Origin of the sequence: Solitalea canadensis DSM 3403 (assembly GCF_000242635.2) — a bacterium.
GTDB classification, from domain to species: Bacteria; Bacteroidota; Bacteroidia; order Sphingobacteriales; family Sphingobacteriaceae; genus Solitalea; species Solitalea canadensis.
In genome coordinates, this window is sequence record NC_017770.1 from 2,768,229 (window position 1) to 2,825,899 (window position 57,671).

Consider the following 57,671-nt stretch of genomic DNA (forward strand, 5'->3'; position numbering starts at 1 on the left):
CGATATGAAACGAAAATAAGGTACTCAGGTCCTTACTAAGTTTAAATGTTTTGTCAACATTTAATTCGGCACGGGCATAACCATCCAAATACCCATTAACAAACAGTTTATCTGCACGCATCGGATCCTTTAACTCCACATTGATCATTCCACTAATCGACTCCGGACCAAATACAACTGAACCCGGCCCTTTAACAATATGGATTTGATCAATTTGAGTACCCGGAATGCCATATATGCCATATGTAGTACCCAAACCGGTAATAACAGGGGCGTTTTCAGTCAATATTTGGGTATAAGCACCAGCCAAGCCAAGAACCTGTAATTCTTTGCTTCCGGTAACGCCATCCCTATAGGTAACATCCACTGTTGTATTAGTTTGAAAGCTTTCTCCCAAATTACAACAAGCTGCTTTTTTAAGTTCCTTCGATGTGAGTATTTCTGTTTTACGAGGCTGTACAGAAACCATGGTAGATTCCCGTTGCTGTGCAAACACTACTTCGTCAAGTTGTTTTCCGTTAGATTTTAATACAATCTTAAGGTGTTTATGATGATTCACAAGGATTGTGTCCGTTTTCAAACCAACAAATGAAACAATTAACCGACGATCAGTTACACCCTGTGAATTAATTGCAAATTCACCTTTGGCATTTGAGATTACCCCTATGGAGGTATTTATCCATGATATGCTTGCTCCCTCGAGCAATACTTCTTTATTACTGGTATTGAGTTCAAAAACGGTACCCGTTATCTGCTGGGCACGCGCCTTAAACCCAACTAAAAATGATAGTGTTAAGACTATTACTAATTGGCGTTTCATTAAAATAAAATCTGTTAGACAATACGATCCTGGGTGAATACGAATAACGTTTCACCAAAAAAGTCAACAGGGATTAATCAAATAAGAAATGTTTGGGTAAGGAGAATAATGGGGCAATTTCGAGGCGGTGAGCCCTTAAAGTTAACGGTAATCGGGTTATGAAGATCTGTTAACTTATTCTGAAAAGTAATATGATAGGCAAACAAAAATAATTCAACAGGAAACAATTTTGCCTGTTGAATCTTTGCTATTGAAAGAAAATCATCTTTAATTTTGATCGTTTCAACCTTGTTATGGCAACAATCGCTTTGAGTTTCATTGATTGAATCGTCATCGTCACAACAGCTATCTGCCGCAACCATTACACTCGCACTCTGTAATTCATTGCCACAATAATGAGCGTACACACTCAATCCTACTACATTTAGTAGAAAGAAAATGCTCATTACTATAGCGGTGATTTTTTTCATTTGTGACAAAACTAAAAAAATAAAATCAGGAAGGAGAAAAGTAAGCATTTAGTTACCTGATTGTTTAAAATTAAGCAGAGTAATAAACTCTGCTTAATTTCAGGAAAGTACTGCTTCCCTGTATTTCTCAATATCAAGGATTAATTCATCAATCTGACTTTCAGTTACATTTGGCATACAAATGATATGTGAAAGTCCTCTTTCTGATGCTAACTGCCATTTTTTACGAACTATTTCGTGGGGCTGCGGAAACACAACTGTTATAGCGTTTTGATTTCTCCATGCATCTAAACCGATTGATTTTAAGCGGTTTTCTGCATAAGCTGCTACCGACAGACTGTGATCAACACGTTTCTTAAAGCCTTCTAACCCTAGTGTTTTAATAGCATACCATAAAAACAGCGGGCTATGGCCATTTCTTGAACCGGTAATGGTTGTGTCTAAACTGCCAATATAGGCCACTGAACGGCCAATACGGTCACGGTGCGACTTCTTTACTAACAATACTCCTGAAGGGATTGGAGAACCTATAAACTTATGTCCGCTTATGGCAATACTATCTGCACCATCAGCAAAATCAAAAGCAGGTCGCGGATTCAGGAAAGGACTCATGGTTCCAGACAAGGCACCATCGCAATGAATGTAATAGTTTTGAATAGCTGCGTCATTCAGTATCGCTTTTATCTTCGTGATATCGTCTTTTGCTTCTGTCATTGTTGTACCGATGTTAGCCATAATAATTACAGGCATATGTCGGTTCATTCGAATGGTATTGCTTAAATCTTCATAATCAATTTCACCGTTTTTCTGTGCCCTGATAACAATGTTAGGCATATCAAGCAAATGAAGATTTTTATGAACACTATAATGGGTAGCTGCCGAGTAATAAACCATTCCTTTGGGATGAAGCTCACGTGCCATGTATAAACCATACATATTACCTTCAGAACCTCCATTGGTTACATACCCCCACCAGTCGTTCTTCTGCGCACGAAATACTTCTGCAAAGAACTCCAATACTTCACGCTCCATCTCTCTCGAATCCACCGAATAGGTGCAATCAGCAAATGGGTCTCCTATATTGTTTACCGGATATTTCAACAACTCAAACAATTCTGAGTAATCGAAATCCTTTGAAACAGGATACCCTAGAGAGTTTTGAGAGTTTTCTTTGATCTTTTGACGCAATGCTTCCAGCTTATGCTGGTCTTCAGCATTTAATTTATTCATACTACGGATTGATTGGTCTGCAAAGATGGGAAATCAATGGGAATTATGGAGAAGATTTCGTGTTGTTTTTCGGAAAATGAACACCCTTAACCCCTAAAGGGGAACTCTCATTGTATGAGAATTTCTACTTGAGAGGCTTAGCTATTGACAGTATTAATAATAGTGGAGGATAATTATCGAACACCCCAACCCCAATGTGTTAGATGGGTTCCCTTTAGGGGCAGGGGTCTATACAAGTAATAATTCCCCTTTAGGGGTTAGGGGTAAAAAATCAACGCATAATGAAAAACGCCTTTGCATTAAATCGTTTTATTCCTACCAGTTCATCATAACGCTTACCCACCGGACGGAAGTAGACATATATAGTGTAAGCATTATCCGTTTCGAAATGACAACCTTCAACCGGACAAACATCTGCTACAGATTGGCCTTTAGGTACAAATGCATAACAAAAGTCATAATAGCCTTGCTTGAATAATTGTTGTGTTTCCAATCGTTGAGTTACTTCATTAAAGGCAAGCTTATAGTCGTCTTTTATCTGGTAATCGGTAAGTTTACCAAACAAATAATAATCACCCACAGTAGTTGGTGGGGTATCTTTTAATGCGAAATGAGTTCTGGTATAGTCGGCGTCAACTTCAGCATCACCACCTCCATCCTGATTTCGGATGGCGTATCCACCGTTTAAATCAACTATTGTAGAATATGCAGTAGCACTGTAATTATCATCAGGGAATAAATATACATCCGTTTGTTTTTTCTCCTTTACAATGTCTTGGATACGCTGCGAGAAGAAACGTAAACTGCGTGTATCAAAATTCCTGAACTCACTTCCTCCTAAAAATGTACCCGAATCCATGTCATTATAAACCAACTCGTTATTGCGTATAAATGTGGGTTTCATATTATTCATGGCATTATCAGGACGATCGTTTTGTGTAAGAACCGTTTTTATCTCAGACATTGGATTAGAAACATTCAATGCAGGATGCTGAATGGTAAAGTTAACTTTCTGCGTTTGTGAGCGGTCTTTTATTACGGTTCCCCGTTTAACTTCCGTAAGAATATTTACGGACTGCCTGAGCACATAAAAACGACGAGTTAACACCAGGTCCATCGGGTCGTTATTCAAGTACACTTTTAGCAAATAATTACCAGAAATGGTAGGTTTCATGGTGCTTGTCGGAAAAGCAAGCGTGTAATGAGTATACTGCTGAATCGTATTAAATGAATATTTATATTGAATTATACGATCTTCTGTATAACCATCTAAATAATCTATAGTCGACAGGTTACTTGGTTTCCAATCGGCTGTACAATGTTCAATCGTATAAAAATAATCCTGAGTACTTCCGTTAAGATCGTCAAACTGCAACACTAATTCCTCTGCACTCGCCAAAGAGAACACGGGAATGGTGGCATAATCCTGATTGGTAATATTTTCAAACTGAACGGTTTTAATGTTAGGTCTGTATACCCAATCCTGATATTTTAGCTTTGAATCTTGTGCTCTTGCAGTTGAATTCAGAAAAAGAAAACAGATGGCAAACAGGTATAGAAGTTTAATTTTCATTAAGTGCGAAATTTTGCTCTAACCTAACAAAAAAAACCGTTATCTGCAGATAACGGTTTAAACGGTTTTGGTAATTGTAGTTATTTTTCCAGGATAGACACTCCGTTTTTCACGGTCATTTCGGTTTGCGATTTTAGTTTGGTTATATCGTTAAGCTTATTCTCTTTCATGTAATACCAATTGATCTTTGTTTCCTTCTTGGTAAAGTTCATGATCACAAATCCATGATCATTAAAATTGGCTGTTTTGATATGCGGATTTACAGCTTTATTTAAACATTTGGCTTCAGCACTACTCCCTGCATTACTATCTTGATCGATTAAATTAGATGCCGAAATTGAAGGAATTGCAACTTCCACAATAGCTGCAAGTCTTCCATTCTGAGGATCATAACTGCTTGCTGCATCAGCAACCTCCGCTCCTAATGAATTATGAAAACCACCGGTTACCATGACAATATTTTTAAGGCTGAATGACCGGATAAAGCCAAGCAGACTTTCTTTATCTTTTAGGTGATTATCCCACACATCGTAAGTCTTATTTGTAATTGGTTCGAAATCAGCATTTATTGTAGACATGAGATTTCGGTTAACAAGAATTTTCCAGTTAGCTGTTGAATAATTTAATTGATTGGTTAACCATTCACGATGAGGCTGTTCAAGAAATACAGCATCCTGTTCCAGTAGTGCATTAGTGCTAGCAATAAGTCCTGTATTTTGCGTGGTTTGAGTTTCTATCATCAGCATCTCGAGCATCTTACCATAAGATAATTTCCGTTGAAATTCACCTTTTGCCACTCTTACTGGCAACCACTCTACAAAAGCCTGCTCTGCTGCTTTGTTATTATCATTCCATTTTTCAGAAATAACTTCCTGTTTTTGCTTTTCCCAAACCACGATGAACGGATGAGATGCGTGTGCTTTCATCAAGTCCTTATCAAGGTGGTACTGAGCATAGCGATTTCGGTAATCCTGAAGCGTTTCCGTTTTTATTTTGGGTATGTGAGCTCGTATTTCGGTTGTGCCCGCATCTTCATCAATATAACCCGACACCACCACCACTGCATTCAAATCTTTCATTTCTGCAATTCGACCATAAGCATTAAAATACCCCGTAGTGTAGTTGTTTCCATCAGCAAATGCCAGTTTTACAGGCAATTCATCAATGGCGCCATAAGCCGTTCGAGTGGCACCAGTTAAAGATTTCTTTCCAAATGCTTCAAACTGATAGTAGTAGGTAGTATTAGGTTTTAAGCCCATTACATCAACTTTAACGGTAAAATCTTTAGTTTCATCGGTTGCAATATCACCATTACGTACAATGTCCGTAAAAGTGGTATCCGTAGCAACTTTCCAACTAACTGAAAAAGCTAATTTCCATTCACTGTTTGAAGCTTCTCTTTTGGGGGGCGTTACACGAGTCCAGATAACTACCCGATCGCTTAAAGGATCTCCTGAAGCCACTCCATGATAAAAAGGGGCAAGCTTATCATCAAGTGAAAATCCCAAAGATTTTAGATCTTCAACATAAGTTAAATAACCACCTGATTGACAAAAAGATGTATTTATTGAAAAAGTAAGGAGCGTAATTAGTATAAATAGCGTAAATCTTTGTTTCATACGAGAGTAAGTTGCTTTAGTTGATGTTACAAACTTCTAACTCGCATATTAAATCCAGTTACTTAATAGTTTATTATTTTATTAGCTTTTCGTTAAATCAGCGTCAATTGCTAAGTATTTTGTATATTCAATAACATACAGAATAAACATTTATGGCTCTATTTCATCTCAATAACTACCTTTCAAATTATTATCCTGTAAGTGTAGAAGCACGAAACGCCATTTTGAAGATTGCTGAGTTTAAGGAATGTCCACCCAAGACTATGCTCTTACAAGAAGGCCAGGTTCAAAAGTATCTTTATTATTTGAACAAAGGATTGGCCAGGGGTTATTACCACATGGCCGACAAAGAAATTACCTTATGGATTTGTTATGAGCCGGATACACTCGGCAATTCTGATAGTTTTTTTAACCAAGTTCCTTCGGATGTGGGCATAGAAACGATAGAAGCTTGCCAATTATTGATAGTACCTCGTGAGCCATGGCATGAGCTGTATGACAAATACCCCGAAATTGAGCGGGTAAGCCGTCTGGTTAGTCAATCAAACGTTCAGAAACTTTATCGTCGGATCAAAATATTGCATTATTCGTCGCCTGAAGAAAAATATCGCTACCTTATTGAAAATGAACCTCAGATAATACAGCGGACGCCTTTAAAATTTATTGCTTCTTATCTTAATATTACCCCCGAAACGCTGAGTCGCATTAGAGCTAAAATCTTCTAATCAAACAATAACTTGATTATAATCAATTTTTGTTTGCAGATTTGTTGCGATTTTTGCAGCTGAAAGGAGACCTGAGGATGAAGCACTTAAGAAGATTTCTCAACAATTATTCAGCATTGTTGCTTTGTATAATAATCATGTTATTTATTGGTTATAAAATGGCCACCAACGTTCGGTCGCTAAAACAATTAGGAAGTACCGTTACTGCTGTTATCAAGTAATTTGTATAGTAAAACACGAACTGTATTCTATAGCTGAGGTTTAATTAATCCTAAGAAATCAGGATTTTTTTATACTAAAACAGGGAACATCAAAATAATGTTCCCTGTTTTTTATAGTGGATAAGGACTTATTAAGCCTCTAATTCCATGATTTTTTCAGCAAGACTCTCCCATTCTTGTTGGGTTTTCTCAAGCTTTGATTTTATGGCTAAATAAGCATCATTTACCTCTTTAAGCTTTGATGCATTCGAAAACACTTCTTCTTTAGCCATTTCACCTTCATAGTTTTTCTGCTGATTTTCCAGATCGACTACTGCAGACTCAAGCCTATCCAACTCTTGATTGAGTTTTTTCAGCTCTTTTGATTTCTCTTTATTTTCTGAACGATTATCCTGCTTCATAATTTTAGGCTGCTCAACTACCTTCTTCGGTTCTTGAGCAACTTTACTTAATTCTTTCTGACGTTTCTCGTACCATTCATCGTATTCATGGTAGGAACCAGGATAATCCTTGATCTCTTTATTCTCAATGAACCAAATTTTATTGGCCACATTTTCAATTAAATAACGATCGTGAGAAACCAAAATAAATGTTCCTTCATACTGCTGTAAAGCCTGAATAAGAATATTAACCGATTGAATATCCAAGTGGTTGGTAGGCTCATCCAGAATCAGGAAGTTGGCGTCAGATGTTAACACCTTAGCTAATGCAACACGCGATTTTTCACCTCCGGATAATACTTTGATTTTCTTAAATACATCATCTCCGGTAAATAAGAAACATCCCAACAATGAGCGTAATTCAGTATCTGTACGTGTGGGAGCAAATGACTGAAGCTCTTCTAAAATGGTATTATCCAGATGTAGTGATTCTAACTGGTGCTGTGCAAAGAACGATTGTAATACATTATGTCCTTTATTCACCTCACCACTGGTAACATCCGAATTAGCAACAATGCGTAACAACGTCGACTTACCCTTACCGTTGGCACCAATTAGGGCAATTTTATCACCCTTTTCAATATCACCATCGGTATTTTTCAATAACTGTAAACCAGGATATTCTTTGGAGATATCACGTAATTGTACAACGCTACGACCAGATGGACGAGAAAATGAGAAACGGAATGATACGGAAGGATTATCATCATCCACATCCGAAACCCGTTCCATTTTCTCCAAAGCCTTAATACGCGATTGCGCCATTTTAGCTTTAGAAGCTTTTGCACGGAAACGTTCAATCAAACGTTCTTCTTCTTTGATCTTCTGTTGTTGGTTTTTAAACTGACCACGTTGAATTTCTTCACGCAAAGCCTTTTCTTCTATATAGAAGCTATAATTACCAGCATATTGAATTAATTGTCCACCTTTAGACTCCACAATTTTCTGAACAGTACGATCAAGGAAATAGCGATCGTGGGAAACAATAATATAGGCACCTTCAAAACTATTTAAGTAACCTTCCAGCCACTTAATTGATGGTAAGTCCAAGTGGTTGGTAGGCTCATCCAGCAATAAAAGGTCAGGTTTTTGAAGAAGAATCTTTGCCAACATCACACGCATGCGCCATCCACCAGAAAACTCTTTTAACGGACGCTTCGAATCTTCGGCACTAAATCCAAGACCTGCTAAAATTTGCTCAGCCTTATACTGGATATTATAACCATCTAAAGCCTCAAACTCATGCTGCTTATCACTTAATTTATGGAGTAAATCATCCGAATAATCTATTTCAAGTTTCTTTAGCAATGCTTCAATTTCATCATGCAGCTGATTTTGGCGTTCAAATGCCTCCATTGCCACGTGCAAAATGCTGAAATCAGATTGAACAGATAAAAGATCCTGGTTTAAATAACCGATCTTTAAATCTTTTGATTTTGAAATAATACCTTTTGTCGGTGTATAATCACCTACCAGCAACTTCAATAAAGTTGTTTTACCCGTTCCGTTGGCCCCAATCAGTCCGATTTTCTCTCCAGGTTTAATATGCCAATTAGCTTCGTCATATAAAGCTCTGGATCCAAATTCAAACGTAATGTCATTTAATGCAATCATCGGCGCAAAGATAACTCAATCCAATTTGAAAATCAGGATTTTTGCAAGTATCAAGCTGAAAAACTTTCATTTACAGTAAATCACCTGAGTCAAATTCAGTAAAAATTAAGCCTTCTCACCATTTTTAATCATTTTATCTATCCGTCAATCCTTTTATCTTTGTCGCATGTATAATCTCATCAAGCCACTTTTTTTCAAATACGATCCCGAAGTAATTCATCACAAAGTATTTAATTGGATTAAAAACGTTCAGGCAATTCCAGGTGCCAAGCAAATGATCAAGGCCACCTATTGTTTAGAAGATAACAGGTTAGCGCGTGAAGTTTTTGGTATTAAATTCAAAAATCCGGTAGGATTGGCCGCTGGCTTTGACAAGGATGCCAAACTTTTTGACGAGTTGGGCAATTTAGGATTTGGATTCATTGAAGTTGGAACAATAACACCGGTTGGACAGCCTGGTAATGACAAACCCAGAATGTTTCGACTGGTTGACGATGAAGCGTTAATTAACCGTATGGGTTTTAACAATGAAGGTGTTGATGAGATGGTAAAGCGACTGAAAAATCGTAAGGATCACTCATTAATTATCGGTGGCAATATTGGTAAAAACAAAGTAACACCCAATGATGTTGCAGACGAAGATTTTGTGATTTGTTTTGAAAAGTTGTTTGATGTGGTTGATTATTTTGTGGTAAATGTTAGCTCTCCCAATACTCCAGGGCTGCGCGATTTACAAGACAAAGAACCTCTAAAAAAGCTTTTATTCCGCTTACAGACATTAAACGAAACCAAACCAAAATCGAAACCTATTTTGTTAAAAATAGCTCCTGACTTAACTAACGAGCAGCTGGATGACATTATAGAAATTGTTCTTGAAACTAAGATTGCAGGAGTAATTGCAACGAATACCACTATTTCCAGAGAGGGGTTAAAGTCAAATCCTGACTTGGTTAATCAAATGGGAGGTTTAAGTGGTAAACCTGTAAAAGACCGTTCAACGGAAGTTATCCGTTATTTATCACAAAAATCAAATAAAGCTTTTCCGATTATTGGCGTGGGCGGGATTCACTCAGGTGATGATGCAATTGAAAAATTGAATGCAGGAGCTTCTCTTGTTCAGATATACACCGGATTTATTTATAAAGGCCCGGGATTAGTAAAAGAAATCAATAAAAAGATTCTTGAAAAAGGATTATAACGCTTAAGATAACTTATCAAAAAGCTTTAGTTCAAGCAAGACTAAAGCTTTTTTTATGGATATTAGAACTGATGTATATCTACTAAGGCTATTCTCCTCCAGAGATTTAAATAATTTAAGCGTAATAATTTTTGAGTATACAATTCAATCTCTCAACTTTTCCGACAATGAGTTATCCACCCACCCAAAACAAAAAATCCTGACCAATAATGATCAGGATTTAAAATATCTTTTATAAGAAAAGAATTACTTTGCTGCTTTTTCTAATTCAGCAATGATGTTTCTGTTTTTAACAACTTGGCTAGTAGCCTTTTCTTTTGAACGGCTACCTAACTCTAGGTTAGTAGCTAATTTCAAATGTTGAACTTCTAAACGTGAAACAGTTTTATTTTTTCTGTCTTTTCTTTTTAATCTTGTAACTGCCATGATTTCCCTGAACTTTATTGTTAATAGTTTATATACCTCTGTTAATCGTATTATAGCATGGTTTACTTCTATTAACATTAACCATTTTCGATTAACAAGTTGAGGTCGAGAGCGGATTCGAACCGCTGTACGAGGTTTTGCAGACCTCTGCCTAAGCCTCTCGGCCACTCGACCTTATTTCAACGAGGTTGCAAATTTAAGAATTAAAATTTGTTACACAACACATCTTTTTAAAATATTTTTTGCTACACTGATAATCAAGTCATTTAGTTTTTAAAACCTAAAGTTAACTATCAATTATTCCCTTCTACGCATTTCTGAACAGAATATAGCCGTTGCAATCCCAACGTTCAATGATTCCGCTTTGCCATATCCGGGTATCGACAATGGATACGATATAAATTTCCGCAATTTTTCTGAAATTCCTTTTGATTCATTTCCCATCAAAATAATTCCGGGCTGATTAAACGCTGCTTTGTAAAGGTTCTCCCCTTCTAACAATGCTCCGTATACCGGCGCTTTGATGGTATTCAACACTTTCTCAAGGTCTGTGCTTATCATATTGATCCGAAAGATAGAACCCATGGTCGATTGAACTACTTTCGGGTTATACACCTCCACAGAATTTAAGGAGGTTATTAGCGTTTTAATACCAAACCAGTCGGCAATACGAATAATGGTTCCCATATTGCCCGGATCCTGTACATCATCAAGCATAATAGACCAATGAGTAGTTAGACTCTCATTAAATTGCTGATTATCAATATTATTAATAGGCGTTTGCACTAAAGCAAATACTTCATTTGGCGTATGAAGGCAACTTATTTTTTGCAATTCACTTTCAGATACCTCATGAATAGCAGCTTTTTCAATATTCGGATTTATATTTGTGATGTTTTTTAGATAATTTTCAGTCGAAAATATTGAGTGGACTTTAAAAGAAGATTCCAGTAATTCATTCACCATTTTAACACCTTCTACAATGAACAAACCGTGCTCTTCACGGTATTTCTTATTGTGGAGAGATTTAACAAAACTTATTTGTGATTTTGAAATCATTTACATCGAGAATTTTAAACAAAACTATACTTATATTTTTAATCCCAATAATATTGTTGGGATCCTGCAAACCGAGTCGATACCTAAAACCTACTGAATCTCTAATAGATAAAGTTGAGGTTAAAGGAGTTGACAAAAAACTGGAAGAAGATGCCAAATCATTTATTCCTAAAGCTAACGCTAAATTTTTAGGCCAAAAATTTGGGTTAGGAATGTATAACACCTTCAACACTAAAAAAGGTGCTTACAAAGCAAAACCAAAAAAAATTGGGGAAGCACCTGCCATTTTTGATAGTACAAAAGCCTATTCGGCAATGCAGAAAATGAGTCGTTTTTTGCTGAATAAAGGTTATTTTAATAACAAAGTGCACTTACGGATAGATTCGATAGGCAAGAAAAAAATCAAATTAACCTACGAAGCATTTCAAGGACCGGTATATACCATTCGTAATTACAGCTTCAATATACTCGACACTGCTCTACTTCATTTATACACTAAGAATTACAAAAAGCCAATTGATTCAGGTAAAAACTATGATTATTATTTGCTTGAACGCGAGGTATCAGTAGCCAACAACCTTTTTAAGATGAATGGATACAAAGATTTCGAAAAATCTTATATCCGATATAAAGCTGATACGCTTATTAATGACTCTGTAAGAAAGAGCGGTGGAAAAGCTAGTCACCAAGTCGATATCATCACCATTATTAATAATCCAAAAGGCAAAGATCATCATCAGGCATTTACGATGAATGATACTTATGTAACAATTACCCCGGGTGTAAAAAGAAGGGAAATTGAACCGGACACTATTAGAAAAAATGACATTTATTTTTTAGATAAAGAAGGCCGTTTTAAACCTCATCGTTTTTCTGACTTGATCTTCTTCAAAAAAGGTGCACTTTTTAACAATGATGATTATCTGAAAACCTATACCAGGTTGGGTGATCTCAATCTTTTTAAATTTATCAATTTTGATTTTAGGAACGTTGAGGGCGATAGCTCCAAATTAAACACCTACATTGAACTAATCCCTTCCAAACGCAGAAGTGCAGCCGTTAATGGAGAGTTTACACTAAGCGGAAGTTATTTAGGAACTAACGCCGGAGTAACTTATATGAACAAAAACTTTTTTGGAGGAGGTGAGATTTTTGAATTTAAGCTTAAAGGAGGTCTTGAATTTCAACCGACGAACTTTAATGGTTTGGAACAACCCCGAATTAGAGAAAAGACAGTTGAAACAAGTGTAAGTATTTTATTTCCACGATTACTTTCTCCATTCAACTTTAATTTAAGCAGATACTCCTTACCTAAAACACGGATCACATTAGGTTATAACTATGAAGGCCGTCAACAATTCTCAACCGGAAACATTTTTACAAGCTTAAGTTATGAATGGAAAGAAAATATTAAAAAATCGCATTATTTAACACCAGTAACCATATCACTTGTAAACTCACATATAGATTCTGCACTTGCTGAACAATATATTTTATCAGGCAACCTATCTGCATTAAGCCGTTATGAACCCTATTTTGCATTAGGATCTCAATACACTTATTTATTAAATGATTATAAAATAAGATTTGGGGGAAGTTTCGTTTATTTTAAAGGAAATATTGATGTTGCAGGCAATCTTCTTTACTTAACTTATAAACTGGCTGGAGCCAAAATAAATACGGACGGTTATTATACAACTTTCAACAGACCATTTTATCAATATGCTAAACCTGATTTAGAAATCAGGTATTATAAATTGCTTAATAGAAATCAGTTCATTGCCCGATTTAATATTGGGGCTGGGTTTGCCTACGGAAACTCATCAGCAATGCCCTATTCTAAACTTTATGGTACAGGAGGGGCGAACTCATTACGCGCTTGGAGAGCCAGACAAGTTGGTCCTGGAGCATTTCCAAGAAATGACCTCAAACCTACGGGAGCTGATAGTGTTCGTTTGAACCTGGAACAATTGGGAGAAATGAAAATTGAAGCGAATCTTGAGTATCGTTTTAATATTACCAACAATTTTTTCGGATTTAAATTAAATGGTGCCACATTTTTAGATGCTGGTAATGTGTGGAATATTTCTGATTTTGAAGGAATTTACCCGAAAGGTCAATTTGAGTTTAATAACTTTTACAAGGAACTCGCAATTGGCACCGGACTTGGCGTCCGTTTAGATCTCAGTTTCCTCATTCTACGTCTGGATGCCGGCTTAAAACTCCACGATCCCCAATTTGAGAGTGATCGATGGGTTATTAAACACTTATGGGATAAAGATTTTAAAAACCAATACCCGAGTTTCAGGTTTATGAATTACTCAATTGGTATTGGGTACCCGTTTTAGGGGTTGGGAGTCTTGAGTTCTGAGTCGGGAGTCTTGAGTTCTGAGTCCATAGTTGATAGACTATAGTCCATAGCCAATAACTAATCGTTTATGATCCTATAATAAAGCTTTTTTTGAAAATTATTAAAAGTGATTTAATCAAATGCTTGAATTCAATACTCAGGACTTAGTACTCTCGACTATGATCTATGAACTATGATCTATGAACTAATCAAAACAACCCCTGCGCCCAATTTCCTATTATCTCAAAATAACTTCCTACGCTTAAGCCGGTGTTAAATAGGAAAAATGCCAGAACAATTCCTATGAATAGGAAAATCAACTTTTTAACGAAGTAGCCGATAATGAAAAACGCAACAGGGATTATTAACAATAATGCGATTGGAATTTTGATAGGCCAGTAAGATTCGCCTGTTTTTAGCAAATAGTATAACCTAACAGAAATAAGCGAGTTGGCTTCTGGATGAAAATATACAAATGTTGAGCCTGAAAAATTTTGTTTTACAATGGCCTCGCCCTTGTTAAATTTTAATGGAACATCTAATCCGTTCATTGAAAATGGATAGGCTCCGACAATTTTTTCGTCTGTTACATCACTACTTGCATCTGTTGCAACAATCTTTAAATTATTTTCATGTGACACCAGTTTAAAATCAGTTATGCTTTTTTTCTGATTTGACTGACCAAAAGCTTTCTGATTGAATGCAAGCAGCACTGCGAAAACTATAAATAGGAATGCTATTCTCATTCAAGCGATTTTTTATTGTACAATATATAACCCAAATGTAAAAGAACTCCCCATCTTTTCTGTGGATCGTCATAATAATTTACGCTCAAGCCAATGGGGCCAACAATGCTCCTGTATACTGCTCCAGCGGTGGCTGCAAGTCTGAAATATTGATTAGGTTCGGTAACAGCTGCCTGTTGATTGAAACCCTCTTGTAATTGATCGAAAGGAATAAAGCCATACCCCTCAACTCTGAAATCAAGATTTCTCTTAAAGGTGTAAACACTCCTCAATCCCACATTAATGAAATTATAAGCTCTGAAATTCGCCAAGAATAAAGAGCGTGAATCTTGTAATGGATACGCTGCCGGTTGCTCAACCAACGATGCTTTATAAGTGGCTAATGTGGGCTGATTAGAAATTAACGCCTCTGCTGCATATCCAAATGAGTAGTTTTTACTTATTGAAAAATACCGATCTGAAGTCACTCGAAAAGCAAGCCATTCACGACGTTCACCGTTTAAAGCCGGAACTATTGAAACCGATCCCGGATCATAATCTTCATTCCCATTGATGTAACTTAGTGACAATAATGTTAAGGAACCACTGCTAGCGTATTGCTTTCGGTTTAGGGTGTTTCTTTCAAGAATAAATGAAATTTTTTGTCCATTAAAAACAGTTTGATCCAATACATCAGACGCATTAAAATCATTGTATGGACTATATTTATCAAAGTTTCGAAAAAAACCGCCTTCAAACACTAATCGGGTATTCCCTTTGTAAGGAAATCCGAAACGCAGAGCAAGTAACTTATCCGATTGATTTAGCGGAACTGCATTCTTATTCTCGACAAAAATTTCTGAGTTTCTAAAATAGTCCCAATGGTTATAGGTATAATTTATCTCAATAAATGTTGGTGTTTTTGCACCAATATCAATTCGTGAACCTAAATTCATGGATTCATAAAAACGACCTGAATAAAAATTTGTGCAAAAAGTGTAGGATTCACGATTGACGAAATTGTACTGTAACCCAAGAAAAAAATTACTAATCGGCCTGGACGAAAGGTTCCCTCCAAGGTCTATTTTAAAGTTCCTATCGGGCTTAACATTTAAATCGAAGTTGTATGTTTTTTTAAGAGAGTCATTTTCAATACGAGGATAAACCGTTTCAAAATTATCATCAGCCATGAGTTTATAATATCCCTTCTTCAACTGCAACATATCTATTGCCCCAGATCGTTTTCCTAACACATCCTCAATGTAAGCCCTTTGTTTGCTGTTTGCTCCGGTTATCCTAACTTCTCTGATCGAATCTATTTTATTCTTCCGGATAAAGGCCAATCGTTTTGAATCCAACTCTTCAGGAACAGACCGTCCTTTAATGCGAGCTTTTATAGAATCCATGTTTTTCATTGCCGCTTCATAACCTCGCTTAATTAATGCCTCTACAGGCTCAAAATTGGTTACGCTAAAACCCTTTAAATCAGGCTGAACATATATACCATTCTTTCCTAATTTTGTGGAGTCGGATTTTGAAAGAAACAGAAAAACTGCAAATCTCGACATCAAACGTTCATCAATTTCTTTGGGGTAATCATTATAGATCTTAGAGGAGACATTACAACCGATCATTATGTCCGGATCAAAATCATCCTTCATTACATCGGCTGGAAAATTATTATAAACACCACCATCAAACACGTATTTATCGTTAATCTTTATTGGACGATATACAAAAGGAACCGTCATGGTTCCCCGTACAGCATCAGAAAGATTACCCTTGCTTAAATAGATAGGTTCCTGAGAAAACACATCAGAAACTACACAACGAAAAGGCACAAATAAACTGTCAAAATTATAGTTAGCACTTGCTGATGCTTGTGACAATAACTCGAGCAGGGCAAAATTTAATGGGATATCATTGATCAGGTTGGAACGAAGCTTAAATTGAAAAGAAGAATCAACCGCGATTCGCGCAGTAACAAAGGACGGATTATCGGGCTTATTTTTGTAGAAGAGTTTATAATCGCTTTTAAAACGACCGTTTACCCAATCCTGAAAATCTGCACTGGTTGCAATATATTCTATTTGTGAAGGAGAGTAACCTGCCGCATACATTGAAGCAACAATTCCTCCCATTGATGTTCCAGCTATATAATCGATCGGTATGTTATTCTCCTCTAACGCTTTTAACAAGCCTATATGAGCTAATCCTTTTGCTCCACCTCCACTTAAAACTACTCCAACTTTTTGGGCAACAACGGACGAGCTTAGAAACAATAAAATAAATAAAAGATAGTTCTTCATTAAAAAAAGGCAGCAACAGAATTTTTCAGATCTCAATTCAGCCTATGAATATCAACAAAAAAGATCAAACTTTATTGTTCGTAAGTATAAATCCATGGAAACTAGCAGCATTATTACTTAATTACCTAATTATTGTAAGTGCCCCTGCAAAACTTTGAATAGTATTATTTTCATCCCTGATCTTTAACACATAATAATAAGTTGCAGAAGGTAAAGACGATCCGTTCCAATCATTCTGATAGTTTCGTTTTACATAAATTTCATCACCGTATCTGTTATATATATGCAACTCACTATCCATTGACTCAATTCCTTTTATAACAAACAGATCATTCATACCGTCATCATTAGGCGTAAATGTGTTAGGAATTACAAAGCCCAATATTGTTTTACGAGCAGATGAGACATTGTTTTTAAGGTTCTTATCTTTACCCGGTGCCGAAATACTTACTGTGTTGGTAAAGGTTCCAATCTGTTTCACCTTTACTTTCAGCGTCAATAGTTGTCGTTCACCTGCCGTCATTTGACTCATTTGCCAAGTTAATGTATGGGTTGCAGGATCATACGCTAATGTTCCTTTAGAAGCAAAAGCATCAACGTATTCCAATCCTTCCGGTAACTCATCCTTCACTAAAACATCCGACACATCAATAGTAGAAAGATTATCTGCTGTAATTGTGTAAGTAAATTCATCATCAATTACCACTGATTTATTTTCTACAGTCTTTGTAATAGCCAGATCCATTTCAGTAACTACAATTTCTGTCACATTGATAGTTACTGTGGCTACATTGCTTGTTAATCTTCCATCAGATAGGGTGTAGGTAAATGAATCCGGACCTACATAATCTTTATCAGGCACATAGGTAAATGATCCATCCGAATTTAATACCAAATCACCGTGTTGAGGTTGTTGCACTATTGTTGCAACAATTGGATCTGCATTAGGATCGTTATCGTTTACCAGAATGCCATTAACAGTTGGAACAATAAGTGATACATTCTTTTGGGTGGTGTAACTATCATCTTTAGCAACCGGAGGCAAATTCTCGCGACTGATGGTGATATTAACACGAGCAGTATCTCGCAATCCGCAGTCGTCAGTAGCATAGTATTCAAAGAAATCGGTGCCACTGAAACCGGTTTTTGGTTGGTAAATAAATGCACCATTGGTATTTAAGCTAACAGTTCCATTTTGAGGATTGGTCAACACATCATTACGGACTATAGAACCATCGACATCAGCGTCATTTATACCCACATTTCCGGAGATAGCAATATCCGATAAACCTGCATACTGATCATCATTTGCCTTAGGGCGAAGTTCTATCACACCTACCATTGCCTGTAGGGTGGCATCACAATCGTTAGCATCCGTTACAACTACGCTATAAAGTCCAGCACTTAGGTCTTTAATATCTTCTGAAGTACTTCCATTCGACCAACTAAATTTGTAAGGAGGTCTTCCACCGCTAACATCGATGTTGATTTGTCCCGTTGGAATACCGCTGCAAGAAGTGTTTATAATAATAGATTTAACCTCTATCGAAGCAGATTCAACAACATTAACTTCCACAATCGATTCACATGATGCAGCATCCGTAATTTTAAGTTGATAAATACCCGCCTGAACATTTGAAATATCCTTATTAGTTGAGGAAAAAGCGTTTGGACCGCTCCATAGGTAAGCGTATGGACTAACACCTCCTGAAACAGTTATTGCTGCACCACCTTTAAATTCACCCTTACAACCTGCCGCAGTGATTTTCACTGTAGTTTCTATAGCAGACGATTCATTAATAGAAGTGTTTATAGTCGTACGACAATCATTAGCATCCTTAACAATGACAGTGTAATTATTAGCAGGTAAACCCGTAAAAATATTTGAAACCTGAAAATTGGTTCCGTTCAGTGAATAACTCAAAGGCGCTTTTCCCCCATTAGCAGTTACGGTTATTATTCCATCTGATGATCCATTACAAATGCTTGTAGCAACAGCTGATGCAGTTGGCCCTGCTTGATCAATCAAACCTACAGAAATGGTTGCTTCGCAATTATTTGCATCTTTAACGGTTACACTATAAGTTCCTGCAGGTAAGTAAACAATATCTTGGGTTATTTGTCCGGAACTCCAGACATAACTGTAAGGAGCAGTGCCACCATTGATATTCAGTTTTATGCTTCCAGATGGATTTCCGCAAGTTGGATTTATATGTGTCTCATTAACGATTAAAACCTGAGGTTCTGAAATTTGAATACTTAAACTTGCTATACAATTATTAGCATCTGTTACTATTAAATCATAGTTTCCGGCTACCAAGTCTTTAATATCCTTCACATCGGAATTAAAACCATTCGGGCCGGTCCATCGATAGGTTAATCCATTTCCTGATGCTGATATTTCAATTGCTCCGGTATTTTGCCCATTACAACTTGGATTTGTTTGATTTTTAACCGTTACAACAGGACCATTTAAATCAGTAATGTTCACGGTTAATGATTGACTACAACTATTGGCATCTGTAACAACAACAGAGTATATGCCCGCACTTATTGAACGAATATTTTGAGTAATCTCCCCTGTATTCCATCTAAAACTATATGGCGCAACTCCACCAGAAACATCAAGATCAATACTTCCTGAAGCAACTCCACAACTTGAGTTGGTATGTGTTTCAAGAATATTAATTGGTGAGGACTCAGTAATATTTACGGTTAAATTGGTTGAACAATTTTTACTATCTGTTACCACCAAGTTGTAACCACCTGCAGCAAGATCACTCAAATCCTCAGTAATAGCAGTGAAACCATTCGGACCTGTCCAGCTGTAACTTAACGGAGCTGCTCCGTTGGTAGTTACATTCACCGCCCCCGTTGTTCCCGCGTTACACATCACATTGCTTTGATTATCGACTGTAACGATTGGACCGTTCTGATCGCTCAGTACCACGGTTAAGGTCTGCTGACAGTTACCGGCATCGTTTACCGTTAATGTATAGGTGCCTGAAGCTATATTGATCAGGTCTTTGGTGCTCTCACCCGAATCCCAGCTGTACGTAAACGGTGCTGTGCCCCCCGTAACTGTTACGGTAATGCTACCATTAGCGTTTCCACAGCTTGGACTGTTGTGGGCTTCGGTAAGTGTTGCTGCTATTGGCGCTGCATTAATCGTTACTGCTAAAGCTGTCGATTCACAACCATCGGCATTGCGAACGGTCAGGCTATAAGTATTTGGCGTTAACCCTGTAAAGTCAGTGGAAGCCTGGTAATTGGTACCATCAATCGAGTATTCCAAGCCGGCTCCTGTTGGAGTGGTCACTGAAATGCTTCCGGTTGGAGCTAGACATGTTGGTTGAACGGTTGAAGCTGTTGGTGTGACTGGTGTTTCTGGTGCTGCATTAATGGTCACCACTAAAGCGCTTGACTCGCAACCATCGGCATTGCGAACTGTCAGGTTATAGGTATCAGGCGCCAGTCCTGTAAAGTCCGTTGAAGCCTGATAATTGGTGCCATCAATCGAATATTCCAAGCCTGTTCCTGTTGGAGTGGTCACTGAAATGCTTCCGGTTGGAGCTGTACATGTCGGTTGAACGGTGCTTGCGGTTGGTGTAGCAGGAGTATTTGGTGCGGCATTAATCGTCACCGCTAAAGCACTTGACACGCAACCATCAGCATTTCTTATCGTAAGATTATAGGTATCCGGTGCTAGCCCTGTAAAGTCCGTTGAAGCCTGAAAATTAGTGCCGTCAATCGAATATTCCAAGCCTGTTCCTGTTGGAGTGGTCACTGAAATGCTTCCGGTTGGAGCTGTACATGTCGGTTGAACGGTGCTTGCGGTTGGTGTGGCAATGGCCAGTGGTTCGGTAATGGTCACCGTTAATCCGGCTGTACAATTATTGACATCTTTTACTTCCAGGCTGTATACCCCTGCTGCAAGATTGCTCAAATCCTCAGTTGTAGCAGTGAAACCGTTAGGTCCCGTCCAGCTGTAACTTAACGGAGCTGCTCCACTGGTAGTTACATTCACTGCTCCTGTTGTTCCTGCGTTACACACTACATTACTCTGATTATCGACTGTGACGATTGGACCGTTCTGATCGCTCAGTACTACGGTTAAGGTCTGCTGGCAGTTACCCCCATCCGTTACTGTTAAGATATAAGTGCCTGAAGCTTTATTGGTCAGGTCTTGGGTGCTCTCCCCTGAATCCCAGCTGTACGTAAACGGTGCTGTGCCTCCGGTTACGGTGACGGTAATGCTACCGTTAGCGTTTCCGCAGCTTGGACTGTTGTGAGTTTCGGTAAGGGTTGCGGCTATTGGGGCTGCATTAATCGTCACCGCTAAAGCTGTCGACTCGCAACCATCCGTATTGCGAACGGTCAGGCTATAAGTATTTGGCGTTAACCCCGTAAAGTCAGCGGAAGCCTGGTAATTGGTACCATCAATCGAATATTCAAAGCCTGCTCCCGTTGGAGTGGTCACTGAAATGCTTCCGGTTGGAGCTGTACATGTTGGTTGAACGGTACTTGCGGTTGGTGTGGCAATGGCCAGTGGTTGAGTAATGGTCACCACTAATCCGGCTGTACAATTATTGACATCTTTTACTTCCAGGCTGTATACCCCTGCAGCAAGATCACTCAAGTCCTCAGTAATAGCAGTGAAACCATTCGGTCCTGTCCAGCTGTAACTTAACGGAGCTGCTCCGTTGGTAGTTACATTCACCGCCCCCGTTGTTCCCGCGTTACACATCACATTGCTTTGATTATCGACTGTAACGATTGGACCGTTCTGATCGCTCAGTACCACGGTTAAGGTCTGCTGACAGTTACCCCCATCGGTTACTGTTAACGTATAGGTGCCTGAAGCTTTATTGGTCAGGTCTTTGGTGCTCTCACCCGAATCCCAGCTATAAGTAAACGGTGCCGTGCCTCCGGTTACGGTGACGGTAATGCTACCATTAGCGTTTCCACAGCTTGGACTGTTGTGAGTTTCGGTAAGGGTTGCTGCTATTGGGGCTGCATTAATCGTCACCACTAAAGCGCTTGACTCGCAACCATCGGCATTGCGAACTGTCAGGTTATAGGTATCAGGCGCCAGTCCTGTAAAGTCCGTTGAAGCCTGGTAATTAACTCCATCAATCGAATATTCCAAGCCTGCTCCTGTTGGAGTGGTCACTGAAATGCTTCCGGTTGGAGCTAGACATGTTGGCTGAACAGTGGTCGCTGTTGGCGTGGCAGGTGTATTTGGTGCGGTATTAATCGTCACCACTAAAGCGCTTGACTCGCAACCATCGGCATTTCTTATCGTAAGATTATAGGTATCCGGTGCTAGCCCTGTAAAGTCCGTTGAAGCCTGGTAATTGGTACCATCGATCGAATATTCCAGGCCTGCTCCCGTTGGAGTGGTCACTGAAATGCTTCCGGTTGGAGCTGTACATGTCGGTTGAACGGTGCTTGCGGTTGGTGTAGCAGGAGTATTAGGTGCTGCATTAATCGTCACCACTAAAGCTGTCGACTCGCAACCTGCTGCGTTGCGAACCGTCAGGTTATAGCTATTTGGCGTTAACCCTGTAAAGTCCGTTGAAGCCTGGTAATTAACTCCATCAATCGAGTATTCCAAGCCTGCTCCCGTTGGTGCGGTCACTGAAATGCTTCCGGTTGGAGCTAGACAAGTCGGTTGAACGGTACTTGCTGTTGGTGTGGCAATGGCCAGTGGTTCGGTAATGGTCACCGTTAATCCGGCTGTACAATTATTGACATCTTTTACTTCCAGGCTGTATACCCCTGCTGCAAGATTGCTCAAATCCTCAGTTGTAGCAGTGAAACCGTTCGGTCCCGTCCAGCTGTAACTTAACGGAGCTGCGCCGCTGGTGGTTACATTCACCGCCCCTGTTGTTCCTGCGTTACACATCACATTACTCTGATTATCGACTGTGACGGTCGGACCGTTCTGATCGCTCAGTACCACGGTTAAGGTCTGCTGACAGTTACCCCCATCGGTTACTGTTAACGTATAGGTGCCTGAAGCTTTATTGGTCAGGTCTTTGGTACCTTCACCCGAATCCCAGCTGTACGTAAACGGTGCCGTGCCTCCGGTTACAGTGACCGTAATGCTACCATTAGCGTTTCCACAGCTTGGGCTGTTGTGAGTTTCGGTAAGTGTTGCAGCTACTGGCGCGGCATTAATCGTTACAACCAAAGCGGTTGACACGCAGCCATCCGCGTTTCTTATCGTTAGGCTATAAGTATTTGGCGTTAACCCTGTAAAGTCAGTGGAAGCCTGGTAATTGGTACCATCAATCGAGTATTCCAAACCTGCTCCTGTTGGAGTGGTCACTGAAATGCTTCCGGTTGGAGCTAGACATGTTGGCTGAACAGTGCTTGCTGTTGGCGTGGCTGGAGTATTTGGTGCGGCATTAATCGTCACTACTAAAGCGCTTGACTCGCAACCATCCGCATTGCGAACCGTCAGGTTATAGGTATCCGGTGCCAGCCCTGTAAAGTCAGCGGAAGCCTGAAAATTAGTTCCGTCGATCGAATATTCCAAGCCGGCTCCTGTTGGAGTGGTCACTGAAATGCTTCCGGTTGGAGCTGTACATGTTGGTTGAACGGTACTTGCTGTTGGCGTAGCTGGTGTTGCTGGTGCTGCATTAATCGTCACCGCTAAAGCACTTGACACGCAACCATCAGCATTTCTTACCGTCAGGTTATAGGTATCAGGCGCCAGTCCTGTAAAGTCAGCGGAAGCCTGGTAATTAGTGCCGTCGATCGAATATTCCAAGCCGGCTCCTGTTGGAGTGGTCACTGAAATGCTTCCGGTTGGAGCTATGCATGTTGGTTGAACAGTGGTTGCTGTTGGCGTAGCTGGTGTTGCTGGTGCTGCATTAATCGTCACCACCAAAGCTGTCGACTCGCAACCAGCGGCATTTCTTACCGTCAGGTTATAGGTATCAGGTGCCAGTCCTGTAAAGTCAGCGGAAGCCTGAAAATTAGTTCCGTCAATCGAATATTCCAAGCCGGCTCCCGTTGGAGTGGTCACTGAAATGCTTCCGGTTGGAGCTAGACATGTTGGCTGAACAGTGCTTGCTGTTGGCGTGGCTGGAGTATTTGGTGCGGCATTAATCGTCACTACTAAAGCTGTTGACACGCAACCATCAGCATTTCTTACCGTCAGGTTATAGGTATCAGGTGCAAGCCCGGTAAAGTCTGTGGAAGCCTGGTAATTGGTGCCATCAATCGAGTATTCCAAGCCGGCTCCTGTTGGCGTGCTGACTGAAATGCTTCCGGTTGGAGCTAAACATGTCGGTTGAACAGTGGTTGCTGTTGGCGTTGCTGGTGTATTAGGTGCTGCATTAATCGTCACCACTAAAGCTGTCGACTCGCAACCAGCGGCATTTCTTACCGTCAGGTTATAGGTATCAGGTGCCAGTCCTGTAAAGTCAGCGGAAGCCTGAAAATTAGTTCCGTCAATCGAATATTCCAAGCCGGCTCCTGTTGGAGTGGTCACTGAAATGCTTCCGGTTGGAGCTAGACATGTTGGCTGAACAGTGCTTGCTGTTGGCGTGGCAGGTGTGGCTGGTGCTGCGTTAATGATAACTGAAAGTGCAGTCGATTCGCAACCAGCTGCATTGCGCACAGTCAGGTTATAAGTATTTGGCGTTAACCCTGTAAAGTCAGTGGAAGATTGGTAATTGGTACCATCAATCGAGTATTCCAAGCCTGCTCCTATTGGAGTGGTCACTGAAATGCTTCCGGTTGGAGCTAGACATGTTGGCTGAACAGTGCTTGCTGTTGGCGTGGCTGGAGTATTTGGTGCTGTATTAATCGTCACTACTAAAGCGCTTGACTCGCAACCATCCGCATTGCGAACCGTCAGGTTATAGGTATCAGGCGCCAGTCCTGTGAAGTCCGTTGAAGCCTGAAAATTAGTGCCGTCAATCGAATATTCCAAGCCTGTTCCTGTTGGAGTGGTCACTGAAATGCTTCCGGTTGGAGCTAGACATGTTGGCTGAACAGTGCTTGCGGTTGGTGTAGCAGGAGTATTAGGTGCTGCATTAATCGTCACTGCTAAAGCGGTCGACTCGCAACCATCGGCATTGCGAACGGTCAGGTTATAGGTATCCGGTGCCAGTCCTGTAAAGTCCGTTGAAGCCTGGTAATTAACTCCATCAATCGAGTATTCCAAGCCTGCTCCCGTTGGTGCGGTCACTGAAATGCTTCCGGTTGGAGCTAGACAAGTCGGTTGAACGGTACTTGCTGTTGGTGTGGCAATGGCCAGTGGTTCGGTAATGGTCACCGTTAATCCGGCTGTACAATTATTGACATCTTTTACTTCCAGGCTGTATACCCCTGCTGCAAGATTGCTCAAATCCTCAGTTGTAGCAGTGAAACCGTTCGGTCCCGTCCAGCTGTAACTTAACGGAGCTGCGCCGCTGGTGGTTACATTCACCGCCCCTGTTGTTCCTGCGTTACACATCACATTACTCTGATTATCGACTGTGACGGTTGGACCGTTCTGATCGCTCAGTACCACGGTTAAGGTCTGCTGACAGTTACCCCCATCGGTTACTGTTAACGTATAGGTGCCTGAAGCTTTATTGGTCAGGTCTTTGGTACCTTCACCCGAATCCCAGCTGTACGTAAACGGTGCCGTGCCTCCGGTTACAGTGACCGTAATGCTACCATTAGCGTTTCCACAGCTTGGGCTGTTGTGAGTTTCGGTAAGTGTTGCAGCTACTGGCGCGGCATTAATCGTTACAACCAAAGCGGTTGACACGCAGCCATCCGCGTTTCTTATCGTTAGGCTATAAGTATTTGGCGTTAACCCTGTAAAGTCAGTGGAAGCCTGGTAATTGGTACCATCAATCGAGTATTCCAAGCCTGCTCCTGTTGGAGTGGTCACTGAAATGCTTCCGGTTGGAGCTAGACATGTTGGCTGAACAGTGCTTGCTGTTGGCGTGGCTGGAGTATTTGGTGCGGCATTAATCGTCACTACTAAAGCGCTTGACTCGCAACCATCCGCATTGCGAACCGTCAGGCTATAGGTATCCGGTGCTAGCCCTGTAAAGTCCGTGGAAGCCTGGTAATTGGTGCCATCAATCGAGTATTCCAAGCCGGCTCCTGTTGGCGTGCTGACTGAAATGCTTCCGGTTGGAGCTAAACATGTTGGTTGAACAGTGCTTGCGGTTGGTGTAGCAGGAGTATTAGGTGCTGCATTAATCGTCACTGCTAAAGCGGTCGACTCGCAACCATCGGCATTGCGAACGGTCAGGTTATAGGTATTTGGCGTTAACCCTGTAAAGTCCGTTGAAGCCTGGTAATTAACTCCATCAATCGAATATTCAAGCCCTGCTCCTGTTGGAGTGGTCACTGAAATGCTTCCGGTTGGAGCTGTACATGTCGGTTGAACGGTGCTTGCGGTTGGTGTAACAGGAGTATTTGGTGCGGCATTAATCGTCACCGCTAAAGCACTTGACACGCAACCATCAGCATTTCTTATCGTAAGATTATAGGTATCCGGTGCTAGCCCTGTAAAGTCCGTTGAAGCCTGAAAATTAGTGCCGTCAATCGAATATTCCAAGCCTGTTCCTGTTGGAGTGGTCACTGAAATGCTTCCGGTTGGAGCTATGCATGTTGGTTGAACGGTACTTGCTGTTGGCGTAGCTGGTGTTGCTGGTGCTGCATTAATCGTCACCACCAAAGCTGTCGACTCGCAACCAGCGGCATTTCTTACCGTCAGGTTATAGGTATCAGGTGCCAGTCCTGTAAAGTCAGCGGAAGCCTGGTAATTGGTACCATCGATCGAATATTCCAAGCCGGCTCCTGTTGGAGTGGTCACTGAAATGCTTCCGGTTGGAGCTAGACATGTTGGCTGAACAGTGCTTGCTGTTGGCGTGGCAGGTGTGGCTGGTGCGGTATTAATCGTCACCACTAAAGCGCTTGACTCGCAACCATCGGCATTTCTTATCGTAAGATTATAGGTATCCGGTGCTAGCCCTGTAAAGTCCGTTGAAGCCTGGTAATTGGTACCATCGATCGAATATTCCAGCCCTGCTCCTGTTGGAGTGGTCACTGAAATGCTTCCGGTTGGAGCTAGACATGTTGGCTGAACAGTGCTTGCTGTTGGCGTGGCTGGAGTATTAGGTGCTGCATTAATCGTCACCACTAAAGCTGTCGACTCGCAACCTGCTGCGTTGCGAACCGTCAGGTTATAGCTATTTGGCGTTAACCCTGTAAAGTCCGTTGAAGCCTGGTAATTAACTCCATCAATCGAGTATTCCAAGCCTGCTCCCGTTGGTGCGGTCACTGAAATGCTTCCGGTTGGAGCTAGACAAGTCGGTTGAACGGTACTTGCTGTTGGTGTGGCAATGGCCAGTGGTTCGGTAATGGTCACCGTTAATCCGGCTGTACAATTATTGACATCTTTTACTTCCAGGCTGTATACCCCTGCTGCAAGATTGCTCAAATCCTCAGTTGTAGCAGTGAAACCGTTCGGTCCCGTCCAGCTGTAACTTAACGGAGCTGCGCCGCTGGTGGTTACATTCACCGCCCCTGTTGTTCCTGCGTTACACATCACATTACTCTGATTATCGACTGTGACGGTTGGACCGTTCTGATCGCTCAGTACCACGGTTAAGGTCTGCTGACAGTTACCCCCATCGGTTACTGTTAACGTATAGGTGCCTGAAGCTTTATTGGTCAGGTCTTTGGTACCTTCACCCGAATCCCAGCTGTACGTAAACGGTGCCGTGCCTCCGGTTACAGTGACCGTAATGCTACCATTAGCGTTTCCACAGCTTGGGCTGTTGTGAGTTTCGGTAAGTGTTGCAGCTACTGGCGCGGCATTAATCGTTACAACCAAAGCGGTTGACACGCAGCCATCCGCGTTTCTTATCGTTAGGCTATAAGTATTTGGCGTTAACCCTGTAAAGTCAGTGGAAGCCTGGTAATTGGTACCATCAATCGAATATTCCAAGCCTGTTCCTGTTGGAGTGGTCACCGAAATGCTTCCGGTTGGAGCTAGACATGTTGGCTGAACAGTGCTTGCGGTTGGTGTAGCAGGAGTATTAGGTGCTGCATTAATCGTCACTGCTAAAGCGGTCGACTCGCAACCATCGGCATTGCGAACGGTCAGGTTATAGGTATTTGGCGTTAACCCTGTAAAGTCAGTGGAAGCCTGGTAATTGGTGCCATCAATCGAGTATTCCAGGCCTGCTCCTGTTGGAGTACTGACCGAAATGCTTCCGGTTGGAGCTGTACATGTCGGTTGAACGGTGCTTGCGGTTGGTGTAGCAGGAGTATTAGGTGCTGCATTAATCGTCACCACCAAAGCTGTCGACTCGCAACCATCCGCATTGCGAACTGTCAGGTTATAGGTATCAGGCGCCAGTCCTGTAAAGTCAGCGGAAGCCTGGTAATTGGTGCCATCAATCGAATATTCCAGGCCTGCTCCCGTTGGAGTGGTCACTGAAATGCTTCCGGTTGGTGCTAGACATGTCGGTTGAACAGTACTTGCTGTTGGTGTGGCTGGTGTGGCTGGTGCTGCATTAATGGTAATTGAAAGTGCAGTCGATTCGCAACCTGCTGCGTTTCTTACGGTCAGATTATAGGTATCTGGTGCAAGCCCTGTAAAATCCGTGGAAGCCTGATAATTGCCGTCAATCGAATATTCCAAGCCTGTTCCTGTTGGAGTGCTGACTGAAATGCTTCCGGTAGCAACTAAACAAGTTGGTTGGACGGTACTTGCTGTTGGTGTAGCTGGTGTTGCTGGTGCTGCATTAATCGTCACCACCAAAGCTGTCGACTCGCAACCATCGGCATTGCGAACCGTCAGGTTATAGGTATTTGGCGTTAACCCCGTAAAGTCAGCGGAAGCCTGAAAATTAGTGCCGTCAATCGAATATTCCAAGCCTGTTCCTGTTGGAGTGATCACTGAAATGCTTCCGGTTGGAGCTATGCATGTTGGTTGAACGGTACTTGCTGTTGGTGTAGCAGGAGTATTAGGTGCTGCATTAATCGTCACCACCAAAGCTGTCGACTCGCAACCTGCCGCATTTCTTACCGTCAGATTATAGGTATCTGGTGCAAGCCCTGTAAAATCCGTGGAAGTCTGATAATTGGTGCCGTCAATCGAATATTCCAAGCCTGTTCCTGTTGGAGTGCTGACTGAAATGCTTCCGGTAGCAACTAAACAAGTTGGTTGGACGGTACTTGCTGTTGGTGTAGCAGGTGTATTAGGCGCTGCATTAATTACAAATGCTGATGCCGTAGATTGACAGCCTATTAAATTTTCGGCAACAACTGTGTGATTGCCGGGTAAAACATTATTAAATATTGTTGATGATTGAAAACTTCCCCCATCCAATGAATAACTAATTCCAATACCGACCGGGTCGGATATTGTAATAATACCGGTTGAAACTACGCACGTTGGATGAGTTATCGTTGCTTGTGGTTGTGCAGGAGATGCTAAAGGAGGATCAATCGTTACAAACACTGTCTGTGATTCACACCCTGCAGCATTGCGAACGGTTAATGTGTGCGATCCGGATGCAACTCCAGTAAATGCTCCCAAGGATTGATAAGTTCCTCCATCTAATGAATATTCTTGCAATAATGGCGTAAGGATCGTTATTGTTCCGGTTGAAACTAAACAAGTTGGTTGTATAACTGTGAATGTTGCAGTAGGAACAGCATTAGGTTCTGTAATGGTATACGTTCCGGTTATCGTACAATTATTAGCATCTTTTACCTGAACTGTATAAGATTGGGCTGATAAATTATTAATATCTTGAGTTATGGCTCCGTTAGACCATGAGTAAGTGTACGGAGGTGTTCCTCCTGCTACATCTAAACTAATAGCCCCATCATTCCCATTAAAACATGTGACATCAGTTGTTGAGGATGGGCTGATGGTTAATTCCTGCGGACCAGTAATCGTAAAAGAATTAGATGTATTAACACAACCTAACTGATCCCTTACTGTCACTGAATATGTCCCAGGACTTACATTAAATGCATTAGAAGCTTGAAATGTAGTTCCATCCAAAGAATACTCTAATGCACCTGTTCCACCTGACGCAGTAGCTGTAAGCACAGTAGGAACACCAAAACAAGTAATTGGTGCATTAGCAATTGATACTAGTAACTCAACCGGTTGATCAATTATTAAAGAGGATGAAACAACAGTACAGCCATTCGCATCTCTGACTGTAGCCTGATATGTTCCAGCAGGTACATTAAACACGTTACTAGCCTGAAAATCAATTCCGTTTATAGAGTATTGGAGGGTCCCGGTTCCTCCGGATGCTGTTATGGTTAAATTTGTAGTTCCGTTATAACAATTAATCGCTCCCGAAGCAATACTTGCAGTTATAACCGTTGGCAGTGCAATAGTTAACGTTTCCTGTTTTACACAGTCATTATCATCTTTAACATATACTGTATGAGATCCGGCATCAACATTTGCGAAGACGTTTGATGATTGATACAAGCTTCCATCTAATGAATAAGATAAATCTCCGGTTCCACCGGATGCTGTTATGGTGATAGTTGATTTATCAGCATTACACAAAATCGTTAACGCAGTAGCATTTACTGTAATGTCTGCCGGATCAGTTAAGAGATAATCTACCGATTCTACACAATCTTCTGCATCTGTTATTGCTACCTGATAATTTCCACTCACAAGATTAGTGAAGTTTCCTACGGATTGGGGTGTTCCTCCATTCAATGTAAATTGATAAGGGGGTGTTCCTCCTGAAGCAGTAACGGTTATTAGTCCATTTACTGCGCCAAAACACAATGGATCGGTCTGTGAAACAAGTGTTTGCACTAATGGTTCTGATTTTATTATTGTTATACTATTCGAAACAGTAGCAATAGTAGCATTAGTTGGATTTGAAAGATTTAAAGTAAATGTTTCATTAGCTGCATCTGATACATCGGCAGGAAGTATGGTCAGCTGAATATTCTTTTGAGTTTCTCCGGGATTAAATGTAATGGTGCCTGAAGCACTTGTATAATCACTACCTGAAACGGCTGTTCCATTTGCGGTATTATAGTCTACTGATATCGTTTGTGCACTTGTATTATCAAGTTCGATCTGGACATTTAATACTACATTAGTACAGTTTCCTTCTGTAATCGAAGGCGAATTTTGGGAGAAACTAATAATTGGTAAGGCATCATTGTCTGCAATAATTTGACTTCCTACGTCAAATCCTGCAAGGATTGTTGTTCCATTTGTCGGGTTACTTAACGTGACAGTGAAATCCTCGTCACCTTCATATATATTATCCTCATTAATTGTGACGGTGATGTCTTTATAGTTATCCAAAACGTCAAAATTTAACGTTCCGGAAGTTGGACTTACTGTAAAATCACTTCCCAAAGTGGCAGTACCATTGGCAATAGTATAATTAACAGATGATGCTATATTTCCTGTTTTACCAACCTGGTAAGTTATTGTTCCTGCAGATTCATTAACCGAAACACCAACAATAAAAAACAAGGAACCATCATCATCAATTAAGGTAACCACTCCGGTTCCTGCGGTTGCGTCAATTGTTCCACCTGTTGGAGCGGTTAAAAGAACTGAAAACGTTTCGCTATTTTCAATTATATCGTCATTGCTGATGGTGATGTTAATTGTTTTTACAAATTCAGTAGGTAAAAAAGTCAATATTGTTTTTCCTACAGCTATAAAATCAACCGGACTACCAGCAGATCCGGCAGCTGTCTCATAGGTAACGGTTGAGTTAGCATAAGAAGATCCGGTTTTGGTAATTGTTAAGGTTGCAGTTCCCTGGTTTTCATTAACCACCATGTTATTAATAGAGAAAACAGGAAGACTATCGTCGTTTATAATTGTGCCCGTACCAATCCTTGCGGCACTGTTCATCGTGGCATTTAATGGTGATTGCAACGTAACAGTTAGCGTTTCATCGAGCTCAAATTTGGTGTCAGTATTGATTATTACTGAAATAGTTTTAGTTGTTTCAGTTGGTGCAAATGTGAGTTTTTGTACAGGAACATTTATGTAATCATTGTCTGCGGTGGTCGCCGTTCCATTTGATGTAAAATAGTCAATTGTGGCAATAAGGTCGGTTGCACCTGTTTTAGTCACAGTGAAAGTTAATGTGGTGGTTCCATTATTTCCTTCTACTGCCGACACTGAATTTATGCTGAATACCGGGGGAGGGTCAATTTCATTAATTCTTAAAATATATTCCGTTACGCCCAATTGAGCATTTGAACTTATATTTGATAAACTGGCAGAAAATTGCTCGTTACTGCCCTCATACGTCAAATCTCCTTTAGCATCAATGTTCAATGTGTTAGTGCTTTCAATAGCTCCGGCAGGTATTGTAAAAGTATAAGGCAATGAAATCGAATTATAATCTAACCCGTTTTGGGCCACCCCTGCTGATAAATTTAGCTGAACAGTGATGTCCTGTGAAGAAACGATATCCGGGTTATCCAGTTTGGCTCTTAATTTAGCTGTATTAGGTCCACCTATTCCAGGCTCTCTAATAATATTGAAATCAATAAAAAGACTAACAGTAGGAATTTCATCATCATCAATAATTTCACCTGTGGCGCGGTTATTTGGCGCTGTCGCAACCTGGTATCCCGCCCCGTTTTGCAAGGTTATAATTACCGTTTCTATCGTCGGCAGCTCACTAATATTATCTCCATTTACGGGCACTTGTATATATGTTACCGGTTGTCCACCTGCAAATGGTGAAAATGCAGGAATCAATAATTCTGTAACTGCATTATTGTAATCATTAGCAATTGCCGTTCCTCCAATAGCCGAACTTGCTCCATCAAATGAGTATTGCAATACAATATCCTGCGAGCTCATCCTGGTCATATAGACAGGATAATTGAGGTACTTAACTTCTCCTGTCGGGCCTTCAACCACGTCAGCTGCAGCACCAATACTTATAATTGGGATAGTTTGAAAATCAACAATTTCAATATTAAAACTACTTTGAGCAGCATTAATTGTAGCTCCTCCTCCGCGCACGTTAACAATACTTACATCTAAGAACTCATTTACCGTGCCTTCATAAATCGCATCATTAATGGCTGTTATTACGCTATAAGTTGCCGAAGTACTTCCAGCCGGAATTGTCACAAACGTGCCCCCTGTGCGAGTGTAATCGTCATCAATATTGGCAGTTCCATTTAACCCAACAGACATATCAACAACAACATCCTCAAAAGATTTATTTGAAAGGGAAACTGTAATGGTAGAAGCTCCAACAGGGTTTTCATTGATTTGCATGGAGGATGCATTCACAGATACCACCGGAGCGGTTTGTGCATCGGTAATAATCAGTACACCATTTGCTCCGGCTGCAACTCCCCCTTGTGTAACGGCAGTAATTGCAGCAACAACAGTTTCTGGTAAATTACCCTCATAAGTTCCGTCATCAATAGAAGTTAAGCTTACCAGGTTACTGGTTAATGAACCGGCAGGGATTGTTAACGTTATTGGCAACGAAGAGCTCATTGAGTAATCAGTGCCTGTTGTTGCTGTACCTGTTAAGGTATTTACGGTAACTATTACATCTACGGGCAAAGCATTTAAGATCCTAGCTCTCAGGTTTGCGTTCTGTCCTTCAGCAATAGACGACTGCGTAAATTCAAGAGAAACAACATTATCATCGTTTTGAATGGTTCCGTTTGCGGTTTGAGTTCCGGTTAAAATGCCCGATTCAGGAGTAATGGTTACAACAAAACTCTCATTAGGCTCAAGATCAGTATCATGTGCTACCGGAATAGTAATTATAACTGATGATTGTCCCGCCGGGATTGTTCCAGTTATATTTACCGGAAATGCTGCCCCGTCAAAATCATTTGCCTGAGCAGGATTTGTACTTCCTGCCGTTACCGAATATTGAAAATTTATAGCCTGATCAGTTGGGATTGCGGCATCTCTTTGCACCGAAAAGGCAAAATTTGTTGTACTGCCAGCGCTACCTTCTGCTTTTACAGCATCATAAGAAAATATACTTATCTGAGCATCATTATTGAGGATGGTAAGCGTATGCGTTTTAATGGTTCCAAGCGCTGCATTGGTCGGATTTCCTAAGGTGAATATCACTGTCTCATCCGGTTCAAGCAGGGCATCATCATTGATATTTACCGATATATCTATTGCTGTAACACCGTCAGACGTTGACGAAGCAGGTAAAAATACAATAGGCTGAACATTATCAGCATCAGGAGCATCAATGCTGTAAGTGTAATCATTTGCGGCTCCAATAGTAGCCGTTCCTGCCACTGTCACTGGAACGGTTACCGGAAATTCCGTTGTATTGCCCGTTAAGCGCACTCTTATTTTTGCGGTGCCTCCGTTTTCGTTAATACTCGAACTTAATAATCGAAAACTAACTTTTGGAGGAGTATCATTGTCGTTAATAGTAGTGGTTGCTCTTCGTGCTACTCCCGGTGCAAGTATGGCACCTCCTGTTGCACTTTGAAGGGTTATTATTATCGTTTCATTGGGTTCGTCTCTGTTGTCACTATAAACCATTACAGGTATAGAACCCACTGTAGCTCCAGCGGGAATAGTTAATGTAGTTATCGCATTATTGTAATCAATACCTTTGTCTTGTACTGCTCCTCCTGATGCTGATCCTGAATATACATAGGTAAGCACAATATCCTCTGAACTCGGATTTGTTAACGTTACCGGAATATTTACTGTAATATTTGCTTCTGTAACAGGCAATGGAGATGCAATGCTCACTGTTGGCGCATTATCGTCATCTGTAATTTGCCCACTTGCAGTGTTGCCTGGGGACGTTGCCAATGTAGCATTACCGGAGGTTACCGAGGTAAGATTAACCACGACCGATTCATTCGGTTCATCGATATTATCTCCTCTAACCGGAACTGAAATAGTGGCTGTTAACGTATTGGCAGGAATGGTTACTGTAGTTGTTGTGTTAACGAAATCAGTTCCAGGAATTGCTGTACTTCCAGTAAAATCATAGGTTATGTTAACAGGCGTGGCCGAAGTAACGTCTAAACTTATGGTAAAGCGTAGTGTATTGGGTGTACCCGTATTACCTTCATTAACCGCAACTGCATTAGCTATCGATACAGTTTGAGCTTTTGCGGCAATTGTGGTTGTCAAAAGCAATAAAAAGCAATAAAAGCCGAAACTATTGAGGTTGAAGCAATAGTTTCGGACTTTTACAGCAAAAGTTGAGAGCGTAAATCTTTTGACCATAAATTCACTAAAGAGAGCGTAAAGAGTCGGCCTTAAAACAAATAACTTGTATATCAACCAGCTTTACAGCAGGTTATCAAAAACAATTCCCCTAACGAATTTGAATGGCTTATTATGAATTTTTAATTTTTTTTTATGCTAAAATTTTAATTAGGAAGCTAGAGAAGTGCTTTTAATAAGGTATGAAATGGTTTAATTTAAGATGGAATTTTGATATCAAGGATGGACTGTGCGTTTAGTATTATATACACATTTGTTACATTATTAAATTTACTTATTTCTGTATACAATTTAAAAGAATACGATCAATTTCAACTTACTTGTCTATTAAAAAAGTTCATCCCGTTAACACAAGATGAACTCAGATAAATTGGCCGCAGCCAGGTTAAAAATATCTTGGGGTTAACATTCGGATTTTCTTAGGAATAATTGAATAACCTAATGAGATTTCATGTGTACCATAGTTATAATTTTTGAACTCACTTAATGAGAAGTCGTAGGCATAACCAATTCTGATTCGATCTGTAACGTATACTTCAGCCAATGCTGATATAGCATTATTCATATCCAGGTTATCTTGTAAATTATCGCTTCCAAGCAGCATTATACCACGACGGTAAGAAGCACCCAGCCATAAACGTTCGTAGAACAGAACAAATGCATTAATATCGAGTGTGGAAGGCGATTTTTCTTCTACTTTAAACATAAATGAGGGTTTCAACAAAATAGATTGCGATAAAGGCACCAATCCTCCTGCTGTTAAATAGAAATGAGGATATTTTTTCGGAATTAATATAGATGGATCTTTTGTATAGCTCATATATTGGCCAATCAGGTTATCGACAGAGAAACCTGCATATACCCGTTCGGTTGTATAATAAATACCCGCCCTTATGTCTGGAACTACAACACTCTGTTTTGTAATTGGAACCGACGGATCTATAGGATTATTGGGATTCAGTTTTGAACCATCAATTGCATACTGAGCCAAACCAACACCTAGCCCAAATGCTAATCGGCCTGTTTCACTAACTCTTAACCTATAAGCGTAATTTAAATAACCTGCCAAAGTACTTTCTGCTCCCAGTTTGTCACTGATTACATTCATGGCAAGCCCGACATTATTATTGTTGGCTATTGCATCGACCGCAAACGTGAAGGTTTCCGGATTGCCTTCCAAACCACCGGTCCATTGCGAGCGGTAAAACATATGTAAATTCAACTGTTCACGGTAACCGGCATAAGCAGGGTTAATATAAATACCGTTAAACATGTACTGACTAAATTGCGCATCTTGCTGAGCGTAAACACTAACGTCAATAATTAGAAAAAGGAATATTAGGAGAGAGCGTTTTTTCATAGTTGTGGGTTCAATAAGCGTTAATATCAATTTACTCAATTAATAAAAGATAAAAAAGAGGGTATCAGATCTAATCTAATACCCTCCTCTTACCACTAACTATTTATTTAACTGACGAACTACAGTTACATAACCTTTTTTAACCTGTAATTTCCCACTTGAATCTTTCATTTTAACTAGATAGAAATACGTTCCGTCTTCAACACCATTAGCATCCCAGTCGTTTTTGTAATTTTCTTTTTTAAACAACTGAACTCCCTGGCGATTCATTACAATCACTTCGTTTTCTTCATTTTCTATTCCAGCTATTTTAAACTGATCATTTATTCCATCACCGTTAGGGGTAAACACATTAGCTATCGGAGCGTTACTATTAAATTGAATATCATTTCCGGTAATTGGAGCAAACGAAGAACCTGCATCATCGTCATATATAGTTCCGGTAGCCTCATTATCACCCAATAAAACATTAACCGGATTGCTAAGGGTTACATTAAATGTTTCATTGGTTTCATCTGTTGCATCGCCTTGTATCTTCACTAAAACATATTGATAAGTTTGGTATGGATCAAATGTTAGCGTTCCGCTCGAAGCGGTGTAATCACTTGCTGAGGTAGCCGTACCATTTGCTGTAGCGTAATCAATTGTAATCGTTTGATCACTGTACTGATTCAGGTAAACACTAAAGTACATGTCGGTTTCACCCTCATTTCCTTCATATACATAACTATCGTAAACATTAGCGATAGGTGTGTTATCATCATCATTAATTGTACCCGTTCCGGTTCCATCGCCAATATTTGCATTTACTTGATTGCTCAATACTAAGTTCACATATTCAGTTGGCTCAAATACAAGATCCGGGTTTACAGGTACTTCAACCATATGACTTGTTACACCATCAAATGTTAATGTACCATCAGTTGCCGTATAGTCATCTGAGGTTGTAGTTACATCTTCTGTAGCATAATCAACGGTAATAACTTTATCCGTAAAAGTGTTCAGGTAAACGTAGAACGTTAAACTAGGACTACCATCATCACCCTCGGTTACTGCTGCATCAGAGACAAATAGGTATGGAGTAACATCATTATCGGTAATTTTCACATAGGAGTCTCCGTCTGCAATAATTGCATTCGTAGGTGAACTCAGCAAAATCCTTAAATATTCGTCAGGTTCAAATGTGTTATCTCCGTTTATAGTTACTGTAAATTCTTCATAACTATCACCGGCAGCAAATGTGACGGTTCCATCTGTAGCTACATAGTCAGAACCGGAAGTTGCTGTACCATTTTGGGTTTCATAATTTACTGTAACTGTTTGATCACTGTTTACTGGTGATAGGTACACACCCACTGTTGCTGTTTTATCATCACCTTCATTTCCTTCCGTGATGGTTACGTCGTAAACATTTATTACGGCAATGTTATCATCGTTATAAACATTACATATTGCTGAAGGATCAATAAACGTTGCATTAGTCGGGCTCGATAAAGTGATGCCGAACGTTTCGTCATATTCGAAGTTATTATCGCCGGTTACAGTTACCGGAATTGTTTTCGAATATTCGTCTGGTGAAAATGTTAATGTTCCGGAAAATGCAGTAAAATCTGATGGAGATACTGCCGAAATATTTCTTCCAGTATAATTAACTGTAACTTGGTTATTATTACCAGATCGAGTTAGATACACTGTAAAATCAAATGTTTTGGTGCCTGAATCACCTTCATAATCGCTTGTACCATAAACGCCCAAATAATTATAATCGATTCCACCACCATTGATATAAGCACTTCCGTCTATATCCTGAATAACGTAGCCTGTTTCCGCATTGCTTAATTGCATGAAGAAATATTCATACGGTTCATCAACTGCATCAGTTGCTATTGGAACGTCAACGGTTTTGTAGTATTCACCGTCTGAAAAAGTTAATGTTCCAGTTGTTGAAGTATAGTCGGCCGGAGCTGTAGCCTGTCCATTAACCGTAGCATAATCTATAGCGGCTGTACCCGTCGATATATTCCGGAAAATTGTAAATGTTGCGTTGCCTCCCTCTGTACCACTGGTATTGTTAATTGTAAAGTAAGGTATAGCATCGTCATCGTAAATGAGGACTACACTATTTACATCGTAAATGGTTGCATTGGTCGGGTTACTCAGCGTTACTTTAAATACTTCATTCGACTCTAAAGTTTGATCACCAAGCACTTCAATATCAACTGGTTTAAAATATTCACCCGGACTAAAGGTAAGCGAACCGCTTACGGCTGTGTAATCTGAGCCGCTGGTTGCATTTCCATTTGTTGTTGTGTAATCAACTGTTACCGTTTGATCCGAATATTGAGTAAGGTATGCATATACTGTTACTGTTTGACTTCCATCGTTACCTTCCGGATTAACATAACCATCAGTCATGTAAATTTGGACTGGTGCATCGTCGTCGTAAATGGTTATAATACCTTCTCCATCTCCAACCAAGGCATTTTCAGGATTGCTCAACACAATTCTAAAGAATTCATTAGGCTCGAAACTTTCGTCTCCATTAATCGTAATTTCTATTGCTTTAAAGTATTCATTAACAGCATAAGTAAGGGTTCCACTGGCAGCTACATAATCTGACTCGCTAACGGCTGTTCCGTTCAATAATTCATAATCAAGAGTGACCGCTTTACTTGGTAAATTATTCAGGTAAACATACAATGTAAGTGATTTGGTTCCACTGTCTCCTTCCGGATTGAAGTAATAATCACCTACATATGCAATAACAGCATTATCATCATTATAAATAATATAACTGCCCTGGCCATCATTAACAGTCGCATTTTCAACATCTGTGATATTGATCAGGAATTGTTCATTACCTTCAAAGTCTGCATCACCACTAATGGTTACCGTTATTGCTTTGTACGTTTCACCCGGACTAAAAGTAAGGTCGCCTGAAACTCCTGTATAGTCTTCACCTTCTGTTGCCGTAACATCAGCTGATGCGTAATGCAGCGTTACTGCTGTCGTCGGATTTTTATCCAGATAAACATAGAATGTTAGTTCACTTGTACCCGAATTACCTTCATACACATATGCATCGTAAATACGTACCGCCGGAACATCTACATCATCATCAATGATGGTACAGAAACCATATGGATCCGGAATTTGCGCATTAACTGCATTATCCAGGAAAAGATAAAAACCATGATTTCCTTCTGCGTCCACATCACCGACAACAGAAACATCAACGGTTTTAGTTAGCTCACCCGGAGCAAATGTTAATGTACCACTTGCAGCTGCATAGTCTTCTGGGTCGGTTGCTGCATTTTCTTGTGTTTCATAATCTACTGTAATATTTTCTGTTCCGGCTTTATCAAGAGTAACTGTAAATGTTGCTGTAACGGTTCCTGAGTTACCTTCATTTACTTCAATATCTTCTACAGAGAATGCTGGCAATGGTTCGTCATCGTCGGTAATGTACCCAACACCTGTATTATCAGAAATAGTAGCAGGTCCTGTAACGTTACTAAGCGATACAAAATAAGTTTCAACATTTGATTCATCTTCAGCATCACCGTTCACCGAAACGGTAACAGTTTTTGTGGTTTCACCGGCTGCAAAAGTTAACGTACCGTTGCCTGCAGTAAAATCGTCAGGGGCAACAGCGGCATTATCTTGTGTAGTCCAGTCAACTGTTATTGCTTCTTCAGCGGCAGCACTCAGTGTAATTGTAAATACGGCGTCAACAGTACCCGAATTACCTTCAGTTATAGTTACATCATCTATAGTAAAATTCGGAAGAGGAGCGTCGTCATCATCGATAGTCACAAATCCTTGGCTATCTGAAATTGTGGCTCCACCTGTTGCGTTGGTGAGATTGACCGTGAAAGACTCATTGCCTTCATCCTCTTCATCGCCGTTAACTGTTAGGGATACTGTTTTACTGCTTTCTCCCGGAGCAAAAGTAATAGTTCCGTTAGCTGCAACGTAATCATCAGGCTCTGTAGCCGTATTATCCTGAGTAGCCCAATCAACAGTAATTGTTTCTGAAGAAATTGTCGACAAACTTATCGTAATAGTTGCCGTTACGGTACCTGTATTTCCTTCAGAAACCGAAGTGTTATCAAGCGTTATTACTGGAGTTTCATCATTATCATTGATAGTTCCTTCGCCCTGTGCATTAACAATCGTTGCATTAACAGGATTGGTAAGGTTTACTAAGAAAGATTCCGATGTTTCATCAATTTCATCTTCTAAAATAGACACCGTAAAGGTTTGGGTGGTATTGGCCGAACCAGCAGGAAATGTTATGGTTCCGGAGGTTTCCGTATAATCGTCACCGGCAATTGCAGAACTATTGGCTGTTGCATAATCAACCGTCACTTCCTGATCTGTTTCACCATTAAACTGCACGGTGAATGTTATTGTTCCATCATCTTCATCGGCACTTGCATCCAAAATACTCACTGTTGGAGCTCCATCGTCATCTAAAATAACGTAAGAGCCTTGGTTATTTGGTAGGTTTGCATTTGTTGGATTACTGAAGTCGATCATAAAGTTCTCATTAGTTTCATCGATACCATCATCAGTTAAAGCAACCGTAATTGTTTTTGAAGTTTCGCCAGGGGCAAATGTTACTGTTCCAGAGGCAGCTGTAAAGTCTGTACCTGATGTTGCTGTTCCGGAAGCCGTCGCATAATCAACGGTAACTGTTTCGGTAGAAGCTTTAGTTAATGAAACTGTAACAGAGGCATCTCCTATTGCTTCATTAAAGGATGTTTCGGTAAAACTAATATTAGGTAACTCAACTTCCTGGTCATTATCCAGAATAGTTCCTTGTCCTTCCGCATCACTAATTGTGGCATTAGTTGCATTAGAAAGATTTACCAGAAATGTTTCCGTACTTTCCGTTTCACTGTCGTCAGTAATTGGAACATCAAGTGTTAACGATGTTTCTCCCGCAGGAAATGTTAATGTCCCTGTTCCTTCCGTATAATCGGCACCTGCCGTAGCAGTTCCATTAGCCGTGGCATAATCAACCGTTATACTACTTGAACCAGGAGCATCTAATGAAAGCGTAAATGTAACCTTTCCGTCGGCTTCGTTTGCACTCACATTATTGATGGATATCGCCGGAAGTTCTGTTGCTTCATCATCATTAATAATTACACCTTTGGCCTTATCTCTAATAATTTGTGCATTAACAGCATTGCTTATTGTGATAAAAAAGTCTTCGTCCTCTTCTTTATTTTGGTCCCCAATAATTGGAACCATTAACCATTTGTAGGTTTTTGTAGGGTCAATGGTCAATTTCCCTTTTTTCACTACAAAATCTTCATCTCCAGTTGCTGACCCACCAGAAACCTCATACTCAAATGTTATTGGATGGTCACTACAGTCCTTCAATTCAACCATAAAATAAGCATTTTTCTGTCCTGAGTTTCCTTCTGTTATTGATGTATCCCTGATTCTCATCTCAGGTAAAGGATCATCATCTTCGATTGTACCTTTGCCTTTGTCTTTACAAATTGTGGCATTTTTAGCTCCAGACAAGTGGATAAAAAACTCATGGTTTTCTTCATAAGTCTTGTCCCCTTTTATCGTTACATCTATGGTTTTACTTGTTTCTCCTGGGGCAAAAGTTAACGTACCACTCACTCCTGTAAAATCTTTTGGATCTGTTGCTGCAACTAAAATCGAAGGCGACTGGGCAGACCAGTATCCCACAATTACTGTTTGATTACAGGATTTATCCAACGTAACTTCGAATTTGGCAACTGAGCTGCCGGAGTTTCCTTCTTTAACTGAAATATCATTGATAGAAATACACGGTAATCCTTGCTGCAGGGCTATATTTTTTGAGGTCGGACTTGAAAAGCTGACAGCTATCGATACATAAGGTAACATTAGCAAAAGTATCATGGCGCTACCAATAGTACAAAGCTGGCTTTTATAAGTCGTTAATTTTTTGAATAGGTTTTCTGTAGGAAAACAAAATTGCATTTGTTTTCCACTCAAATAGTAGAGTGAAGCTTTCATAGTAACTCTTGTTTAAGTTTAACTTAAACCCGGCCTATATGAAAAGTATTTTCGAAAATGGTGGAACTAAGTAAGACGACGGGAGCCTTTTTATAAAGTTGGTTTGATACAATTATGTATGGCCTGATTTTCAACTTAAAATTATGCAAAATAAATACATGTAAACAACTTATTTTCAAATAATTAACAATTAAAAAAGATCAAACAAACAAACAATTGTATACTATTTTATCCAATTATTTGCTTTTAAATTTCATTATTAACACTTAAAGTTTGTAAATAAAAACATGTTTAAACAGATAGTTAAACTGCTTACTTACCGCAGATTCTCGAAAAAGCGCTTTTTTACCATTTTTTATTGAACGAAAAAGCAGCCCCAAAAAGAACTGCTTTTTACAAAACAAAACATACAAACGCTTATTTCTTATAGAATAAGGTATAAAAGGATTTTTTTAACATTAGTAGTGCATAAACATAATTTAAGGGTAGACAGATGGTTCCGTCCACCCTTAAACACTTATTTACTCTGCTGACGAAGTACAGTTATAAAACCTTTCTTAAGCTGCATTTTCCCATCATCACCTTGTATTTTGAGAAAATAGAAGTAAGTTCCATCCGGGGCGCCTGCGCCATCCCAATCATTTTTATAGTTTGTTTGCCTGTAAATCTGACGACCGTTTTTGCTCACCACCGTTATTTCATTAGGTATATTTTCAATGCCCTCAAGATAGAATAGGTCATTGATTCCATCTCCATTAGGTGTAAACACATTCGTTGTCTTTTTAGGAGCTTCAACTGAAATTGGTGCTGGAGCTGGATCTGTGGAAGCAGTGATAGTTGGTGAATCATCATCAATAATGGTGATGGTTGCAATTCTGGCCTGATACTCTTGCTCATCTTCCAGCCAATACTTAATAGTAAACGTTTCGACCTCTTCAGGTATAGTATCACCTTTTATCGGAATCAGCAACAATCGATTAGAATTTCCATACTCAAACATTATGGTTAAACCCAACGTTTCATAATAATCATTATCTCTCGTAGCCGTACCATTTGCGGTTTTGAAATTAAACCTGAATGGAGTTCTGGCAGGGTTTTTAAGCATTGCATTTACTTGTATATACCTCCCATTTATATCTCCTTCATTAATGGTAGTATCATTAATTACAAATCCCATCTCAGGATCATCATCAATTATATAATACTCTAATTGTGTTAACGGTAGGGCAACGTTTACAGGATTAGAAAACTGTATAAAGAAACTTTCCCGATTCTCAATAACATCGTCATTTATCAATGGAATCTCAAAAGATTTCACAAAAAAATCTGATGAACCACTTTCAAACTGTATTGTACCAGAAGTTGCTATGTAATCTGTACCGGCTATAGCTGTATTATTTACTGTTGAATAGTTAACCGATATAGGGCTTGTAGCCTTTCCAACCAACCTTACGTAAACAATTTTTTTTTGTGACTCCTCACTCTCAACAACTTCAAAATACAACCGGGGTTTCGGACCATCATTATCTACTATTGTATAGGTAAATACAGTATCGGAAAGCGTTGCATTCACCGGATTTGAAAGTTTAACAATAATAGTTTCGGGAGGTTCAACAACATTATCATCTATTACCTTAACTTGTAACATAGCATTTGAAGTCATTGCCCCTCTATTAAAATATACCGTCCCACTTGAGGATTCAAAATCGACTCCTTCAGTAGCTGTACCAGCTTCTAATTTATAGTCAAATTGAACAATTTCCGTGGAAGGAGCATCCATAGTTAGCTGAAATGAGCCTCCATACTCTTCGGATAAACTGTAATTCTTTGATATTATTTTTGGTGTAGGAAAAGGAAGATGATCATTATCTTTAATTATATATACGGCTTGTACATTTGGAACAGAATCAGAAAAGAACCCTCCCGTATATGGGTAAGGCTGAAATTCATTAAGGTCGAAAGTTGCATTAGTTATATTAGAGAAATTAATACTAAAAACTTCTTCATTTTCTTCAATATTATCATCAATCATAGTTACGATAATAGTTTTTCGCCATTCATATGGTTTAAATACAAGTGTACCACTAGTGGCAGTGTAATCGTCGCCAGCAATAGCAGTCCCATTTTCTGTAGTGAAATCAACAGTTACAGTACGATTAGTTCGATGATCCATTTCTACGTTTAGCCAATAAGGCCCTTTGTTTTCATCGAACTGAACAGCACTTGGAAAAAATTTAAGTTTGGGAGGCTTATTTTCCGGATCATTTTCAGGTATTTCACACAATCCACTATAATCTGCTATTGTTGCATTGACTGGATTAGTTAATTTGAGCGAAAAAAGCTCTTTAGTTTCAAATATTGTGTCATTTATAATTGGAACATCTATGTATTTTATAGTTTCGCCAGGAACAAAAGCTAATGTTCCGGCAACATTGTAATAATCTGAACCAGCTTTAGCTGAACTATCTGCTGTTGAATAATCAACTGAAACTGTTAAAGAGCTTTGGCTATAAATTCCTACTGTAAATCTTGCAGTTCCACTGTTTTCCTCCTTAACTATGTTATTAACATAAAATCGAACATTTGAATCTGTATTATCGTCATCCTGAATAACACCTCTAGCCGTATTCCGTCCAATTGTTGCATGATCTGCAGCAGAAATTGTCACAAAAAAATCTTCATGACTTTCTTTAACTGTATCAGAGTTAACATTAACAACAATCCACTTGTATGTTTTATTTGCAGGAAGAGTTAAGGTTCCGTTTATAGCATCATAATCATCGTTAGAAATGGCTGTTCCGGGAGATGTTGCACAATGGAATTTGATCGGATAATCTGTGCAATGTCCTTTTAACTTCACCAGAAAATACATTTTTACATCTCCCTGATTACCCTCTACTACTGTAGTATCAAGTATATTTAACTTAGGGGGCGCATCATCATTAATAATTGTGCAAGTCCCTCTCTTCTTGCAAACAATAACTCCCTGTCCTGGAGAAATTACACAATTAAAGCTTTGATCAGGTTCAAATTCAGGATCTCCGACAATAGAGACAGGTATATATTTAACGGTTTCACCAGGTTGAAATGTTACTGAACCTGCAATATTATCATAAGGAAGTGTTGCAGTGTAATCTGAGGGCCTAACAGCTCCATTAACATCATTTGTAGATTTTTCAAACCAATATACAATTCTGTTTGAGTCAGCAGAAGGAACATCTAAGGTTACCTTGAAGTAAATTGTTTTTTTTCCTGTGTTTCCTTCAATTACTGAAGTATCATGTATAGATACACATGCTAAAGCCACTTTTCTGGGAGGAATAATTTCTTTAGCAGATAGAAAAGATATTATGCATGTCTGTATTATTAGACTAATTATACAGCCCATTATTTTAATCAATATATTGAGGCGAAAACATTTACAAATTGTTAGGCCTACGCTAGTGTCAATCATAAACATAATAGTAGATATTAGTAGTTGACAAGTTTAAGGGTAGACAGATGGTTCCGTCCACCCTTAAACACTTATTTACTCTGCTGACGAAGTACAGTTATAAAACCTTTCTTAAGCTGCATTTTCCCATCATCACCTTGTATTTTGAGAAAATAGAAGTAAGTTCCATCCGGGGCGCCTGCGCCATCCCAATCATTTTTATAGTTTGTTTGCCTGTAAATCTGACGACCGTTTTTGCTCACCACCGTTATTTCATTAGGTATATTTTCAATGCCTTCAAGATAGAATAGGTCATTGATTCCATCTCCATTAGGTGTAAACACATTCGTTGTCTTTTTAGGAGCTTCAAATGAAATTGGTGCTGGAGCTGGTTCTGCAGAAGCAGTGAGAGTTGGGGAGTCATCATCAATGATGGTGATGGTTGCTTCATGATAAACATCTTCTCTATATTGATTTTTATACCTTATTTTAAATGTTTCATTCCCTTCCGCTACAAGATCTCCTACAATAGGCAAAGCAAAAACCACAACAGAATCCCTCAATCCAAAAAACCAGTCTGTAGCATAATCATTAGTAGATACCGGATAATAATCTGTTACCTCTCCAGCAGTTTCCGAAACAAGATGGAATTCCATTTTTTGCAAATTATCCGATATAAGATGAGAAGAAGCTGTAATCTTGATTGGAATATACTTGATAGAATCATTTCCCTCCTGAACTGTAACATCATCTATATGATAAATCATTGTAGGATCATCATCCCTTATAAAGATACTCACTGTATCAGGACCTGCATATGCAGCATTAATAGGATTTGAAATAACAATCTTAAAACTTTCAGTAGACTCAATCACATTGTCATTAAGAACATCAACAGCAATTTGGAAGGAAGCCGACTGATCAGGTAAAATAGTTACTGTGCCTGAAGTAGCAACATAATCTATACCGGCAATAGCTGTTCCATCAATGGTATGGTAATCTAAAGTAGCAGAGTAAGAATTTCTGTTTTCCAGATATCCCGAAATAAGAGCTCTCTTATTACCCTCTGGATTAAATCCAGGTCTGAAAACTACGAAATAAGGTTGACCATTAGCCTGGTACTTATCAATGATAATTCCAGTAGCAACAGAATCTTCCAATACTGCATTTATTGGATTGCTTAAATGTACCTGGAATGATTCTGCATCTTCAATTAAATTATCCGATAAAACTTCAAAAATAATGGCCCCTGAGTTGTTTCCTTTACGAATTGTGACCTGACCTGATGCCAACTTCACATCATTAGAGGTTGCAGTTCCCGGGGTTAAAGAATAGTTTAATATTACGTCTTTTGTTGTGGGTTCGCTCAATATAATTTTAAATACTCCGCCAACAGTAGTCTCATGTTCAGTTACTATTTCATCATTAATATTAACTTTCACTTTTTTGAATGGATAATCATCATCCCTAATAACAAGAGTGATCAGATCATCAGGTACTGCTACTGAACCTCCATTGTAATAAAAACTCTTTGTTGAAATCTTAGCATTAATAATATTTGATACTTTAACATAAAATATCTCCTGAGTTTCTCTTACAGCATCATCTATATACGGAATTGTTACTAGCTTTACTGTTTCGCCTGGCAGAAATGTTACTGTTCCTTCCGTTTGAATAAAATCACTTCCGGCAAGTGCAGTTCCGCTGACTGTTTTGAAATCAACTTTTACAGTATCACGTTCAATACGATCCAGATAAAATTCAAAAGTTATACTGTCCGATTCATAGACTTCCATTGCATTTCTATCGCGTACATAATAACTTAAAATTACAGGTCTATATTCATAATCATTGTTCGAAATTCTAACTAATGCAGTGCTATTAGCTAAAACGGCATTAACCGGATTACTTAATTTAACTTTAAAAGCCTCTAAAAATTCATAAGTAGAATCGTCAATAATTGGAACATTAATGTATTTAACTTTCTCTCCCGGAGCAAAGGTTAGTGTACCCGAGGTTATTTCATAATCCATACCTCCAGTAGCAGTACTATCAATAGTTGTATAATCAACTGTTACCGGTAATGATGCTGCTGAAAACAATTCAACTTTAAAAGTAATAGCTGTGTCTTGTTCAGGAGTAGTAACCACCGCATCCGAAATATTTAATCTGAGATCAGTGTCTACATTATCATCATCTTTAATTGTTCCCTTAGCTTTGTTTCTTACAATTGAGGCATTTTCTGCATTACTAATGGTCACATAAAAATCCTCATTGCTTTCTTTTGTGATATCTCCTTTTATATCCAATGAAACCCATTGATAAGTCTTTATCGGAGCAATTGATGTGTTTCCGGAAATTGCTACAAAATCACTACCTGCTTTCGCTGTTCCTGAAGTAATTTCATAATGAAATTTTATTGGATATTCACTACAGTGGCCTTTTAGCTTTACCAAAAAATAGATTCTTTTTTTGCCTTCATTCCCTTCTAAAATGCTTGTATCACGAATCTCCATCTGTGGCGGTACATCATCATTTATAATCGTGCATTTCCCAACTCTCTTACAAAAAGTATGGCTTCCAACGTAGGCTGATAATACCAAATCAAATTCTTGATTTGACTCGTACGTTTTGTCGCCTTTAATGGTAACAGGGATTTTTTTTTCGGTTTCTCCGGGTGCAAAAACTAAAAATTGATGAACAGTCGTATAATCAGTAGGTGAGGTTGCTGTAATGTCACGATTTGATGAATTTTGAGTCCACCAATTTAATTTTATCGTGTCTGTTGACGGCCTATTAAGTGTCACCTTAAAATAAACCGTTTTTGTCCCGGAGTTACCTTCTGTTACGGTAATGTTGTTGATAGATACACAAGGGAGAACGGACTTATCTCTTTTAATTTCCTTCGCACTGATACCCTCACCGATTAGCAATAAAAACATTAAAATTAAAAGTGATTGACCTGATAAAAGGCGTAACCGTGTGATAAAATTGTAAGTAACTGACAATTTTGTTTTTTCAATAGTAGAGTTGATAGCAGACATTTTAGTTTTTTTAAGATAAAACCATATAAATCGACCGGATGTATAGGTAAATGATGAAAAAATGCCGAAACGTTCAGAAAAAATGCTTAGATAGATGCTGCCGAAATAAAAGTTACTAACGGTCTTATACTAAAGTTAGGAAAAATATCATTTATAACAAACTTAGTTACAACAAATTACAAAAAAGCCACACCCACATTGTCGGCATGGCTCTAACTATGATAAAATTTATGTTTTAATAGCGTATGATGGCAAATTCTGTCCGGCGATTTAACTGAAACTCAGCATCACTACATTTTGTTCCGTTTACACAATGGTTTACAGGCTTTGTTTCACCATATCCTTTAGCAGTAATGCGTTTTTGATCTATTCCTTTGGAAACAATGTAAGCCACTGCTGATTCTGCACGCTTCTGACTTAATTGAAGATTATAGCTGTCGGAACCGCGTGAATCGGTATGAGAACCTAACTCGATTACCATTGTCGGATTATCATTCATCACCTGCACCAACCTGTTTAGTTCTTGTGTGGCATCTTTACGAATGCTCCATTTATCGAAGTCGTAATAAATATTATCAAGCCTGATGCCTTTATTTAATTCAATCGAATCAATATTTAAGGCCAGTTTTGCGTACAACGTTTTAGACTCTTCATATCCCTTGGTACTCAAACTGTCTTTGCGACTGGTGATAAAATTTGTTTTTTCTGCTGTTATCGAATAGTCAGTATTTTCATCCAAATTGAAAGCAAATGCTCCGATTTCATTGGTAGAGGCTTTTATATTGGTATTACTGTTTTGATTATACAAGGTTACAACTGCATTGCCAATCGGTTGACCAGTCTTTTTATTGACCACCGTACCTTCTAACCTAAATTTCAAATCTTTTTTAACAAACTGGTAAATATCATCCATACCCTTTCCTCCGGAACGGTTGCTTGATAAATAACCACTTTTACCATCTTCATTAAACACCAGGTTAAAATCATCTTGAGGAGTATTTACAGGATACCCAACATTTTTAGGTGCACTCCATTGGTCAGCTCCAACTTTGTATTGAGTTACATAGACATCAAGGCCTCCCATACCTCCTCTTCCGTTGCTTGCATAATACAGGTAATTGTTGTTGTCGAAGCTTGGAAAACGTTCATTACCTGCTGTATTTAGGGTGGTCATATTGATGGGTTTATCCCATGAACCATCGTTTAAACGCTTGCAATAATACAGGTCTGATTGTCCGGCACCTCCTGGCATGTCGGAAGCAAAATAGAGGAAATTACCATCCGGACTAAAACATGCATCACTTACTGAATATTCTAAAGGTGAATTATAGGCAAATGGCTGTGGATCTGACCAGCTATTGGTAGTTTCATCGTATTTTGAAAAATACAACTCTAATTTGATGGTATAATCCTTACGTTTTTTCTTATCGTCTGTATAGCTTTTACTGTTAGTAATACCGCGTGTGCGCGTAAAGAAGACCTCTTTCCCGTTTTTTGAAAACGTTGCCGGACCATTGTGAAACTCTCCGTTCAAATTACCTGAAAACAATTGTGGCTCTTTCCATCCATTCCCTTCTTTTTCTGCATAGAACAGCTTTAAATAGGGTAAACCTGTCCAACCGTAATAACTTTTTTTAAGGTTATTATTTGCATTGAAGAATAAGAAACGGTTCTCCTTCATGTAATTAGCGTTCAGTATCCTGTCGGAAGTAAACACAATTCCATTTTTATACGGAACCGCGCCCCAGTCGCTTTCTGCTGTATTTAAGGAGGTATCTAAACGAAAAGTAAAGTTCACTGGTTTTAACATCCAGTTATGTGCAGAATCGCAAGACGCAATCAATTTATTGGTATTTGGCAAAGCTTCTGTTCCTGCTTCCTGTTGATATTTCTGATACCACTCTTTTGCTTCGGTATATTTAGAATTATTTCTTAATGCTTCTGCATAATAAAAAACATCTATGGGCTCATGTCCGTCTATTTGAACAACTTTAGCATACCAGCTTTCGGCAAACTGATAATTATTCAATTGACGATAACTTTCGGCTAACCCTTTAGCTGCCAACAACGACTCTTTTTTCTCAAAAGCTTTTTCATATAAAGAAATAGCCTCATTGTAATTAAGTAGCTCTGTTTGACGTTGAGCCTCACGTAACGTAGCCTGTCCGAAAACCTGATGCATGCCAAAGGTTAACAGGATAATGAGCAAGTATATTATTCGATTCCTCATGGTAAATTTAGTTTTGTAGTTCTGTCACTATACAAGACATCACTTATTTTAGAAATAACGAGGCGACAACATTCTGACTTTCTTAGGAATAAAAGAATAGCCCAGCGAAATCTCATGCGTGCCATAATTAAAATCCTTGAACTTATTAAAAGAAAAATCATAAGCATAACCTATTCGTAAACGGTCAGTTGCATAAACCTCTATCAATGCAACAAATGCATCAGTGGTTGATAAATCCTCCTGAAGGTTATTCTTTTTCCATGCATTTATTCCTGTGCGATAAGACGCTCCAAGCCATAATCGTTCACCCAACAATACAAAAGAGTTGAGATCTAAATTAGCCGGCCCTTTTGCCTCATTTTTGAGCATAAATGATGGTTTTAACAATACCATTTTAGAAAGTGGAATTAGCGTTCCTGCTGTTAAATAAAAGTGAGGCATTTTAGTAGGAATCAGAATACTTGGATCTTTTGCATAATTCATGTACCGACTGATTAAATTATCGGCCGAGAATCCTGCATAAAAACGATCTGAAGAATAGTAAACGCCCGCTCTGATATCCGGTACAACAACTGATTGCATATCCACCGGCTTGCTCGGATCATTAGGATTATAAGATTCAAGCATCGTACCATCCAAACCATATTGAGCCACTCCAATACCCAAACCCAAAGCTAAACGTGATGTGGTCCCAACTTTTAATCGGTATGCATAGTTAGCATAAGCAGCTAATGTACTTTCGGCGCCCAACTGATCTTTTAACACTGTTAAGGCTAATCCTACGTTTCCATTATTTGCAATAGCATCTAATGCTAGGCTAAAGGTTTCCGGATGGCCATCCAACCCACCTGTCCACTGGCTACGATAAAAGGTATGTAAGTTCAGCTGTTCCTTATAACCGGCATAAGCAGGATTTATATAGATACCATTAAACATGTATTGAGAAAACTGGGCATCTTGCTGAGCAAAAACTTTAGCTGTAAAAAGCACTAGTGCGAAGGAAAGAAAGAGCTTTAATTTCATATGACAACCTGATAACGATCTTCCTTTTAAATAAACACTATAAAAAACTAAATAATAAACACTTAGGTATAAAATGTATACAATTTAAAGCTTTATGTAGCATTTTCTATTCAAAAAAGAAGCTCCACTTTTAATACTTAATTAATTTTCATGCATTTACGTAGTAAAATATCTACTATAAGGCAAGCAACAGATAGCAACATTCAATATTTATGCCTGAGATTTACTTTTTTCGTGTAAAAAAGTCCTCTACTCAACCTGATAAGATTTAACTTTTTAGTGAAAGAGGACCTGAAAAAAACTAACAAAAACACTCATTCTATTTTCTTAAAATGGCTACCCAACCTGTAAAAGATTGCTGGTCGGTAGTTTCATTTTTTACTGTTAAAACATAATAATAAGTGCCGGGCTGAAGCTGGCTACCGTCCCAGTCATTCATGTAGTTCTCTTTCTTGAATACATTTCCTCCCCACCTGTTCATAATAGAAATCTCATTATGTGACCATGTTTCCAAACCCTCAATTTGGAATGTGTCATTTACATTATCTCCATTAGGTGTAAAAACATTTGGGATACGAAGGCCAGTAATTTTGTTCATGTAAGTGCTGGTATTATTGGCCATTATCGGATCTTCAACAGCTGATTCAACAGTTGCCCGATTAACCACATCTCCAATTTTTGTGGCTATTACTCTAACACTAATTCTGATTTCTTTTCCGGGTGCAAGTTCATCCAATGTCCATAGAAAGGAATTGGAAAAATTATCGAAGGCAAATAAACCGTCTTCGGTTTTATAGTTATAAAATGCTGTTTTTTCATTCAACGTATCTTTTACTACAACTTGCCTTGCAGTATCAGGACCAGCATTCTTAATCAAAAAAACATATTCAAATTCCTTACTAACAGGCACGTATTGTTTGTCAGCAGATTTAACAATGCTCACGTCCGCCTTCTTAGGCACAATTTTTACATTGATCACCACATCTTCAGCGGTTGACACATTATTGCACTTGACAGGATCAGGAGTATCGGCCGTTACAACGGCGGTATTTGACGCTATACCTACTTTAACTGCTTTTACCTTTACAATCAGAAACTGCGATTGTCCGGCCTCTAAAACATTAAAATTCCAAGATAACTGGCGTGTGATGACATCATAGTCCACAGCGGCAACAGAAGCAGATTCAAAAGTCATATTCTCCGGCAGAATATCTTTTACTTTAATCATTTTAGCAGGAGAAGGTCCCTCATTGCTTACTTTGATCAAATAGCTCAAGGTATCGCCTTCATTTACTACTTTTTTAGAGGAGGTTTTAACAATACTAACATCAGCCGTGTCCTTTGCACTTACTATTGTCGACACGGACTTATCATTGCATTTACAATGATCAACCGTTTCAGACCTAACAAAGGCCGTATTTCTGAAATTGCCCTCCTTAACAACTGTAACGGTCAACTTCATAGACTCCGCTTTCTTCTTTAGCAGGTCTCCAACATTCCAACTTATGTATTTACCATCAACCTCCACATTTCCGCTACTCACGGTGGAGCTGGAATAAACTAACTCATTAGGAAGCGTATCTGTTACCACCACCTTTTTGGCGTCCGCAGGTCCTTTGTTGTTAATGTTAATGGAATAAATAATCGTTTTTCCTACGGCAACTGACTTAACATTTACAGTTTTGTTGATCACCAAGTCAGCACTGTCTGGCGGATGCTGAAGTTTTATTTTGAAACTTACAGGAAAGTTTTTTCTGATTCCTAAATCTTTAGAAACGGCAAAGGATGCCAGAAAAATTATACTTACGAAGAAGATAAAAACGGCAATCAACATACGTTGTCGCCGGTAATAGGACCTCCTATATCCGGAGCGATGAGAGCGATCATTCATAGAGCGTAAAATTTAGATAGATAAGCGTACAATTATTTACATAGAAATCTTTTAAACAGTATAAAAACAGCCTTAAAAGGCCAACAAAAGCCACTCTAAACAGCAAGAGCCATTTAGTTAAGTATATTTTTCTAATTGAAAAACAATAATTTACTTGCTGAAATTCAAACGTTATGCCACGCCGTTTTTACAAATATTATCGACCATCAAAACCTGTTTTATTGTATACACTTAAAGAAGCCCAAATCATAACTGAATTGCCTATTTTTGAGCATTGAAATATTAAAACAGAATTAACTGATGGTTAAATATTTACACCTGTTATCAAAATACAAATTGCCCTATAGACCACAGTTATCGTGTATTAATTTCAGGACAAACGTAACAGGCTAGCGATAGATGGAACTTGAACTATTGTTACCTCAATTCATCATAAAATGGTTAAACTTATTTTCCATGTCGCTTGCTTTTAATCAGTCTGGATTACATTATCTTTGCCGATTAATTTAACCCTTATGATGATGATGGGCACTTGAATTGCATGTGCCTCAACCTTTAACTGATGAAAGCAAAAACAGCAAAAGAATCGCTTACTATTATGAATGAATTGGTATTACCGAATGATACCAATCCGTTGAACAATTTAATGGGCGGTCGTTTATTACACATGATGGATATTGCCGCAGCCATCGCAGCGCAGAAACATAGCAATAGGGTGGTAGTAACAGCTTCAGTAGATAACGTTTCGTTCAGAAACCCAATTGGCTTAGGTGACGTGGTAACCATTAAATCACAAGTTACCCGTGCCTTTAACTCTTCAATGGAAGTACGATTGGAAGTATGGGCTGAAAATATCCCGAACGGAACAAAATTTAAAAGTAATGAGGCTTATTACACTTTTGTAGCTGTAGATCAAACCGGGAAAACCATTCCGGTTCCGGAAGTAATTGCAGAAACTGAGGAAGAAGTCAGGTTTTATGAAGGAGCTTTACGTCGCCGTCAGCTTCGTTTAATCCTGGGCGGAAAAATGAACCCGGATGAAGCTACCGAACTAAAAGCATTGTTCTTCCCTGAAGAATAATTATAAAACCGCGAAGGCGCTAAGACACAAAGAATACTACTTTACGACTTAGCGCCTTCGCGGTTATTTTTTTACCCATTGGCAATTTCCAAAATTCTGTCAAATTCGGCCGCTTTTAAAGGCATAACTGAAAGTCGCCCCTGACGAACTAAAGCAATATCTTTTAATCGCTCGTCTGCTTTTATAGTTTCTAAAGTAACCGGCTTTTTCAACGTTTCAACCGGAGAAAGATCCACCACTACCCAGTTTTTATCGTCAGTAGTTGGGTCCTGATAGGATTCTTTAACCACTTTTGCTACTCCCACTACTTCTTTCCCTTCATTGCTGTGATAAAACATCACTAAATCACCCTCTTTCATATCACGCAGGTTATTGCGAGCCTGGTAATTACGAACACCATCCCAAAAAGTACGTCCGTCTTCGTTAAATTTCTGCCAACTGTATTTATGTGGTTCTGATTTTACGAGCCAATGATTCATTGATTATATGCTTTTAAAGGGTTAATAAAGGCTTTTCAATTGATCACACTTATTGTGATAGCAATTGGCAACAAAGATAAATTAATCGGTTATATAAAAGGAAAAGCAAAATAAAATCAACCTCGATGTTAATTCATATATGGGAAGGTTATGAATTTTTCTCTAAAAAATGATTGTTGAGAAGAAAACTAAATAGAGTGAGCTTTTACTTTTTAAAAGTAATCTTCTGATAATCTTTCAAATAAAACAAATTGAGCAATTAATTGACCTATTCCAGCTATTTTAAAAACTTCTTTTATCTTGCAACCACATTTGCCTTGCGGATGCCTTAACGCAAGAAAAACATTTTAAGGACATTCTACATTTAACACAATTTTATGATTAAAAAGCTATTAGCCATTACGCTAGTAATCATCTTGTTTGCAGTCAGTTGTAAGAAGGATGAAAGTATTGAGTCTTCAAAATCAAAAGAACACTTTACTATTGATGAGGCCAAAAGCTGGTTTCAAAGCAGAGAATTAAATAGTTCGTCAAAACAAATTGAAGGGAAAAGCAAAAAGAAAAAAGTTAACATCCTATAAAACTAAATGGGAGAACGCTATTACGGAATCAGATTCCATTTATTCAATGTTTGAAGTTCCATTAGATTTTGAAAACAACCCCGGCTTTGAAGTTCAAAATTTAGCTGAAGATTCTGTTGCTATTAATGCTGATAGTCAAACACGGTTGTTACTCTTGAAAAACAAGAAAACAGATGTTATAGAATCTTATTTAGTGCATTTTATTTCGAAAAATAAGAATAATGCATCTAGTTCAAATTTAACCAAATCCAAAATAGTTTCTATTGACAAAGATTTTAATGGTATGTTGCTTTTAACAAATATGGATGGAGAATTTATCCGAGGTTCATACATTAAAAAAGGTAAACATTTTGGAAGGCTTAATAAAACGAAGGTAGATAGTAAAAGTATTGAAGGTCGTCCCGATCCGATTGAAGACCCTGGAGTTCCAGGTGATGGAGGCGGTGGTAGTGGCTGTACTTTATGGAAAACAGTATGGATGACTCAAATATGTACCACATGGAGTGATGGAATTGTAACCTGCGGTAGTTGGGAAGTCACATCAATAGAGTACTATAATGTTTGTGAGGATATTCCTCCTGGTGGCGGAAGCGGTACAGGTAATAACCCAACACCTGGAGAAGTGATTATTAGAGAAAGGATTGACATTCTTAATGAAATTACCACACCATGTCTTAAAAAAACATTAGACGGTGTTTTAGTAAGCAAATTAGAAAACAGCATCGCTAAGTCAATGAAAACTCTTTATGGTAAAAACACAGACGCTAACTTATTTTTTAGGGACGGTTTTAATTTAGAAACGAAGACAGATGGTATTTGCACTGCTGAATACAGATCCACATACGGTGATAAAATATTTATTGATTGTGTAATTAATCTTAACAATAATACATTAGAAAACAGCTCTAAAGAGTATGTTGTCGCTACCATATTACATGAAGGAATTCATGCAGTTATGCGCTATAATGGGCTTACTGATAAAATGGATCATTTCGACATGGCTTTATCTTATGTCGAAACTTTGGCTAGTGGAATACAAGAAATATATCCAAACGTTTCTAAGAATGATGCTATTGATCTTGCTTGGGGAGGTCTCCAAGAATCGGCTTCTTGGAATTATTTAAAAAATACCAATCCGGGATTAGCTAGCAGAATTATTGCTACTAATGATTACTATAAAAGAAATGTAGTTGGAACTTCAAATTGCCAATAATGAAAAAACTGCTATTGTTACTTTGTCTTTTAGTTATAGGATTAAAAGCATTTAGTCAAAAAGAAAAATTAAAGGTCGACATAACTAGACAAATTGCAAAAGGTGTTGCTTTAACAAGTAAACACAAGTGCAATTTTGATACGGTTAAAATTGTTTTACATGTTACTTCGACAAAGTCTAATATAAACGATACAGAAGTGTTTTCGTCAGATGAAGGGTATAAACGGCAGTATGTAGAGTTTTTTAAAGATGCAAATAATAAACATCTCAAACAATTACAAAG

General features: G+C 39.0%; 26 protein-coding genes and 1 tRNA gene (2 of these 27 cut by a window edge). 7 read left to right on the forward strand and 20 right to left on the reverse strand.

Annotation, left to right across the window (positions count from 1 at the left end; genetic code table 11):
* The 5 genes from SOLCA_RS11490 to SOLCA_RS11510 form a co-directional block, all read right to left on the reverse strand.
* A protein-coding gene (locus tag SOLCA_RS11490; RefSeq protein ID WP_014680619.1) for a TonB-dependent receptor crosses the window boundary here: on the reverse strand, nt 1–820 show its 5' portion. It extends 1,406 nt beyond the left edge of the window; only the first 820 of its 2,226 coding nucleotides appear in the window; its start codon is at nt 818–820; the stop codon falls past the left edge of the window.
* A 77-nt stretch (nt 821–897) separates the two neighbouring features.
* A complete protein-coding gene (locus tag SOLCA_RS11495) occupies nt 898–1,290 on the reverse strand; it encodes an HYC_CC_PP family protein (RefSeq protein WP_157604558.1) in 393 nt (130 codons plus the stop codon).
* Nucleotides 1,291–1,389: 99 nt separating this feature from the next.
* The gene (locus tag SOLCA_RS11500; RefSeq protein WP_014680621.1) at nt 1,390–2,520 is read right to left on the reverse strand and encodes a histidine decarboxylase; all 1,131 of its coding nucleotides are present in this window, start codon (nt 2,518–2,520) and stop codon (nt 1,390–1,392) included.
* A gap of 271 nt (nt 2,521–2,791) precedes the next feature.
* Nucleotides 2,792–4,093, reverse strand: a complete 1,302-nt coding sequence (locus tag SOLCA_RS11505; RefSeq protein WP_014680622.1) for a type IX secretion system plug protein — start codon at nt 4,091–4,093, stop codon at nt 2,792–2,794.
* Between the two features lie 80 nt (nt 4,094–4,173).
* The gene (locus SOLCA_RS11510) at nt 4,174–5,712 is read right to left on the reverse strand and encodes an alkaline phosphatase D family protein (RefSeq protein ID WP_014680623.1); all 1,539 of its coding nucleotides are present in this window, start codon (nt 5,710–5,712) and stop codon (nt 4,174–4,176) included.
* 152 nt (nt 5,713–5,864) lie between these two features.
* Here SOLCA_RS11510 and SOLCA_RS11515 point away from each other — a divergent pair, with 152 nt between their 5' ends.
* The gene (locus tag SOLCA_RS11515; protein ID WP_014680624.1) at nt 5,865–6,437 is read left to right on the forward strand and encodes a Crp/Fnr family transcriptional regulator; all 573 of its coding nucleotides are present in this window, start codon (nt 5,865–5,867) and stop codon (nt 6,435–6,437) included.
* Nucleotides 6,438–6,789: 352 nt separating this feature from the next.
* Here SOLCA_RS11515 and SOLCA_RS11520 read toward each other — a convergent pair whose 3' ends face one another.
* Nucleotides 6,790–8,712: an ABC-F family ATP-binding cassette domain-containing protein gene (locus tag SOLCA_RS11520; protein WP_014680625.1), complete on the reverse strand. Its 1,923-nt coding sequence runs from the start codon at nt 8,710–8,712 to the stop codon at nt 6,790–6,792.
* Nucleotides 8,713–8,878: 166 nt separating this feature from the next.
* Here SOLCA_RS11520 and SOLCA_RS11525 point away from each other — a divergent pair, with 166 nt between their 5' ends.
* A complete protein-coding gene (locus tag SOLCA_RS11525) occupies nt 8,879–9,910 on the forward strand; it encodes a quinone-dependent dihydroorotate dehydrogenase (protein WP_014680626.1) in 1,032 nt (343 codons plus the stop codon).
* A 246-nt stretch (nt 9,911–10,156) separates the two neighbouring features.
* On the opposite strand, the gene SOLCA_RS11530 is transcribed toward SOLCA_RS11525, so the two are convergent.
* The 3 genes from SOLCA_RS11530 to SOLCA_RS11540 form a co-directional block, all read right to left on the reverse strand.
* The gene (locus SOLCA_RS11530; RefSeq protein WP_014680628.1) at nt 10,157–10,414 is read right to left on the reverse strand and encodes a hypothetical protein; all 258 of its coding nucleotides are present in this window, start codon (nt 10,412–10,414) and stop codon (nt 10,157–10,159) included.
* 24 nt (nt 10,415–10,438) lie between these two features.
* Nucleotides 10,439–10,510, reverse strand: a tRNA-Cys gene (locus SOLCA_RS11535).
* A gap of 123 nt (nt 10,511–10,633) precedes the next feature.
* Entirely contained in the window at nt 10,634–11,395 is a 762-nt protein-coding gene (locus SOLCA_RS11540) for a TrmH family RNA methyltransferase (protein WP_014680629.1), read from the reverse strand.
* Here SOLCA_RS11540 and tamL point away from each other — a divergent pair.
* Nucleotides 11,380–13,743: a translocation and assembly module lipoprotein TamL gene (tamL, locus tag SOLCA_RS11545; protein ID WP_456154231.1), complete on the forward strand. Its 2,364-nt coding sequence runs from the start codon at nt 11,380–11,382 to the stop codon at nt 13,741–13,743. The two genes, SOLCA_RS11540 and tamL, sit on opposite strands and share 16 nt — an antisense overlap.
* Before the next feature lie 211 nt (nt 13,744–13,954).
* Here the strand turns inward: tamL and SOLCA_RS11550 are convergent, their stop codons facing one another.
* The 10 genes from SOLCA_RS11550 to SOLCA_RS22380 all read right to left on the reverse strand — a co-directional run bounded on the left by SOLCA_RS11550 (nt 13,955) and on the right by SOLCA_RS22380 (nt 54,034).
* On the reverse strand, nt 13,955–14,491 hold the full coding sequence (locus SOLCA_RS11550) for a hypothetical protein (protein ID WP_014680631.1): 537 nt from the start codon (nt 14,489–14,491) through the stop codon (nt 13,955–13,957).
* Nucleotides 14,488–16,779, reverse strand: a complete 2,292-nt coding sequence (locus SOLCA_RS11555; protein ID WP_014680632.1) for a patatin-like phospholipase family protein — start codon at nt 16,777–16,779, stop codon at nt 14,488–14,490. Before SOLCA_RS11555 ends, SOLCA_RS11550 begins: the two co-directional genes overlap by 4 nt.
* 121 nt (nt 16,780–16,900) lie before the next feature.
* On the reverse strand, nt 16,901–34,930 hold the full coding sequence (locus SOLCA_RS23160; protein ID WP_169313288.1) for a Calx-beta domain-containing protein: 18,030 nt from the start codon (nt 34,928–34,930) through the stop codon (nt 16,901–16,903).
* Nucleotides 34,931–35,411: 481 nt separating this feature from the next.
* A complete protein-coding gene (locus tag SOLCA_RS11565) occupies nt 35,412–36,386 on the reverse strand; it encodes a PorP/SprF family type IX secretion system membrane protein (RefSeq protein WP_014680634.1) in 975 nt (324 codons plus the stop codon).
* A 99-nt stretch (nt 36,387–36,485) separates the two neighbouring features.
* On the reverse strand, nt 36,486–42,413 hold the full coding sequence (locus SOLCA_RS11570) for a Calx-beta domain-containing protein (RefSeq protein WP_014680635.1): 5,928 nt from the start codon (nt 42,411–42,413) through the stop codon (nt 36,486–36,488).
* 517 nt (nt 42,414–42,930) lie between these two features.
* Complete coding sequence (locus tag SOLCA_RS11575) at nt 42,931–45,720, reverse strand: Calx-beta domain-containing protein (protein WP_042479705.1); 2,790 nt, start codon at nt 45,718–45,720, stop codon at nt 42,931–42,933.
* A 218-nt stretch (nt 45,721–45,938) separates the two neighbouring features.
* Nucleotides 45,939–48,890, reverse strand: coding sequence for a Calx-beta domain-containing protein (locus tag SOLCA_RS11580; RefSeq protein ID WP_014680637.1), 2,952 nt, complete (start codon nt 48,888–48,890; stop codon nt 45,939–45,941).
* Nucleotides 48,891–49,125: 235 nt separating this feature from the next.
* On the reverse strand, nt 49,126–51,120 hold the full coding sequence (locus tag SOLCA_RS11585) for an OmpA family protein (protein ID WP_042479708.1): 1,995 nt from the start codon (nt 51,118–51,120) through the stop codon (nt 49,126–49,128).
* A 48-nt stretch (nt 51,121–51,168) separates the two neighbouring features.
* Nucleotides 51,169–52,143, reverse strand: a complete 975-nt coding sequence (locus SOLCA_RS11590; RefSeq protein ID WP_014680639.1) for a PorP/SprF family type IX secretion system membrane protein — start codon at nt 52,141–52,143, stop codon at nt 51,169–51,171.
* Between the two features lie 319 nt (nt 52,144–52,462).
* Nucleotides 52,463–54,034 carry a T9SS type B sorting domain-containing protein gene (locus SOLCA_RS22380; RefSeq protein WP_014680640.1) on the reverse strand — a complete coding sequence of 524 codons (1,572 nt, stop codon included), beginning with the start codon at nt 54,032–54,034 and terminating at the stop codon, nt 52,463–52,465.
* 562 nt (nt 54,035–54,596) lie between these two features.
* Between SOLCA_RS22380 and SOLCA_RS11600 the strand changes: the two genes are divergently transcribed.
* The gene (locus tag SOLCA_RS11600; RefSeq protein ID WP_014680641.1) at nt 54,597–55,115 is read left to right on the forward strand and encodes an acyl-CoA thioesterase; all 519 of its coding nucleotides are present in this window, start codon (nt 54,597–54,599) and stop codon (nt 55,113–55,115) included.
* A 71-nt stretch (nt 55,116–55,186) separates the two neighbouring features.
* Here SOLCA_RS11600 and SOLCA_RS11605 read toward each other — a convergent pair whose 3' ends face one another.
* Nucleotides 55,187–55,594 (reverse strand): EVE domain-containing protein, encoded by a 408-nt coding sequence (locus SOLCA_RS11605; protein WP_014680642.1) that lies wholly within the window; start codon nt 55,592–55,594, stop codon nt 55,187–55,189.
* Nucleotides 55,595–55,971: 377 nt separating this feature from the next.
* Here SOLCA_RS11605 and SOLCA_RS11610 point away from each other — a divergent pair, with 377 nt between their 5' ends.
* The 3 genes in view from SOLCA_RS11610 to SOLCA_RS11620 are tightly spaced (at most 46 nt apart) and all read left to right on the forward strand, a layout consistent with a single transcriptional unit that may run on beyond the window.
* Nucleotides 55,972–56,175: a hypothetical protein gene (locus SOLCA_RS11610; protein WP_014680643.1), complete on the forward strand. Its 204-nt coding sequence runs from the start codon at nt 55,972–55,974 to the stop codon at nt 56,173–56,175.
* A gap of 46 nt (nt 56,176–56,221) precedes the next feature.
* Nucleotides 56,222–57,388 carry a hypothetical protein gene (locus SOLCA_RS11615; protein ID WP_042479710.1) on the forward strand — a complete coding sequence of 389 codons (1,167 nt, stop codon included), beginning with the start codon at nt 56,222–56,224 and terminating at the stop codon, nt 57,386–57,388.
* Nucleotides 57,388–57,671, forward strand: the 5' portion of a protein-coding gene (locus SOLCA_RS11620) for a hypothetical protein (RefSeq protein ID WP_014680645.1). The gene runs 217 nt beyond the window's last position; the window shows 284 of its 501 coding nt (coding positions 1–284); the start codon lies at nt 57,388–57,390; its stop codon lies off the right edge, out of view. Before SOLCA_RS11615 ends, SOLCA_RS11620 begins: the two co-directional genes overlap by 1 nt.

Bases quoted from the DNA above. Each gene is read 5' to 3' on its own strand.
- SOLCA_RS11570 (WP_014680635.1), bottom strand. From the start codon at position 42,413: ATGAAAGCTTCACTCTACTATTTGAGTGGAAAACAAATGCAATTTTGT.
- SOLCA_RS11520 (WP_014680625.1), bottom strand. From the start codon at position 8,712: ATGATTGCATTAAATGACATTACGTTTGAATTTGGATCCAGAGCTTTA.
- SOLCA_RS11510 (WP_014680623.1), bottom strand. From the start codon at position 5,712: ATGAAACAAAGATTTACGCTATTTATACTAATTACGCTCCTTACTTTT.
- SOLCA_RS11600 (WP_014680641.1), top strand. From the start codon at position 54,597: ATGAAAGCAAAAACAGCAAAAGAATCGCTTACTATTATGAATGAATTG.
- SOLCA_RS11610 (WP_014680643.1), top strand. From the start codon at position 55,972: ATGATTAAAAAGCTATTAGCCATTACGCTAGTAATCATCTTGTTTGCA.
- SOLCA_RS11505 (WP_014680622.1), bottom strand. From the start codon at position 4,093: ATGAAAATTAAACTTCTATACCTGTTTGCCATCTGTTTTCTTTTTCTG.
- SOLCA_RS11585 (WP_042479708.1), bottom strand. From the start codon at position 51,120: ATGAGGAATCGAATAATATACTTGCTCATTATCCTGTTAACCTTTGGC.
- SOLCA_RS11555 (WP_014680632.1), bottom strand. From the start codon at position 16,779: ATGAAGAACTATCTTTTATTTATTTTATTGTTTCTAAGCTCGTCCGTT.
- SOLCA_RS11530 (WP_014680628.1), bottom strand. From the start codon at position 10,414: ATGTTAATAGAAGTAAACCATGCTATAATACGATTAACAGAGGTATAT.
- SOLCA_RS11500 (WP_014680621.1), bottom strand. From the start codon at position 2,520: ATGAATAAATTAAATGCTGAAGACCAGCATAAGCTGGAAGCATTGCGT.
- SOLCA_RS11540 (WP_014680629.1), bottom strand. From the start codon at position 11,395: ATGATTTCAAAATCACAAATAAGTTTTGTTAAATCTCTCCACAATAAG.
- SOLCA_RS11550 (WP_014680631.1), bottom strand. From the start codon at position 14,491: ATGAGAATAGCATTCCTATTTATAGTTTTCGCAGTGCTGCTTGCATTC.
- SOLCA_RS11590 (WP_014680639.1), bottom strand. From the start codon at position 52,143: ATGAAATTAAAGCTCTTTCTTTCCTTCGCACTAGTGCTTTTTACAGCT.
- SOLCA_RS11615 (WP_042479710.1), top strand. From the start codon at position 56,222: ATGTTTGAAGTTCCATTAGATTTTGAAAACAACCCCGGCTTTGAAGTT.
- SOLCA_RS11515 (WP_014680624.1), top strand. From the start codon at position 5,865: ATGGCTCTATTTCATCTCAATAACTACCTTTCAAATTATTATCCTGTA.
- SOLCA_RS11580 (WP_014680637.1), bottom strand. From the start codon at position 48,890: ATGTCTGCTATCAACTCTACTATTGAAAAAACAAAATTGTCAGTTACT.
- SOLCA_RS11525 (WP_014680626.1), top strand. From the start codon at position 8,879: ATGTATAATCTCATCAAGCCACTTTTTTTCAAATACGATCCCGAAGTA.
- SOLCA_RS11495 (WP_157604558.1), bottom strand. From the start codon at position 1,290: ATGAAAAAAATCACCGCTATAGTAATGAGCATTTTCTTTCTACTAAAT.
- SOLCA_RS11605 (WP_014680642.1), bottom strand. From the start codon at position 55,594: ATGAATCATTGGCTCGTAAAATCAGAACCACATAAATACAGTTGGCAG.
- SOLCA_RS22380 (WP_014680640.1), bottom strand. From the start codon at position 54,034: ATGAATGATCGCTCTCATCGCTCCGGATATAGGAGGTCCTATTACCGG.
- SOLCA_RS11565 (WP_014680634.1), bottom strand. From the start codon at position 36,386: ATGAAAAAACGCTCTCTCCTAATATTCCTTTTTCTAATTATTGACGTT.